The organism is Chryseobacterium sp. ON_d1 (genome assembly GCF_006829085.1).
GTDB lineage: Bacteria > Bacteroidota > Bacteroidia > Flavobacteriales > Weeksellaceae > Chryseobacterium.
The window spans coordinates 380500-438170 of record NZ_BJTC01000001.1; the positions used below are offsets into that span (position 1 = coordinate 380500).

A 57671-nucleotide genomic window follows, 5' to 3' on the forward strand; every position below is an offset into this window, starting at 1 on the left:
AGGTTTTTCCATTTTCCGTTACCGGTTTGGATGTGCAGGGATTCTTTTCCTCTTACCCATACCGGGATCATCACTTCCTGAAGCCAGACTTTATCAGCTCCGGCATCACGAAGCTTTTGTTCAGCCCATTTTACTGATTTTTCGTAAGCCTCAGATCCGCTTAAACGGTGTCCGATATTTTTTGTAAGTTCTCTCAGCTCAGCATATCCTTTTCCGTTGTTCAGGATTTCTGTAGAGATTTTTCTGAACTGGATGGAATCATCTTTGGTTTGGCCAAAAGCAGTCAGTCCAAAAAGCAATAACGAAGTTGCTACTATCTTTTTCATTGTTTACCAATTTTTATCAATCATATAAATAAGTTGTGTCATCACCGCAGAACCCAATAGCAGTTCTCTTCTGTTGACTTTTTCAAAAGTGTCCTCTTCAGTATGGTGAATATCGAAATAACGTTGCGGATCAGGAACCAGTTCAGCGGTAGGAACTCCCATTTCGTGAAGCGGAGCAATATCTGATCCGGAATATTTTCCCTCAAAATTATAGACTCCATAAGGCAGAAACAGGGTGACCCAGCTTTTGATCTGGTTTCTTTGAGGTTCATTCATTTCCAGAGAAATTCCCCGCGGTGAAAAGCCTCCTGCATCTGTTTCTATGGCAAATATGTGTTTTTCATTATTTTCTTTGGCGATTTTGCCATATTGTTTTCCGCCTTTTGTGCCATTTTCTTCGTTGGCAAAACAAACTGCACGGATGGTATGGTTATTTTGTATTCCTAATTTTTTAAAGGTTCTCAATACTTCAATACTCTGCACAATACCTGCTCCGTCATCATGAGCACCTTCCCCTACATCCCAGGAATCGAGATGCCCTCCAACTACAATGATGTTTTGGTCTTTTTTTCCGGTGATTTCACCAATGACAGAGTGGGAGAGTTTCTCCCCTTTCATTCCACAGTTGGAATTAAGTTTAGCGGTTACTTTTTGTTTTTTCAATAATGCCTCGAGTTCATCAGCTGAAGTATTTCCGATGGTTACCGCCGGCACTTTGGGAATGTTTTCATCATAGCGCATATTGCCGGTATGGGGTACATCGTCGAATGCGGAAGAAAGTGACCTTACAATAGTAAATCTGCCCCCCTTTTTTGCGGTTAAAGAAGCGGCAGTTCTCCTGTAAGCACCTGCTTCACGATATGAAATGAACGTTTGTACATTTCCCTGGTTAAAAGGGTAATTGAAAAATACAATCTTATCTTTTACTTTTTCAGCAGGAAGCTTATCGTACTCTTCCAGTGATTTTACCATAATAATATCTCCTGAGATATCTTTTCCTCCGGTTCCTTCAGAGTTGCCAAGCGAAAGCATTTTGATCTTTTTCCATTTTCCGTTACCGGTTTGGATGTGCAGGGATTCTTTTCCTCTTACCCATACCGGGATCATCACTTCCTGAAGCCAGACTTTATCAGCTCCGGCATCACGAAGCTTTTGTTCAGCCCATTTTACTGATTTTTCGTAAGCTTCAGATCCACTTAAACGGTGTCCGATATTTTTTGTAAGTTCTCTCAGCTCAGTATATCCTTTTCCGTTGTTCAGGATTTCTGTAGAGATTTTTCTGAACTGAATGGAATCATCTTTGGTCTGGCCAAAGACAGCCATTCCAAAAAGCAATAACGAAGTTGCTACTATCTTTTTCATTGTTTACCAATTTTTATCAATCATAAAAATTAACTGTGTCATTGCAACGGCACCCAGAAGAAGCTCTCTTTTATTTACTTTATCAAAGGTATCCTGCTCGGAATGGTGATAATCAAAATATCTTTGTGTATCTACAACAAGTTCTGCTAAGGGTATGTCAAGTTTTTTTAAAGGAGAGATGTCCTGTATTGCTTCTGTTTGATCGAAATCATAAACACCATAAGGAAGGAAATAGTCTTTCCATGGATAGATCAGCCTCCTTCTTTGAGGAGACATATCCAAAGAAAATCCTCGTGGAGAATATCCTCCGGCATCAGTTCCTAAAGCAAATACATGTTTTTCCTCTTTCTTTTTTACATAAGCGGCGTACATTTCGCGGCCCTGTCCTCCGTTTTCACTGTTGGCATACAAAACTACTCTGATGGTGTGATTATTTTCGTATCCAAGCGCTTTTAACGTCCTTAAAACTTCAATACACTGCACAACACCTGTTCCGTCATCAATGGCGCCTTCGCCAACATCCCAGGAATCAAGCTGGGCACCTAAAACAATTACTTTAGAATCTTTTTTGCCCTGAATTTCAGCAATGATATTGGGATTGGTGGTATCGCTTTTAGACTGTGCGGTCATATTGATTTTAGCGGTAACTTTTTGACTTTTCAGGGTTTTCTCCAATTCATCCGCAGATCTTACCCCGATAGACAAAGCCGGAATTTTAATTTTATCATCCGGTTCGTAGTAAATCATTTTGGCATGCGGAGTATCATCATTGGCTGTTGTCAATGATCTTATAATTAATGCTTTGGCACCTGTTTTAGCGATGACAGAGGCAGAAATTAATTTTGATTTTGCGGTCTGTAAATAGGAATCACTGGTATTGATGATTTTAGGATCTATAGGAACATTCACAAAAACTATTTTGTCCTTTAACTGGCCTATTGACATGGCATTAAGCTCCGAAGTGGAATTAATTAAAACAATTTCACCTGTCAGGTCTTTGCCGCCTGTTCCTTCGGAGTTTCCAAAAGAAAGCATCCTGATATTTTTCCAGTCTCCGTTTCCGGCTTTTATCTGCAGGGATTCTTTTCCTCTGATCCAAACCGGGGTTTTGGCTTCCTGCCTCCAGATCATGTTTATGCCGATTTCCTTAAATTTTTTTTCTGCCCATTCTACGGCTTTTGCATACCCTGGTGTGGCACTGAAACGTGGTCCGATTCCTTTGGTAAGCTCTCCCAGATTTTCATAAGCAGCGCCGTTGGTCATAATTTCATCCGAAATTTTTCTGAACTCATCATGATAATTGAATTTGGCAACCATTCCTTTTTTTGCCGGATTTTTTTGTGGCTTTTTTTGAGAAAATAAAAATCCACTCAAAAAGAGTGGAAGTATAATGAATATTTTTTTCATTTATTATTTACCTTTCTTTTTCCATTGATAAAATTAGGGAAAAAATAGGAAATTATTAAGGTTTCATATCATACATTACTAAGGCTGTAATCAATTTTGGCTCAATGAATGTACATTTCGGAGGCATGCTTAGTTTTAAGTCTGAAATTTTAATCATATCATTAAAACTTACAGGATAAATTCCGAAACCGACTTTACCTTCACCGTTATCCACTTTTTCTTTTAAAATATTGATTCCGTTGATATTGGAGGTTCCTTTTACATAAGAAATAAGCTCAGAGCTGTCCGGATCTTCAATTTTCAGAATATTTTTGAAAATATACTTGTCTAAAAGGTGGTGATCCAGATTGTCCAGAGACATTTCCTTGGAACGAAGATCATGCTTTACGTGAAGAGAATAAAACTTACCGTCCATATACATCGAAATGTGGAACTTTTGAGAAGGGTAGTATGGTGTTTCTCCTTTTTCGTGAATGAGGAAGTACTGCTCAAGTTCTTTCAGGAACGTTTCGGATGAAATACCGTTCAGGTCATGTAAAATTCTGTTATAATCATGAATTTTAATGGATTGGTTGGAAACGATAAAACTGTATACAAAGTTATAAAGCTCTGTGCCGTTATGTCTTTTATTTTTATCTTTATGACGTTTTGCGTTCAATGCAGTAGAGCCAATTCTGTGATGTCCGTCGGCAATATAAAAAGAGTCTATCTGATCAATCACTTCTTTAAACTGCTGAAGTTTAAGACGGTTATCTATTCTCCATATTTTATGTCTGATACCGATAGAGTCAACATGATTAAAGATGGGAACATTTTTTTCCTCATGATTCATCAGCAACTCGATTTTTGAGTTAGCAGGATAGGTAAGAAGCACAGGCTCAGCCTGTAAATTTACTTTCTCAAGATAATGAGCCAGCTTTTCCTTCTTCTGAGGAATGGTACTTTCATGTCGTTTGATTTTTCCATTCCAGAAATCTTCAATACTCGCTAATCCCAGAAGTCCTCTGAACACCTGTTTGTTGGGGTAGATCTGCTCATAAAGATAATAGGCTGAATTGTCCTGAACGAGTTTCTTCTCTTCCAGAAGTTCTTCAAATGTAGAACGGATTTTTCTCAGATTCCGGTCAATATCTTTAGATTTACTTACGACATATGGTTTGATCATATTGATGTAAGTATTTTCAACTTGAGCTTTCTCTGCAATCTCTTCCTGGGTGAAATTATCCAGTGGATGGGTAGGGAAAGTGCTCTCAAAGTCTCTATGAGGTCTTATTCCACGGAAAGGTTTAAAAACAGGCATATTTATCTTATAGTTTCTTTTTGTAGCTTAATAATTTGTTCCGCAAGTTCGATACCGATTTTCTCCTGTGCATCCACTGTATTTCCTCCAACGTGGGGTGAAAGGGATAGGGCAGGATTCATCAGTAAAGGTAATTCCGGGTTCGGTTCATTTTCAAAAACATCCAATGCCGCTCCGGCTACTTTTCCTGATTCGATAAAATCAATCAATGTTACTTCATTGATGACGCCACCTCTTGCAGTATTCACGATATAGACTCCGTCTTTCATCTTTTCAAACTGGGGGGTGTCTATAATATATTCGTTCGTTCTCGGCGTATTGATACTTATAAAATCTGCATTTTTAAGGAATGCATTCATATCATTGGTGGAAGTAATTTCAAAATTGACTGACTGTCCGTCGAAAAAGTTCAGGGTAAGAACTTCTGTTTTCGGGCTTCTTGTCAGAACAGTGACCTTCATTCCCAAACCAATTCCTATTTTCACAACTTCCTGGCCAATACTTCCAAAGCCGATTACTCCTAATGTTTTTCCTGAAAGTTCATACGCATTACCGAATGATTTTTTCATTGCATTGAAATGGGTCTCTCCTTCCAGCGGCATCAGTCTGTTGGATTCATGCAGAAATCTCGCCAGTGAAATGAAATGTCCGAAAACCAACTCAGCAACCGATTTTGAAGATGCAGTAGGGGTATTGATTACTCTGATCCCTTTACTTCTGGCATATTCTACATCAATATTGTCCATCCCGATACCCCCTCGTCCGATAATTTTAAGGCCGGGACATGCATCGATAAGATCCTGTCTTACTTTCGTTGCACTTCTTACCAGAAGAACGTCCACATTATTATCGTTTATAAAATTAATAACGTGATCCTGAGCCACTCTATTGTCCAGAATTTCAATTCCGGCTTTTTTCAGAGCATTTTCTCCGGCTTTTGAGATACCATCGTTTGCTAAAACTTTCATGAATTATTTGATTTAAAGATTGAAAGAGTTAAATATTTCAAAATTTTAAAACTGGGGCGCAAATTAGTAAAATTAAATGAACTGATTTTATATCTTTCAATCTTTGAATTTTTTATTTTTAATTTATTTGATAGATTTCATTACATCTACCAGAACCTGTACACTCTCAATCGGTAAAGCGTTGTACAAACTTGCTCTGTACCCGCCAAGACTTCTGTGTCCGTTCAATCCACTGATTCCCGCAGCTTTCCAAGCATTGTCAAACTCTTCTTTCTTATTTTCATCTGTAATTCTGAAAGAAACATTCATCAATGAACGGTCTTCTTTTACGCAGAAAGTTTCGAATAAAGGGTTGTTGTCGATCTCATCATATAAAAGCTTGGCTTTAGCTTCATTTCTCTGTTCTGCAGCAGCAATACCTCCATTTCTTTCAAGATACTGAAGGGTAAGTAATGATGCATATACAGGGAATACTGGTGGAGTATTATACATGGATTCTTTAGCGATGTGCTGGGAGTAATCCAAAATAGAAAACATATTTTCTCTTCCCGTTTTACCAAGAATTTCTTTTTTTATTACCACTAATGTAACACCTGCAGGCCCCATATTTTTCTGTGCCCCGGCATAGATCAGATCGAATTTAGAAAAATCAAGCTGTCTGGAAAAAATGTCAGAGCTCATATCGCAAACCATCAGGGTATCCACTTCAGGGAAAGTCTTCATCTGAGTTCCATAAATGGTATTGTTGGAAGTACAATGAAAATAATCATATTCTGAGCCCACCGTATAGTTTTTAGGAATAAAGGAATAGTTTTCTTCTTTTGAAGAACCTACCACATCTACCGTACCTACTTTTTTTGCCTCTTTGATGGCTCCGGCTGCCCATGTTCCTGTATCCAGGTAAGCTGCTTTTCCACCTACTTTCATCAGGTTGTAAGGAACCATTGCAAACTGCAGGCTGGCACCTCCTCCTAAATAAAGTACTTCATAATCATCACCAAGATTCATCAATCTTTTTACAATGGCACGCGCTTCATCCATTACAGCAACGAAGTCTTTGCTTCTGTGAGAAATTTCAAGAAGAGACAATCCAATTCCGTTAAAGTCCAGAATAGCCTGTGCTGATTTTTCAAATACCTCCTGTGGTAAAATACATGGTCCTGCGCTGAAGTTGTGCTTTTTGCTCATATTTTTATTTTTTGGTTGCTTCCGGATTTGAAATTCCTTTAGCTTTATTTTTTGGTTAAGTTGGGATTGTTGGACAAAAAAACCGTCTCACAGATCATGAGACGGAAATTTTTTTATTCGCCGTGTAAGAATGCTTTTTTATTAAGCAGCGCTTCTTCAGATTCTACATGGTCTTCGTCAGGAACACAGCAGTCTACAGGACATACAGCCGCACACTGAGGTTCTTCATGGAATCCTTTGCATTCTGTACACTTATCTGTTACAATGAAATATACATCATCACTTACAGGTTCCTGTGGTGCATTGGCATCTACAGTAAGTCCCGACGGCAAAGTAATGGTACCTTGAAGAGCCGTACCGTCAGAAGCTTTCCAATCTACAGCTCCTTCATATATTGCATTGTTTGGGCATTCTGGTTCGCAAGCCCCACAGTTAATGCATTCATCAGTTATTTTAATAGCCATCGCTAATTTTTTTTAAATTTGCACAAAATTACAAAATATTCCCCAATTTTAAAGTAATTATGAATACCGAAAATCAAGTTTTAGGACTTATTAAGTTAAGCGATTATATAAAAGCGTTTTTAGCGAAGAAACCGGAAGATCACAATGAAGATGATGCCGATATTGAATTATTGTTAAAAAGGTCTGAAATAGAGAATCCGTGGTTTACTGTTGATAATCAGAAATTTGCTTTGACGCAATGGGCTGATCTTCTTACTGAAGAAAAGATTAAAAACTGGCTAGGAAATTATTCAATCTCTAAAACTTCAAAAAGAGTTGGACTTATTTTGGCGGGAAATATTCCTTTGGTAGGACTTCATGATGTCATTTCAGTAGTTTTGAGCCATCATATTCCTGTTATTAAGCTGTCTTCAAAAGATAAATATCTGATTCCGTTTTTATTAAAGAAGTGGAATGAGTTTTCTGGCGGAAATATTTCCTTTGAGTTTGTAGAAAAATTAGAGAACTTTGATGCAGTTATTGCCACTGGAAGCAATAATACGGCAAGATATCTGGAATATTATTTCAAGAATCATCTCAGCATTATCCGTAAAAACAGAACTTCTGTTGCGGTACTGAAAGGTGATGAGACAAATGAAGAGCTGCAATTGCTGGCAAAAGACATTTTCCAGTATTTCGGATTAGGATGCCGCAATGTAACGCGGATTTTTATTCCGCAGGATTTTGTGATTGACAGGCTGTTTGAGAACTTCTTGGGATTCCAGGATATTATCAATCATAATAAATATGCTAATAATTATGACTATAACAGAGCGGTTTATCTTCTAAACCAAGATAAATTCTGGGATAATAATTTTGTGATGCTGAAGGAGGATGATAAACTTTTCAGTCCGCTTTCAGTAATCAATTTCAGCAGATATGAATCCCTGGATGATGTGAAACACTTCATTGCAGAAAATGAAGAAAATATCCAGTGTGTGGTAGCAAAAGAGGAGTTGGGCTTGAGTGCTGTTCCGTTTGGAGAAGCGCAAAATCCGGACCTTGATACCTATGCGGATAATGTAGATACAATGAAATTTTTAGAACTGGTCTGATTTTCGTATCTTCCATCACTTATTTCACCAAAAATAAAATGGATACTATGAAAAAATTATTGCTAGGGCTTGCTATTTTGGGTGGACAGTTGGTTTTTGCACAGAAAGTAACAGGTGCAAAGATTGAAAACGGTCCGCAAAAGGAAGTGCAGGCTACCATAAGTAAGGATAAGATCACTTTGTATAATGATAATTTCCAAAGATTTGTTGAGGCTTTACAGGCTTCTGACCGAAAAACTATTGATGGACTGATTTCTGATAAGGTAAAAGAAATTGTGACTGATGATGTACTTAAAAAGGTCAAAGATGGTATTGATCCCAATAAAAAGCTTGAAGTCTTAAAGGCCGGATATTATAAAACAATGGACGGAATCAATCATCCCAGTATTAAATATAAATATGCAGGAGAATCTTCTAAGGAAGTTATTGCTGCTGTCTTTGAAGATAATGGGAAAATCCTTGGGGTATTGCCTGTGAAATAAGGCTTCAATTTTATTTTTGATTAACTAAAAAAATATTAACTATGATGACAGATGTTTTAGTCGCTCATTCTTCGGAAGTGGAGAAAGCGAATTTTTACAAGAAGACGTATTTGCATGTTGCTTTATCAATACTTGCATTTATTGGAGTGGAAACAATATTATTGAAAACGGTTCCGGCAGAACTTATTGCGATGATGTTCGGTCAGCGATATATCTGGCTGTTGATTATCGGAGTTTTCTGGTTAGCTTCTGTTTTAGCTTCAAAATGGTCTCTTTCACAAAGTAAATCTACTCAGTATTTAGGGTTAGGATTTTATATTCTGCTGGAAGCCATTATCTTTATGCCTCTGCTTTTTATTGCTACTAATATTGAAGGTGGGGCTAATGTGATCTTTCAGGCTGCTACTCTAACTGTTGCCATGTTTGCAGGTATTTCTGCTGTAGCATTCACTTCCAAAAGAGATTTTTCTTTCTTAAGAAATATCATTGTAATCGGTGGGTTTATCTCTATCGGACTGATTGTAGGAGGAATGATCTTTGGTTTTAACCTTGGATTATGGTTTTCAGTAGGAATGGTGATCCTGGCCTCAGCTACCATTCTGTATCAGACAAGTAAACTGAAAGATTCTTATGGTACGAATCAGTATGTGGGAGCGGCATTGCAGCTTTTTGCTTCAATTATGCTTTTATTCTGGTACATTCTGAGTATTCTGATGAGCAGAAGAAACTAATAATTTATAGATAGATTTTATCTTTCAAAATATAGTCCCGGTGATACTTTCATCGGGATTCTTCTTTTTAACACTTATGATGCAAATGAATTCAAGAATGACACGAATTCAATAGGAACGGGCTTATCCCGTTTACATAAATACATTCCAACCAAAGGCTTTATCCAAAACGTATAATGATTTAAAATCTATTTTATAACCACGGATTTCACGGATTTGTACAGATGATTACGGATGTAATGAATAAATTCTAGTTATTGTATTGTGAAATTTGTGAAGATATTAGTGTTATCTGTGTTCTGAAATTTAAACCCAAAAAATCCTGATGAAAAATATCACCGGGATTTTATTGGTTATTCTTTAAAATTTTCCATACAACTTCCAGCTCCATATGACCGTTTAGTCCCTTGAAGTACATTTTGCAGTTGAAATAAAAGATTCTTAAAGAATAGAAAAAGTATAGTAACGAGGAAAACCTCAGGTATTGTATTTTGTGTTTTTTAATTCTTCGGTTAGGAATAATCGCAGAATATTACTTGTCGATTGATCCCAAAACCTTTTGGGCAAAAGAGTTTAAAGCGTCTTTTTCACTCATTCCGTTCTGAACGTTGGCATGAACTTCTAAAGCTCCGCAGATGTTGGTAATCAATTCTCCTGCAACATTTAGATCTTCTTCGCTTGTTCCTCTGAATTCGCAGAAGCTTTCCAGAACTTCTAATGTTTTTTCAAGATTTTCAGGAGTCTGATTCTGATAAAACTGTCTGATTACGGGTAATTTCATTATGCTAATTCATTAAAGAGGTTGATTAAACTTTCTGCCTGGTTAGATTGAACCTGGTTTACCAATTCACCGTTTTTAAAGATGGCGAAAGTAGGTAAGTTGTCTACTTTTGCTAACTTTCTGCTTTCAGGAAGTTTCTCAGCATCTACATATAAAAATGGGATGGAGTCATTTTCAGAAGCTAATTTTTTGAATTTAGGCTTCATGATTCTGCAGTTTCCGCACCATGTTGCGCCATACTGAACAACTACTTTTTCGTTGTCGTTTACTATATTTTGTAATGTATCTTCGGTTAATTCTGTGTACATAAGTTAAATTTTAAGAATTAAAATTTAACAATGTAACAATTTAATAGTGTCTCGATGTACCAATAAAAAATATTTATTGCTACGCCGATACATTGCTACATTGTTAAATTATTAGATTGTTAAATTGAATTAGTTCTTTGCTAAGTATTCTGCGGTAGAAGTTCTGTCAGCTTTCATTGCATCTTTTCCTTCTTCCCAGTTTGCAGGGCATACTTCACCATGTTTTTGAACGTGAGTGTAAGCATCGATTAGTCTTAAGAATTCTTTTACGTTTCTTCCTAATGGCATATCATTTACCGCTTCATGGAAAATTTTTCCAGTTTCATCGATAAGGTAAGTTGCTCTGTATGTTACGTTAGAACCTGTGAAAACTTCGTTTCCATCTTCATCATATTCGAAATCCTGATCAACGATTCCCAAAGTGTTTGCCAATTGTCTGTGAGTATCAGCTAAAAGTGGGTAAGTTACTCCTTCAATACCTCCGTTATCTTTTGGAGTGTTCAACCATGCGAAGTGTACTTCGTTAGTATCGCAAGATGCACCGATTACTTTAGTGTTTCTTTTTTCGAATTCACCTAAAGCCTCCTGGAAAGCGTGAAGCTCTGTAGGACATACGAAAGTGAAATCTTTAGGGTACCAGAATAAAAGAACTTTTTGCTGGTTGTTTACTGCTTCATCAAGGATGTTGATTTTAAGATCGTCACCCATTTCAGACATTGCGTCAATTGTTAAATTCGGGAATTTTTTTCCTACTAAAGACATAATTTTTCTGTTTTTATATTTAAATTTCTTATGCAAAGATATAAAAGATTCATCTATCGAACAAACAAATATTGATAAATAAAATCTATAATTGTTTTTGACGTGTTGTTACATCAAAAAGCCCTGATATCAGGGCTTTTTGTTTTATTTTAATAACCAAATATTTCAGTTAAATTAAGTTTTTTTACTTCCCCTAATTTCTGCATATCGGCTTCATTTACTTTGTCTTGTGAAGCAACAAGGCAATAGGTATAGTTCTTGTTTTTCATTTCCTTATCATGGAAAGTGTTGATGTCTGCAAAAGACAGCTTTGGAGCCTGTTCATATACCGTCTTTCTCATATCAAAGTTATTCCCGAGTCTTTGGGATTTCAGATAAGAGAAGATAATTCCGTCCTGGGTAATTCTTTCGGAGGCAATTGATTTTTTCAATCCGCTTTTTGCTGTTTCGAATAATTGTTCAGATTTCGGAAGCGTTGTTAAAAGCTCATTCATGGCTGTGGTAGACTCATTGAATTTGTCTGCCTGTGTTCCTACATAAGCCATGATCATATCCTTATCTGTTTTCTTGCCTGGGAGTGCAAAATAAGAGTATGTAGAGTAGGCCAGTGCCTTAGATTCTCTGATGGTCTGGAAAACAATAGATCCCATACCGCCTCCGAAATAATTATTGAATAAACTTACCGTTGGAGTCGTAGAAGGATTGTACTGGTCAGAATTTCTCACCCAGAAAACTTCAGCCTGTACCATGTCATAATGGGCAAATAATACCTTGTTCTTGTCTGTCGGAACCTGAACAAAAGTTTTTGACTTAGGAAGATCTTTCAAAGTTGCAGGAAGTTTGTGGATCGGTTTTAAAGAAGCCACCACTTCGTTACCTGATTTCGGACCGTAGTACAGTACTTTATGTTTGAAATTGAACAGGTCATGAAGAACACTGATCAGGTCTTCAGCTTTTAATGCGTCAAGTTCAGCATCGCTTAATACATTGTTAAAGGGGTTCTGAGGGCCGTATTGCGCATAACTTCTCAATCCGGACATGATGACTCCTTTGTTCTGTTTCGCATTTGCTCTGGCTTTTTTCAATCTTGTTTTGTAAGCATCAAGCGCTGTCTGATCTGCCTGGCAGTTTTTAATCAGATCTTCAAATAGGGCAACTGTTTTATCGAAGTTTTCATTTAAACCTTCCAGTGATACATAGGTCTCTTCGTTTCCTGCGCTCACATTAAAGCTAGAGGCAAGTTTGTAGAATTCCTTACTGATCACTTCAGAAGATTTATCTTTCGTTCCTAAATACTGCAGGTATTCTGCTGCCAACGGAAGGATTTTGTTGTTCCATTTTCCTGAATCAAAATGATAATACATTCTGAACAGGGCGTTATCTGTATTTTTTACAGAAAGTACGTCTACCCCTGCTAATTTGTTTTTATCAATGTCCTTATCATAATTCAACCATACCGGAGCGATAGGGTTTTCAGGCATTTCATCAATTTTCTTAAGGAAAGGCGACTGATCTTCTCTATTAACGGAAACCGGAGTGATGGTTGGTTTATCAACTTTTACAATGCTCTTGTCTTCTCCTTTTCTTTTGTAAACAGCAACATAGTTATTGTTCTGAAGATATTTGGAAGCGAAATCCATAATATCTTTTTTCGTAAGCCTGGAGATTTCGTCTACGTATTCCAAGGATGTTTTATGATCAATGTCGGAAGTAAATTCATCCATCAGGATACTTGCTCTTGACGAATATTTTTCATCCTTCTGAATGATCCCTTTCTTCTCATTGTTTACAATAGACTGGATCAGATCATCGGAAAACTCACCTTTTCTCAATTTATCAATTTCCTGAAGAAGAAGATTTTTTACTTCATCCAAAGACTGTCCTTCAGTAGGTTTCCCTTGTAAAAGTAAAACGGAATAGTCTTTTAAAGCATAAGATCCGGCATAAGCGCCAAGTAACTTCTGTTTTTTTACAAGGTCAAGATCAATTAATCCGGCTTGCCCGTTAGTAAGCATGTTTCCAACAAGGTTCAGCATTCTTGCATCTTTGGTGGAAGCTCCCGGAAATCTGAAGCCAAGCATTACATTTTCAGGATTCGGTCCTACCACTTCTTTTACAATCGGTGCTGTAATTGCTTTTTCCTGTCCTACTTTGTACTCCGGAATCGTTTTAGGCTTCATGTAGGAAAAAGCTTTGTCGATCTTTGCTATCACTTCATCCGGATTGAAGTCTCCGGACATGATGATCCCCATATTATTAGGAACATAATACGTGTTGTAATACTCTCTGATAGCCTTCAGTGAAGGGTTTTTCAGGTGCTCAATCGTACCGATGGTCGTTTGTTTTCCGTAATTGTTGTTAGGAAACAGATTGGCAAACATTGTATCAAAAACTTTATCTCCATCATCATCAAGAGATCTGTTTTTTTCTTCATATACAGCTTCCAGTTCTGTATGGAAAAGTCTCAGGATGGGTTCTCTGAATCTTTCAGCCTGCACAGCGAGGAATTTGTCAAGAACGTTGGCCGGTACATCTTCTGTGTATACGGTCTGTTCAAAAGACGTGAAGGCATTGGTGCCGTCAGCTCCCATGCCAGCCATCATTTTATCATATTCATTTGCGATGGCAAATTTTGCAGCTTCTCCTGAAACCCTGTCAATTTCTTTGTAAATCTCTTTTCTCTTAGCTTCATCCTTGGTCTGATTGTACTTTTCGTAAAGAGCGTCAATCTGGTCTAGCAACGGTTTTTCCTTTGCCCAGTCCTTAGAACCGAATTGATTCGTTCCTTTAAAAAGCATATGCTCAAGATAGTGGGCGAGACCGGTATGATCAGCAGGGTCGGTTTTACTGCCTGCTTTTGTAGCAATATACGTTTGAATTCTCGGGTCTTTGTTCGTAGGACTCAGAATAACCGTCAGCCCGTTTTTCAAAGTATAGTACCTTGCGGAAGTAGGGTCATTGGTTACATATTTGTACTTGTAGCCATTCGAAGTGGCTTCTTTCCATTGAAAGTCCTGGCCAAAAGCATATCCCGCAAAACTTGCTGCGGCAATACTTGTGGCGATGGTCAGTTTTTTTAACAGATTCATAGCTGTTGTGTTTTATTTGGGGTTATTAATTTTTTAACTGAATTGTTCCAATAAATTTTTGATTCGTTTCATTGCTTCTCTTAATTCCTCCTCAGAAGCAGCGTAAGAAAATCTGATACATTCAGGGCTTCCGAAAGAGAATCCACCAACACAGCCAACATGTGCATTTTCCAGCAGGAACATGGCGAAATCATCTGAATTTTTAATTTCAGTTCCGTTCAGGGTTTTCCCAATGTAGTACGAAATATCAGGGAAGAAATAGAAGGCTGCTTTGGGAAGCACTACTTTAAATCCTGGAATTTCTTTGATTAATTCATAGACAAGATCTCTTCTTTTTTTGAAGGCATCAATCATATATCTATATTCAGAAGGATCTGTTCTCAATGCAACAATAGAAGCTCTTTGAGCCATCGTGTTAGCACCGCTCGTCATCTGTCCCTGTACCTTTTCACACGCTTTTGCCAGCCATTCCGGGCATGCAGAATATCCGATTCTCCATCCTGTCATGGCAAATGCTTTCGACATTCCGTTGATCACGGCTGTCTGTTCATATACTTCAGGAAACTGGGCGATAGATGTCGTTTTTGTTTCGTAGTTGATATACTCATAGATCTCATCGGAAATGATTGTTATCTGAGGATACTTTGCGATAACTTTCGCGATAGATTTTAATTCATCATAGGTGTAATAACCTCCTGACGGATTACATGGAGAACTGAAAAGTACTGCTTTGGTCTTTTCTGTAATCGCTTCTTCAAGCTGCTCTGCAGTCACTTTAAAATCGGTAACGTAAGATGTCGGAAGAATCACAGAGGTGCCTCCCATCATTTTTACCATTTCATCATAGCTTACCCAATAAGGAGCAGGAAGAAGAACTTCGTCACCATCATTGATGATAGCAGCGAGAACATTGATAATGGCCTGCTTGGCACCATTTGAAACACAGATCTGGGTAGGTTTATATTCCAGGTTGTTGTCTCTTTTTAATTTATAAGCAATCGCCTCACGCAGTTCCAGAAATCCCGGAACAGGAGAATAATGGCTGTAATTCTGATTAATGGCATCGAAAGCGGCCTGTTTGATATTGTCCGGAACATCAAAATCCGGTTCGCCAAGAGTTAAGCTGATCACATCTATTCCGTTGGCTTTCATTTCTCTGGCTTTGTTTGACATGACAAATGTCTGTGAGTATCCTAATCTTTTTACTCTATCTGAAAGTTTATCCATGTATTTTTTGAATTTTAACAAATATATAATAAAAACGTTTTGTGGAAGTAATAAAAGTAGGGCTGTTTTGAAGATTTTTGTCAGGTTTTGATGTTAAAAGGTCTTTTGATTTCTCTTCCTGATGTGAGCAGTTGGGTATGTGTCAATCAGGATGGAGTCTCATTATGAAATAAAAAATATTCCAGAAACAAAGGGTTTTGTATCTTTAAAGAATCTAAGATCTATCCTATGAAATATTCCGTTTTTTTATTGCTGGTTTCCTGTACTGTTTTCGCACAGAAACAATCAAAAGATGATGAAGTGAAAAAATATGTGAGTCAGGTGAATGAAGATTCGCTAAAATCTTACATCGGAAAAATGGTAAGTTTTGGAACCCGTCATACTTTAAGCTCCACAGATGATCCTAAGCAGGGAATTAGCGCAGCGAGAAGTTGGGTGATTAAAAAATTCAACGATTATGCTAAAAATTCCGGAGGCAGAATGGAAGTCTATCTTCAGCAGGAAGACATTCAGCCGGATGGAAAAAGGGTGGATAAATCTGTTAATCTGGGAAATGCTGTCGCTTGTCTGAAAGGAACAGATCCGGACGACAAAAGAATTTTCCTGATCGGAGGACATCTTGACTCAAGAGTGACGGATGTGATGAACAGAACTTCCATAGCATCCGGAGCTAATGATGACGGCAGCGGGGTAAGTGCGGTTATAGAATCTGCGAGAATATTGAGTAAATCTTCATTTCCTGCATCCATCATCTTTGTGGCTTTTTCCGGAGAAGAGCAATCGTTATTGGGCTCTAAACAGCTTTCTGAAAAGATTAAAAGAGAAAATCTACAGCTGGAAGCTGTTCTGAATAATGATATGATCGGTAATCCCAAAGCAGGAGAAACGGGAGAGGTCAATACCCGCATACTTCGCGTATTCAGTGAAGGGCTGCCTTATAAAGATCTTGACAAAAAAGCAATCGCCATCAGGAATCTGGGTTTTGAAAACGACAGTGAATCCAGACAGCTGGCCCGTTATATCAAAGAGATTACGGAGCAGTACGTAAAAGGGCTGGAGATAAAGCTGATCTACAGAAATGACAGATTCCTGCGTGGGGGTGATCACACCAGTTTTGTCGTTAACGGATTTCCTTCTGTAAGATTGACAGAGTATTATGAAAATTATGATCATCAGCATCAGGATATCAGAGTGGAAAATAATAAACAATATGGTGATCTTCCTGAATTTATAGATTTTAAGTATTTGAAAAAAAATGTTTCAGCCAATGTTGCGGTACTTGCCAATCTTGCAAAATCCACTTCCCAACCTGAGAAAGTGGAAATGGATGTAAAAGAACTGACCAATTCCACAACGCTTCACTGGGAAAAGCCAAAATCAGGAATGCCAGCGGGATATTATGTACTGGCCAGGGAGACAGACAGTCCGGTTTGGCAGAAAAAAATATTTACAACAGGACTTTCTGTTAAGATTCCGCTATCAAAAGACAATTATATTTTTGCGGTACAGACGGTCAGTCAGTCCGGGAATCCCGGTGTACCTGTCATTCCGGGAATTGCGAAATAATGATGTGCTGATTGGGTGCTGTCATGAAAGTCGATTTGAATACAAGAGAAATAAAACTTATTTTTGCAGTTTATAATAATTCACATGTCTGCATCGTTACTATTAAAATATTTCCCGGATCTTACTGAAAAACAGAAGGAACAGTTTTCCCAATTGGAGAAACTATATAATGAATGGAATGAAAAAATCAATGTGATTTCCAGAAAAGATATGGAATCGCTGTATGAAAAGCACATTCTGCACTCTTTGGGAATTGCAAAAGTGATGCAGTTTGCACGCGGAACAAAAGTTTTGGATATTGGAACAGGAGGAGGTTTTCCTGGAATCCCTCTGGCAATTCTGTTTCCTGAGGCAGAATTTACTTTGATTGATTCTATCGGGAAGAAAATCAGTGTAGTTCAGGCTGTGGCGGATGGAGTGGGATTAACCAATGTAACGGCTATCCACGGAAGAGCAGAGAAACTGAAAGAAAAATTTCACTTTGTGGTCAGCAGAGCGGTAACCCAGATGCCGGAATTTTTAAGATGGCTGAAAGGAAAATTTGAAAAAGAACAGTTTAACCCTAAACATAACGGAATTTTATATTTAAAAGGCGGTGATCTTGCGGAAGAGCTTGCCGGAATTAAATGTGAAATTTTCAATCTTAAACACTATTTTGATGAAGAATTTTTTGATACTAAAAAAGTGGTTTATGTATCAAAAGGTAATTTTAATTCCTGATTTTATGTAAATAAGGAATAATTTTTGCTAAATATATATTAATAATCAGAAAATTAAAGGTTATGAAAAAACTTTTAAATATTGGATTTTCAGTATTCGTTTTTGGCGGGCTTCTGGTTTCGTGTAATGATGACGATTACCACACGGTTGAATCTATTGGCAAGATCAAAATAGACAGTGTAAAAATTGTGAATGATACGATGGCTGTTTTTGCGATCCAGAGCATCAAGACGTATTCTACCTATCCTTCTCACTGTGAGGGCTTTTACGGATATGACTATGTTTACAATACCAATCTGGAAAGGACGGTTACTGCTTATAAATATATCACCAACGGACCTTGTACGCAAGGAAATTATGTCGGTGCCAGCCAGATCAATTTCAGTCCACAGAGAAAAGGAACCTATACTTTTAAATTCTGGAATGGAGGAAATAACTGGATTACAAAAACAATTGTAGTAGAATAATGAGATTGACTTTCGTATTGTGTATATTGGCTGCTCAGATGGTTTTCGGACAGAAAGTCACCTGGCAGGAAGATAAAAAGCTGACCTGGGATAATTTTAAAAGTCCGGTCAGTACCAAAAAAAATCCTGATGTGGCAGCATATACCCATTGTGGCTGGGAGTTTTCTGCTATAAAATCTTCGGATCCGAAGGCACCCGTTACCATCACGATTAAAACCATATTTAACGAAGAAAAGTCCTGGAAAGATGCCAAAAGAATGAATGATTACATCCTGCTGCACGAACAGAAGCATTTTGATATTGCAGAACTATTTGTAAGAAAGTTCAGAAAGGCGGTTGCTGAAAAAATTAAGACTTCAGGAGACTATAACAAATACTTTAAAACAATTTATGATGGGATATCCACTGATTACCAGAGTTTTCAGGTGGCTTATGACAGAGAGACCCGTCATGGAATTGATAAAGAAAAACAGGCAGAATATAATAATTTAATCTCTGAAGAACTGGACAACTTAAAAAGCTATCAAGCCCTTTGAAATTCCTCAATAAAATCATTCACGAACTGCTGGCGCAAAACCCGGATCTTTCTGCGTTTAATATCATTCTACCCGGAAAACGTCCCATTGTGTTTATCAGGCAGATCCTGGAAGAAAATCATTATTCGGGGCTTCTTCCCAATTTTTTTACCATAGAAGAGCTTATCAATACAATTGCAGATCAACAGCCTATCCAGGGAATTCCGTTGTGGCTCTTTTCGTTTGATGTATACAGAAGTCTGAATCTGATTCCCAGAGATGACTTTTCGGATTTTCTGAAGTGGTTTCCTACACTCCAGAAGGATTGGGATGATATTCTCAAATTTTCAGATAGTGATCAGGCTGTACTTCAGTATATGTTTGATGAGGAAAGAATTAAGGAATGGGCTCAAAATCTTGGTGACGATGATGATGTTCCAAGAAAAAAGTTTCTTAACTTCTGGCAGAATATGAATGTTTTTCTTCCGGTTTTAAAGCAGAAATTACAGGAAAAAAACTGGGCTACTTCAGGAATGATCCATGAAACGGCCAAGGCTAAGATTGCTGACTTTGCTAAAAATACCAATCAGGAGTTCATATTTTGCGGATTCAATGCTTTTACTCCGGTAGAAGAAAAGCTGGTGAGAAATCTTTTGCAGTGGAATAAGGCCCAATGTTTTTTTCAGGCTGACCGATATTATTTCAATGACGAAAGACAAGAGGCCGGAAAGTTTCTGAGAAATCACAAGACCTGGAAAGAGTTTGATGACAACAGGGCTTTCCAATGGATTGAAGATGATTTTAACCAGCCTAAAAAAATTAAAGTCTATGAAGTTTCCGGAAATGTTACTCAGACAAAGGTGCTGCCTGAGATCTTTAAAGAAATCAATAATAAAACCTATTCCAATACAGCTGTAGTATTGCTGGATGAAAATCTTCTTCCTGCAAGTCTCGATGTGATGCATGGTGTTGATAATTTGAATATTACAATGGGGTTTCCATTGAAAAATTTATCTTTCTCCAATGCTGTTAAACGTCTTTTCTATCTGCAGAAGCAGTTGGAAAAAAATAAATCTTCTTATTATTACAGAGATGTTTTTCCCATTCTTGAAGAACTTCCTAAATCTGTTGAGGATGAGCAGATTATCAATGATTTTAAAGCTAAAGTTGAGGAACGGAACATTGTTTATATTTCTCATAAGCTTCTGAATGAACTTCTGAGCAGTCTTTCTTATTTTGGCCTTCTTCAGAAGGCTCCGGGAACAAATGCTTATCTGGACATGCTTATTGAATTCTGCCAGAAAGTAAAATGGCTGCCAATAGATGATATTCAGTATGAAAATGTCTCTCACTTTGAAAATGCATTCAGGATTATCAAAAACCAGCTGACTCCATACAATATTGAGATCAAAATGGAAACCCTGGAAATTCTGATTAATCAGCATATCAATTCTGAAAGTATTGACTTTCAGGGAGAACCTTTGAGAGGATTACAGATTATGGGATTGCTGGAAACCCGTCTCCTGAATTTTGAAAACGTTATTCTGCTTTCTGTAAATGAGGGTAAGCTTCCTCTCGGAAATTCCCAGAATACTTATATCCCTTTTGATATCCGAAGATTCTTTGATCTTCATACTTTCCTGGAAAATGACAGCATTTATGCCTATCACTTTTACAGGCTGATTCAGGATGCAAAGAATGTACATTTATTGTATAATGCTTTGAGTTCCGGAGTAAATACCGGGGAGAAAAGCCGTTTCATTACCCAGATTGAAATGGAGAGCGCCCACGAGATTGAACATCTTATTATTGAAAATTCTTCTGAGCCTATTGCCACCAACCCAATAGAGATTTCCAAGACACAGATTGTGCAGGACCGCCTTCAGAAATGGAAGGAAAAATTATCTGCATCCCACCTTACAAGTTATCTTTATAATCCGATTGATTTTTATCTTTCCAAAATTTTAAATACCTCAGAAACGGATGAAATTGAAGAAGAACTGTCGGTGAAGAATTATGGAAACTTAGTCCATTATTCACTTCAAGAAGTATATGAAGTATTAAAGGGTAAGGTTTTAAAAGAAAGTGATTTAAGGAGTTCAATTAAAGCGATAGATCAATATATAAATACAGCGATTGAAAAGCTGAAACATCAGCCGGAGTTTTATGAAAAAGGAATGAACTACATTCATAAAGCCATTGCTAAAAAAGTAATTGAGAATGTACTTAATCATGATCTTGAGCTGATAAAGCAGGGCAATAAACTGGAGATTGTTGATATCGAAAGAAGATTTGAGAATATAGATTTTCCTCTTGATGGGAATGATAAAATTTCTTTCTTCGGATTCATTGACCGTATTGATAAGCTCAATGGGACGCTAAGAATTATTGATTATAAAACAGCCAGGATCAAAAATCTTAATGTAAAAATTGATGAAGACAATGTCTCTGAATACTTCCATAACAGCGACAGAAAACAGGCCCTTCAGCTTTGTATTTATCATTACGTGGTACAGCATCTTCCGGAATTTTGGGGATTTCCTATTGAAACAGGAATCTGGAGTTTTGCTGATGCTAAAAAGGGTATGGTTTCCCTGCAGTTTGACAAAGGAAATATTGATGATGCTATGAGATCTGTCAAAAGCCTTATTCTTGAAATTCTGAATCCGGATATCAATTTTGTCGAAACCATTAAAGCATATTAAAAATATTTAACAGATCATTTTTACTTAAGGATCAAAAGGTTATTTGCTTTGGTGAACTGATGATAACAGAATTGCTTACTTCATGAAAAGTGCCGGGCAAGCAGGTGACTTTTTTGTGTATCTTTACCCATTATTACTTTTAACGTTTCAAATCGGATACCTTAAGAATCACCAATGAAAAAGATCCTGATATTTTTTGCCATAGTTTTCTCTATTATTGTCAAATCTCAGCAAAAGAATGATTCCCTGGCCGTGGCCCTTCAGAATGTAACCAAAGACACTAAATTTGGTCTTGCTCTCAGTGGCGGCGGGGCAAAAGGGTTTGCACACATTGGGATTCTGAAAATGATTGATTCGCTGGGAATCAAGGTAGATTATATTACGGGAACCAGTATGGGAGGAATTCTGGGAGGCTTATATGCCATGGGATATAATGCTGATCAATTGAAACATACCATTTATAAAATGGACTGGAACAGGATTCTGAGTAATAAAATTCCTTACAGCAAAGTCAATATCAGTGAAAAAGATGAATATGACAAATACATCCTGGAATTTCCTGTTGTAAAAGGAATTCCTACTCTACCCAGCTCTTATATTGAAGGACAGTATATGGGAGAGGTGCTCAATACCCTTACTTTTAATGCCAAACATATCAATGATTTCAGCAGACTGAGAATTCCTGTACAGCTTACTTCTTCAGATATTGAAAATGGAGGGCTGGTGATGCAGAAAGAAGGATCTCTGCCGCTGGCTATTCGTGCTACATTAGCAATTCCTGCAGCTTTTGCCCCAGTTTATATTGACGGGAAACTGTTGGTGGATGGTGGGCTGGACCGTAATTATCCGGCTAATGAGGTTCGCGAAATGGGAGCAGATTTTGTGATTGGTGGATATACCGGTTTCCGCCTTTTTACCAAAAAAGAAATTGAGAATCCGATGAAAATGATTTATCAGACTCATGCCATCCGTTCTGTAGAAGATTTCAAGCATCAGAAAGAATTATCCAACATCCTGGTAGATTTTGTGGATCCATTGGGAGAGATTACGACTAAAGATTTTGCCAGATTCAGAAAGATTATAAAAATAGGAGAGGTAGAAGCGAGAAAACATCTTCCTGAATTTGTAGCCCTTGCTGAAGCACAACGAAAAGCTGGTATCAAATATGAGCACGAAATGATTGAAGAAGTAAAGCTGCCCACAACAAAATTTACTTTCAATGAAGAAGATGGAACTCCCATTAATGATGTAGCTGAGATTGAAGTGCTGAAAAAGCAAATGGGCCTTACGGAAGGGAAGTATTATGATGCGAAAACGGTCAATGAAGCCATAGACAGAGTATTTGGAATGCGCCAGTACGTAAAGGTGTATTACACATACACAAATGCCAATGATGGTCTTGTGATGAATGTTTTTGTGAAAAGAGCCAAAAAAGGAGCTTTCAAACTGGCCCTGCATTATGATACAGAGCAGTCCGTAGGGATTATTGTCAACTATACCTACAGAAATATCCTTTTGAACAGATCAAGATTTCTGGCAACTGTAGATATTTCTGAACGTTTTAAAGCCAAAGTTGCTTACCAGCAGTTTTTAGACAGTGGAGAACGTTTGTGGTTGGATCTGGAAGCTAAAATGATCCATCTTAAAAGTAATGACCTGAACTTCAGGTTATACGATGTAGGAGGAGAGAGTGGTGACCGCTTTCCCAACCATATTTACAGAAATATTACCGGAAAGATAGCCCTGAATTATAATATCAGTCCCAATGCCTTTTTCTCCTTGGGAACAGAGTTCAGTACAGAAAGAATGTACAGTTTACTGGATAAAGTGGATCAGGCAAAAGTAGATAACTACAGTAAAAAACTATATAACCACAGTAATTTCAACACATTTTTGAAGTTTGAACAGAACAATCTCAACAAAAGATACTTCTTCACAAAAGGGAATCACCTGCAGATGAGTGCAAGGTTTTATTATGGAGATCAGTATCAACTGTATGATCTGAGTACCGTACAGCCACTTTTATATCCTATATTGAACCCTAAAGACCCATACTATTATCAGCCTAAAAACCTGGTTTCTTTCACTTTGAATGAAAATTTTGCCCACCCGATCACACGGAGGTTAACTGCTAAGGTAAATCTTTTCCTGGGAACAAGTTTTGGGGCACAGAGAGAAGATCAGGTCCCTTATCTCTTCCTGAATCAGAAATATAATTTAGGAGGGAGTGAATATAATTATGATTTGCTAAGTCCGGAATTTAATGGCCTCCGTCAGAAGGAGCTTCCTATGACTTCTGTGGCAAAAGCATCGGCGTCATTACAGTACAGAATTATGAAAAGACTTTATGTGACTCCTTCTTTCAGTTATGGTAAGGTAAGTGAAGAGTTTTCTCCTTTTAATAACAGTTTTGATATGTTTGGTTACGGAGTGAATCTGGGGTATGAATCTTTGATCGGACCTATCAGTTTGAATATTTCCAGAAACAGTCAGCTTGATTTCTCAAGGATATACTTGAGTATTGGCTTTAAGTTTTAGGGCTAACTGTATTCTCTGTTTAAAGTTAATTATTATCATAAAAAAGCACTTCATTGCTGAAGTGCTAAAATTAACTTGAAATGAGATATAGAAGAGTGATTGAGTTTACAGTTTTACTTTTTTATTAATGACTTTACCATTAGACAATGTAATTTGTATCAGGTATATGCCGGATTCTAAGCTTCGGGACTCAAACAATGGCTTGTTAACTTCCTGCTGAATGACCAGAGAACCGGAAATACTGTAAATGCTGATGTTTTTAATATCACTGCCGGCTTTTGCAATGATTTGCTGCTTTTGAGAGAAAATATCAGCATTGTTTTCAGAAAATGGCTTACCCCCAACGGCTTTATCAAACTGAAGATTATAATAAGGAGTTACCACTTCAAAAGTATAATTTTTATTTTCCAGATCTTCTACATTGATTCCTCCGGCTTCATGGTATTGTTTTTTAGAAATGCTTTTAATCAGTGTTTTATTTTCATCGAAGATGTTTACAGAAGAAAGTTCAGCCTGATCAACTTTCAGTTGTAAAACCGATGGGGTTGCAGACTTTATAATTTCATTTTCATTTACTTTTTGGGGGGTGTTTTTGATATATGGAATTATTTTATCTTCGTTATTTTCTGATACTTTCAACAAATAAACGCCATCCTTTAAAGTTGCTAAATTACGGTTGTCAGCAGTTCTGCTTTTGGTCTTTTCCTGATTGAAATCTTTAATTTCCGCCAGCTTCATTGTTCCGAGATCCGGTTTTATCTGTGAAGAAAGAACAATAGGCTTTTCAGAACTTTTCTCTGTAGACTGCCTGCCAAAAACAGATCCTGCAATAGCCCATTCATTTAGCAGCCCACCGCTTCTCAGGGTATTAAATTTGGCATTTGATGCCAGAGTAAACGGAAGAATTCCTCCTACATGGCCAATAGGCCCCCAATAAAAAGAATCCAGTTTGTATTTATTAAGATCCCACCACGGATAATACCCACGCTGAACATCAATGGTTTTAGATGTGTTTTCAGGTGGAATAGCCAAATCTACAGTCGAATGTCCCAATGTCATTGGGGTTTTATTGTACCAGTCGTATACATCCTTAGGTTTCAGGCATTGTCTGAGCTTATTGTTGGGATTATTCGTAACATCACTGACAAAGTTTGCGGTAAAGAGATTTCTCCAAATGACGGGCCCCCATAGAAGTCCGCCGTTATCCTGAACAACATGATAATTGTACTTATCGAGGTATTCAGCGGAAATAACCTCTGAGATATCGTTGCTGTATGTCTTATATCCTGTATTGTTGCAGGTATGGAGAACATTGGCCAGAAATGAGGTAAAAGGGTATATGTCTTTTTCCAGCACCCCTTTATTCAAGGTCACTCCGGAAAAATCATACGGCCCGTCACCCATGTAGGCATACTTGAATTTGATATTATTGGGATTTGAAATACTTAATCTTTTTAAAGTAGACATAGCAGCATGTGCTCCCTGGGAATAACCGGCTAAAAAGTATTCATCATAACGCTTAATATTCAGTTGTGTCAATACTTTATTGGCCGCTGTGATAAAATCTATGGTAGCACCGGCTTCTGTGGCATAATCTACATACGGGTGTACTCCGTCTCCTGTTCCCATCCCTACATAGTCAGGTGCCATTAAAATATATCCGTTAAGAACATAAGATAGCTCCACTACAAATCCTGCAGTTAGAGCCCCTTTGAAATTAGAAGGCACATTGTGTCTGCTGTCAGTAGTGCCATGGTCGGAGACTACTGTCGATAGCTTAAATGGTACATTGGGGTACATGAGTAAGCCGGTGGCTTTTACAAGGACATTATTTTCATTTTTGGTGTAATAGGTGATCTTGTAGCCTTTTAACCCAACATTAAAGCTATTGAGATAGCTGGCGAACTCCGGAGCATCCTGATTGCCAAGATTACTGGCTATAAAACTGATAACTCCTTGAGGGGTTAAATCCAGTTTCTGTTCGGCACTTATAACATCACCAGCCTGCTGAGCAAAGTAAAACGGAGCTGTAAGGCTTAATAAAAAAGTTGTGATTTTTTTCATATTGTTTGTTTTTACCTGGTATTAAAGTAATAATTTTAATAAAATCACAAAAACTTTACAATATCAATAATTATTCATTGAATATCAATTCTCAGCAAAGTGAGTAAAATAAAAGAGTCTGACCGGTGGCCAGACTCTTTATTTATATTTTTCTGTTTTTTAGAAAGCGTTGATTCCTGTAATATCTAATCCGGTGATCAGTAAATGAACATCATGAGTTCCTTCGTAAGTGATCACAGACTCAAGGTTAGCAGCGTGTCTCATCATTGGGAATTCACCCATAATTCCCATACCTCCAAGGATCTGTCTCGATTCTCTGGCAATGTCAATCGCCATTTTTACATTGTTGCGCTTAGCCATTGAAATCTGAGCAGGGGTCGCTTTATGGTTATTTTTAAGGTTTCCTAACTGAAGACACAGTAACTGAGCTTTAGTAATTTCCGTTAAGAATTCAGCCAGTTTTTTCTGCTGAAGCTGGTAAGAACCGATGGGTTTTCCAAATTGCTTTCTTTCTTTTGAATACTGAACAGCAGTACAGTAGCAGTCGATAGCAGCCCCGATTACACCCCATGAAATTCCGTATCTTGCAGAGTTCAGACAAGAAAGAGGTCCTTTCAGCCCTGTTACACCAGGAAGTAAGTTTTCTTTAGGAACTTTTACATTATTGAATACCAGTTCTCCCGTTTTTGAAGCTCTTAAGCTCCATTTATTATGAGTTTCAGGAGTTGTGAATCCTTCCATTCCTCTTTCAACGATTAATCCCTGTACTTTTCCTTCCTCATTTTTAGCCCATACCACAGCAATATCGCATAGAGGAGAGTTGGTGATCCACATTTTAGCTCCGTTTAAAAGATAATGATCTCCCATATCTTTAAAATACGTTTCCATAGAACCCGGATCAGAGCCATGATTAGGTTCTGTCAATCCAAAAGATCCGATCATTTCTCCGGCAGCAAGCTTAGGAAGATATTTCTTTTTCTGCTCCTCGGAACCGAATTCATTGATAGGAAACATTACTAAAGAACTTTGTACCGAAGCAGCAGAACGCACTGCAGAATCTCCTCTTTCCAGCTCCTGCATAATCAGACCATAAGAAATCTGATCTAATCCTGAACCGCCATACTCAACCGGGATATAAGGTCCCAGTGCCCCAATTTTCCCCAATTCTCTCATAAGATTGGGTAAATCCGTATGATTTTGAGCGGCCTGATCTATCTGCGGCATTACAAAACTTTCAACCCAGTCTCTTACAGATTGGCGGATCAGTTTATGTTCTTCAGTAAGTAAAGCATCAATTCCATAATAATCAGGGATGCTTGTAAGAGGATAATATGACATGATTTTTTGATTTGGTTAAAAGTAACATTTTTCGTGGTGTCCTGAAAATTTTTTTAAAAACTTGTCTTATTGTTGATTTTCAGTGAGATAATGGTCTGTTTCTTTATTTAGAAGGCAAATTCTGTATTTTTATGATTCCTCATCATTGGATATGGGGTACTGGCTCGTAGAGTTGTGAACCTTACTTTTAAATTTATACAGATAGGGAGCTTTATTAGCTGAACCGTCATAAAGTTTTTCCAGTCTGTCCAGGATATTTAAGCTTAAAATTTTACGCTGGAAATTATTTCTTCTGAATTTTTGGCCTAAAATCGTTTCATAAAGTGACTGAAGATCCTTCATGGTGAATTTCTCAGGAAGCAGATTACTGGCTGCTACTTCTGTATTGATATTCATTCTCAGATACTCTAACCCGGTTTCTATAATTCTGTCATGATCAAAAGCCATCTTTGGCAGATTGTTGACCTCAAACCATTCACAGCTTTCATTGAAAGCATCAGGAAAAGTATTCGCCAATGAAAAATCAATAAGACTGCAATAGCCTACCGTAACAAACCGCTGAAAGATCCAGTGTTCTGCAGGAAGTTCTATCCCTTTGTTTTTAAGCAGAATCTGATGCACATTGTTTTCTGTACGGTCTATTCTTCCAAAGGTATGAAACTGCTTTAAAAACAATCCTTTGAGATGGGTTCTTTCGTGCAAAACCCTTTCAGCAGCTTCTCTGAGATCTTCATCATTGAAAACGAATCCACCTGGAAGAGACCACAGATCCAGATCGTGATACTTTAGAAGAAGAACTTTCAAAATGTTATTATGAAACCCGAATATCGTACAGTCAACAGATATATGGGCTACAAAATCTTTTGTATCAATCAGTTCCTGAAGTGTTTCCTTACTTTTTGTGTCTTTGATTTTCATGGCAGTAAAAATAAAACTATTTTCTTTTTGAAACGTTAAAAAATACCAAACTCATCCCAAAAAGAAGAATTACCGAGGATAAAATGTATAAAGGATAGAAATTTAGTAATTGTTTTTCAAACAGAACAGCAATAATGATCGAGCTTACAGAGCTGCCCAGAGAGGAAAAGATGACAATAAGCGAGGTGAAAAGATTGACTTTTTCCTTATCGATCTGTGCAATCATCTTTGAATTGATAACTGGATACAGGGGAGACAAAAATAACCCAATCACCGGAAATAAGAAAAGAATTATTTTTGAATCTACTGATTCAAAGTATTGGATTCCTACAATAACAGCCAGTAAAGAGATAATGAAAATCATGCACGAAATATAGTAACCGGGTAACGAAAATCTTCGGATAATATTTGCTGTTATGGTTCTTCCTACATAGGAAAATACTGCCAGAAAGGAGGTTGCCTGAAGCGCGAAGAATGAGTTGACCTTCAGATGGTTTTTGTAAAAAGAAGGAAGCCAGGAATTGAATCCCTGCTCTACAAAAACGATGAAAAATATGACACCAAGAAATAATGCCGCGGCGGGGGTCATGAATCCTGACAGTTCAGAGAATATGCTCTCATTTTTCTGTGGTTTTGACTCAGAGATTGCAATTTTTGAAAGGAGGAATATCGTTACTGCGGATAAAAAAGCAATCAGTAAGAAGCAGAACTTCCAGTATTCTGAATATTCGCTCGATACGACCCAACCAAAACAGGTGTTGATAACAAAGATTCCTATCATAAAGGAAGCTTCGACGCTGTTCATCGTTTTTGCCAGTGACTTTTCGTCGGAAATATTATTCCTGATAATCCCAAAAACACAGATTTTACCAATTGCAAAACAGGCCCCGATGATCGCAAACCATAATTTGAAGAACCAGAAAACTTCTACAAATGGTAAAAGGCAGGAACACAATCCCACAATGACCAAAGCTGAAATCAGTGCTTTTTTTGTGCCTGTCTTATTGATGAAACTTACTGCAAAAAGTGAGATAAAGGCTATCGGCAGGTCTTTAAAAGATTCCAAAAATCCCAATTCACCATAAGTGATTTTCTCTTCGGAAAGCTGTAGTATGATAAGCCCTATACAGTTTAAAACCATTGAAAAAATAAGAAAGGTAAGTTTTAAAGGAAGAGAAAATTTTGAAAGCTTGATCGTCATTTTGGGAGATATCTTTATTGATTTTTTCTGAAATTTTATGAAATATTGATGCGAAGATAAGGCTTCTAACCCTGAAAAATAAAAGAAAAATTAAAATATTTGTGAATAGAATGTTAATTAATTGAAAAAAAATATATTTTTATTGTCTCAATTTGAGAATTAAACAATAACTGTATATGAATGTAAGAATATCAAGAAGCGTAGGAGTAGTTGCCGTCCTCTATTTTACGGCCAACTTCAGTGCCCAGACCAAGGTGAAGGACACACTTGCTAAAGAAAACAAAATAGACGAAGTTGTAGTCATCGGTTACGGTACCCAGAAAAAGAGTAATGTAACAGGAGCTATTGCGAGTATTAAAGCCAGCGACATTGAAAACATCCCGGCAGGTAAACCCGAACAGGTATTGCAGGGTAGAGCAGCAGGGGTTTCTGTTGTTACGAATTCGGGTCAGCCTGGTGCTGCTGCCACCGTACGTGTAAGAGGGATCACCAGCTTTGGAGCAGGAAGCAACAGTCCTCTGTGGGTAGTAGATGGTATTGTTGTAGATAATATCGGCTGGCTGAATCAGTCCGATATAGAAAGTATTGAAGTCTTAAAAGATGGAGCCTCGTCCGCAATCTATGGGGTTTCAGCCGCAAAAGGGGTAATTCTGGTGACCACCAAAAAAGGGAAAAGAGGAAAACTGACCCTCTCTTATAATGGGTTTTATGGTTTTTCAAATGCTTCCAAAAAGCTTGATCTTTTAGATGCTACACAATATGCCAAAATTATCAATGAAGGTTTCGTTAATGATGGTCAGGCACCAAGGTTTGCGAATCCGGAATCATTTGGAAAAGGTACCAACTGGCAGGATGCTATTTTCGGGACCGGTGAAAAATCCTCTCACGAAGTAAGCATTACAGGAGGGAATGAAAAATCAACATACTATACCTCGTTCGGATACTTTGATCAGACAGGTATTGTAATGAGTGATATTTCTTATTACAAAAGAATCAATGCAAGATTCAACTCAACCCATAAAGTGACAGATTACCTGACCATAGGGCAAACCTTTGCGTACACGCATGTGAAGTCTCAGGGGGTAAGTGCAAACGAAGAATTTGGCGGACCGTTGGCATCAGCAGTTAACCTGGATCCTACGACTCCGGTTGTGGTGACAGATTGGTCAATGGTTGACCCAAGTGGCTATACCAACCCTTATATCATCCGTGATTCCGAAGGGCGGCCATATGGAATTTCCAGATATGTAAATAATGAAATGACCAACCCTCAAGCTTTCCGCCATATTCAACAGGGAAACTACAACTGGTCTGATGATTTCGTGGGAAATGTTTTTGCTGAACTTAAGTTTCTGGATCATTTCACATTTAAGTCCAGCCTTAACGGTAAGAAATCCTATTGGGGAAGCCGTACTTTTACTCCAAAATATTATTTAAGTCCCAACTATAACAATACCAGCTTCAATAGTCTGAACAAGATAGAGGAAAATAAATTCGAATGGAGTATGGAAAATACGCTGACATACCAGAACAAGTTCGGTGATCACAACATCAACATCATGGTTGGTCAGGGAGTATATCGTTACAATATTGCTGGAGGAACAAGTCTGACGTATAGTAATCTGCCTATTGATAACTGGCAGGATGCTTCTTTCAATTTTGATATTTCTCAGGATAATATTGTGGCAAAAGGATGGGATGGAATTGAAACCCGTAAAGCATCTTATTTCGGTAGAATTATTTATGATTATGCAGACAAATATTTATTCACCGGAACGATTCGTAGAGATGGCTCTTCAAAATTTGCAACCAATCAGCATTGGGGAACTTTCCCATCTATGTCCCTGGGATGGAATGTACATAAGGAAAACTTCTGGCCGGAGAATAAAGTAGTTAATAACTTAAAATTAAGAGGAGGTTACGGAGTATTAGGAAATGATGAAATGGATAATTTCAGATTTGCAAGTTTCATGGTTTCCGGAAGTAATTATACCAATTCCAGTAATAATATCATCATTGGTTATGCACCAAGTACACTGGAAAACCCAAACCTGAAATGGGAACAGACCAGCCAGCTGAACATCGCTGCAGATTTAAAATTGTTCAATAATTTTACTCTTACAGCAGATTGGTACAAGAAGAAAACAACCGATATCCTGAGACAAATTAATATTCCCGGTTACGTAGGAGTTCCGAATCTACCTTGGTCAAACGTAGGAGATATGCAGAATAGCGGATTAGAACTTGAACTGGGATACAAAAAGAACTGGGAGGATTTCGGAATTTCAGTTAATGGTAATTTCGCTACTATAAAGAATGAAGTTCTCCGATTGGAGGATGATATTCAATATTTCAACCTGGCTTCTTTCCAGACTATGGGAGCTGTATCCAGAGTAGCAGTTGGGCAGCCGTACGGATCATTTTACGGATATACATATAGTGGAGTCTTCCAGAATCAGGCACAAATTAACAATTATGTAAATGCCAATGGAGTAAAATTATTACCGGATGCAAAACCGGGAGACTTTATCTGGCAGGATAATAATGGAGATGGTAAAATTGATGACAATGATAAAGTAAACCTGGGAAGTTCTATTCCGAAGTATACTTTCGGACTTACAGTGAATCTTAATTATAAGAATTTTGATCTGATGATGTTTGCACAAGGACAGGCTGGTAATAAGATTTTCCAGGGCTTAAGAAGATTGGATTTGCTTGATGCCAATTATCAGACAAGAATTTTAGACCGATGGACAGGGGAAGGATCTACCAATGATAATCCAAGAATTACCCGTAATGATCCTAACCATAACTATTCATGGATGTCCAATTATTATCTTCAGAAAGGAGATTACGTGCGTTTGAAAATTGTTCAGTTAGGCTATACAATTCCTCAGGATGTTACGAAACGTTTCGGAATGAGTAAAGTAAGATTGTATATCACTGGAGAAAATCTGGTTACTTTCACAAAATATACAGGATATGATCCGGAAATTGCAGGAAGAAATAATTCTGAACAAGATATTATCGGTGTTGACAGAGCGTATTATCCGCAAGCCAGAACATTCTTAATAGGAGCTAATATTCAATTTTAATGACCAACAAAATGAAAAATAAAAATTTTATATATAAAGGACTTGCCGTTGCGTTTCTGACAGGTCTGAGTTTTACTAATATAGGCTGTAGTGGTTCATACCTGGATGAAGTACAAAATTCAGGGGCATTCAGCACTGATTCATATTTTAAAAATGAACAGCAGTCTTTTAGTGCACTGATTTCCGTATATGATGTTTTAAGAAAATATTCTGCGGGATTTGAAAACACCGTTACTTTCTTTAATGCCGCGTCTGATGACTTTTATTCCGGTGGAGGAAGTTCCAATGATGGTGCAGGTATCCAGGGGATGAATAATTATATGATCAATCCCAATACCATGCCCGCCAGCTACTGGAAAGATTACTACCAGGGAATTGCCCGCGCTAATCTTGTAATAGAAAAAGTTCCGGGAGCTTCCATGAATGAAGACATAAAAAAGCGATATATTGCAGAAGCCAAAGTTCTCCGTTCTTTGTATTATTTTGAGCTCGTAAGAATGTTTGGAAATATTCCTCTGATTCTCAAAAGTATAACTGTTTCAGATGATTACTGGCATATACCACAGGCAAAACCAGGCGATGTGTATGCACAGATAGAAAGTGATATCAACGCTGCCATTCCGGACCTGATGATGACACCGGGCAGTGGCGACAAAGGACGAATTACGCAGGGGACTGCCAGAGCTATATTGGGGAAAATTTACCTTTACGATAAAAAAATGCCTGAAGCTGCTGCTCAATTTGCTCAAGTAAATGGCACACCCGGGGGAACCAGTCAGTATGGATATAAGCTGGTGGCAAATTATGCAGATTTGTTTAAAGTTGCACTGGAAACTGATCCGGATCCAAATAAATACAAATTCTTATCAGAATCTATCCTTGAAGTTATGCATACCAATAAAGGAAGTTCCGATTGGGGATTCTGGGGACAGGGTAAAGATGAAGGAAACTCTATCAATGTAATGGTAGGTCCTCGTTCTTATTCATTAAAAAATATTCCGAATAATGACGCCCCGGATATTTATTCAGGTTGGGCATTTAATACCGTAACGGAAAACTTTGTCACTTTTATGCAGGGTGATCCAAGATTGGATGTAACGGTTTTCAACGCAAAAAAACTGGTGACAGAAGGCAAAATCTCTTATGGTCCTGCTTTTGCAGATACAGGATATTTCTTAAATAAATATTTGCCAACAAATGCTTTAAAGAGCTCGCTTCCAGGACCTGCAGAACTTAATTTCCGTCAGAATTATATTGCAATAAGATTAGCCGATACTTATCTGATGGAAGCTGAAGCATTAGGAGGAGCAGGAGCCAGAGCCCAGGCTTTGTTAGACGCAGTAAGAGCAAGGGTCGGTTTAGCATCAGTTCCTGTTTCTTTGCAGGCGATTAAAGATGAAAGAAGAAGAGAGCTTGCCGGAGAAGGACACCGATGGTTTGACCTTGTCAGATGGGGAGATGCTCCATCAGCGCTTGCATTCAAAGGGTTTAAAGCCAATAAAAATGAAATTCTTCCAATTCCATTCAATGAATTGCCGAATACATCTTTAAAACAAAACCCCGGATACTAACCCATGAAGTTTCACAACTTATATAGTTTCTTTAGAGGTGCCGCACTGCTTAGTGGTGTGGCCCTTTTTCCTTTATCATGTACTTCACTTGCATCCAATAAGGACAATGAAGTGCAATATTGGCTTACCAAGGGGGATGAAAGTGTAAAATTACAGCAGCAGAGTTCCGTTAAATTTGTAAATAGCTCCAACAGCTATCAGAATATTGAAATTGATGATACTCAAAAGTTTCAATATGTTGATGGTTTTGGATATACATTAACAGGAGGAAGTGTTGAGGTAATCAACCGTTTGTCGTCTTCCAAAAGAAAAGCACTGCTTAATGAACTTTTTGGAAATGGTAAAAATTCAATCTCAGTCAGTTATTTAAGATTAAGCATAGGAGCTTCCGATCTTGATGGCGAAGTTTTTTCCTATGATGATCTTCCTGAAGGACAGGCGGATGCTTCTCTTTCAAAATTCAGTCTTAAAAAAGACAGGGCATTGATTGCTATGCTGAAAGAGATTTTAGACATCAATCCAAAAATTAAAATCATCGCAGCACCATGGTCAGCTCCGGTTTGGATGAAAGACAATGGAAAATCAAAAGGAGGAAGCCTGAAACCTGAATTTTACAGAACGTACGCCCAATATTTCGTGAAATACATTCAGGGAATGAAGAAAGAAGGCATTACCATTGATGCAGTAACGCCCCAGAATGAACCTTTACACCCTGGGAATAATCCCAGTTTGTATATGCCGTCTGCACAGCAGGGGGATTTTATCAAAAATCATTTGGGTCCGGCTTTTAAAGAAAATGGAATCAATACCAAAATTGTTGTTTACGACCACAACTGTAACAAACCTGAATACGCTATCGATATTTTAAAAGATGACGGGGCAAACAAATACATAGATGGATCAGCTTTTCATCTGTACGAAGGCGATATTTCTGCATTAAGTACTGTACATAATGCTTTTCCGGACAAAAACCTATACTTTACCGAGCAATGGACGGGTTCAAAAGGCACTTTTAATGAAGATCTGAACTGGCATACAAAAAATGTAATCATCGGTTCTATGAGAAACTGGAGCAGGATCGCTTTAGAATGGAATCTTGCCAATGATCCTGAATTCAAACCACATACGGATGGCGGATGTACAGAATGTAAAGGCGCTATTACAGTTTCCAGCAGTGAGAATTTCACCAGAAATGTTTCCTATTATATTATTGCACATGCCTCAAAATTTGTTCCGGCAGGGTCCCGGCGTATTGCTTCCACACAGACCCATACACTTTCAACAGCCGCTTTTAAGACTCAATTTGGGAAAATAGTTTTAATTGTTCAGAACGATAATAAAGAAGATGAACATTTTAATATTAAATTTGCCGGAAAAACCGCTGCTGTAACAATTTCTGGACGTTCTGCAGCAACCTATATTTTTTAATTTGATACTATGAAAAGAGTTTATTTCTTACTGGCATTTTCTGCATTTGGACTGAATGCTTACGGACAAAAGACAATTGATCAGAAAGTAGCAGAGTTGCTGTCTAAAATGACCCTTGAAGAAAAAGTAGGACAAATGGTTCAATACAGCGGGTTTGAATACGCTACAGGTCCCCAGCATTCTAATTCGGCAGCTGTTTTAGAAGAAATTAAAAAAGGAAAAGTAGGTTCTATGCTGAATGTTGCCGGATCAGAAGAAACCAGGGCCTTTCAGAAGCTCGCAATGCAGTCAAGACTTAAGATTCCTTTACTGTTCGGGCAGGATGTTATTCATGGATACCGAACAACATTTCCTGTGAACATAGGACAGGCAGCAAGCTGGGATCTGGGAATGATTGAAAAGTCAGAAAGAATTGCTGCGACCGAAGCCTCAGCTTATGGGATTCACTGGACTTTTGCTCCGATGGTAGATATTGCCAGAGATCCGAGATGGGGAAGAGTAATGGAAGGTTCCGGGGAAGATACTTACCTGGGAACAAAAATAGGATTGGCAAGAATTAAAGGATTTCAGGGCAGAGGTTTGGGGAATCTTGATGCTATAATGGCCTGTGCAAAACACTTTGCAGCATACGGAGCTGCTGTAGGCGGGAGAGATTACAATTCTGTGGATATGAGTCTCAGACAGCTCAATGAAACTTATCTTCCACCATTCAAAGCGGCCGCAGAAGCAGGTGTAGCTACTTTTATGAACTCTTTTAATGACATCAACGGAATTCCGGCAACGGCCAATCAATATATTCAAAGAACCCTTTTAAAAGGGAAATGGAATTATAAAGGTTTTATCGTTTCAGACTGGGGAAGTATCGGGGAAATGATTCCTCACGGCTACGCCAAAGATGCAGCCCAGGCAGCAGAAAAAGCGATACAGGGCGGGAGTGATATGGATATGGAAAGCCGTGTTTATATGGCAGAACTTCCCAAACTGGTTAAAGAAGGAAAAGTAGATCCCAAGCTGATTGATGACGCAACAGGAAGAATTTTAACCAAGAAATTCGAAATGGGACTTTTCGATGATCCTTACAGATTCAGCAATGAAAAAAGACAGAAAGAGCAGACTGACAATCAGGAAAACAGAAAATTCGGGAGGGAATTTGGTTCAAAAAGTATTGTTCTTCTTAAAAACCAGGGAAATATTCTTCCGCTTTCAAAAAGTACAAAGACAGTTGCCCTGATTGGTCCTTTCGGGAAAGAAGCAGTAGCGAATCACGGTTTCTGGTCTGTTGCCTTTAAAGACGATAACCAAAGAATTGTTTCACAGTTTGACGGAATTAAAAATCAGCTGGATAAAAACTCTACTTTATTATATGCCAAAGGCTGTAATGTGGATGATCAGGATAAAACACAGTTTGCAGAAGCTATTGAAACAGCCAGAAAAGCTGATGTGGTGATTATGACACTGGGAGAAGGACATGCGATGAGTGGGGAAGCAAAAAGCAGAAGTAATATAGGGTTTACAGGTGTTCAGGAAGATCTGTTGAAAGAAATTGCCAAGACGGGTAAACCCATCATCCTGATGATCAATGCCGGAAGACCTCTGATCTTCAACTGGGCATCAGACAATATCCCTGCAATTATGTACACATGGTGGCTGGGAACTGAAGCCGGAAATTCTATTGCGGATGTCCTGTTCGGTACTGTGAATCCAGGTGGAAAGCTACCTATGACTTTTCCAAGAACAGAAGGGCAGATTCCTGTCTATTACAATCATTATAATACAGGAAGACCTGCAAAAAATAATACAGACAGAAATTATGTTTCAGCATACATCGATCTGGATAATGATCCAAAATATCCGTTTGGATATGGCTTAAGTTATACAGATTTTAAATATTCTGATATGGTTTTAAGTTCAACAAACCTTACTGGAAATCAGACACTGAATATCAGTGTTACTGTTTCCAATACAGGAAAGTATGATGGCGAAGAGGTTGTGCAGCTTTATATCAGAGATCTTTTCGGAAAAGTAGTAAGACCAGTAAAAGAGCTGAAAGGGTTCCAGAAAGTTTTTATCAAGAAAGGTGATCGTAAGAATGTAGACTTCAAACTGACGCCGGAAGATCTGAAGTTTTTTGATGATGATCTGAATTTTGACTGGGAAAGTGGTGAATTTGATATTATGGTTGGAACCAGTTCTCAAAATGTACAGACCAAAAGAATTAACTGGACAAAGTAAATTCAATAGGAGCGGGCTTTAGCCCGCTCAATAAAACGTCAGAAAATGGCTTTGGCCAAAACTTAAAATTTACTACATATGAATTTTAAAGCTAAAAATATCATCAAGATAAGAGCAGCAGGAATCTTTTTCCTTTCTATTCTTAGCTGCGCTTCGCATAAACCGGATTCTGGCAGAACCCTGATTTGGAGTGATGAGTTTAATGGAAAGGGACTTCCGGATTCATCAAAATGGAATTACGATGTCGGAGGTGGAGGTTTTGGTAACGAAGAAGCCCAGTTCTATACCAAAAACAGACCTGAGAATGCCAGAATGGAAAAAGGAAATCTGATCATTGAAGCCAGAAAAGAAAATTGGGAAAACAATAGATATACTTCCGCCAGACTTTTAACCAAAGGAAAATTTGCTTTTCAGTATGGAACAGTTGAGGTAAGGGCAAAGCTTCCCAAAGGACGGGGAACTTGGCCAGCCATCTGGATGATGAGTGAAAATATGAAGAAATGGCCGGATGACGGCGAACTGGATATCATGGAACATGTTGGTTATCATCAGGGATATATTCATGCCTCTGTTCATACCAAAAAATACAACCATATCCAGGGAACACAGAAAACGGATACTCTTTTTGTAAAGGATGTAAGTGAAAAGTTCCATGTCTATAAAGCAGACTGGACACCGGAAAAAATAGATGTTTATATAGATGATCAGAAGTTTTTTACCTATGAAAATAAAGAGAAAAATAATGATGCATGGCCTTTCAACAGACCTTATTTTATTATTTTAAATCTTGCTGTAGGGGGCTTTTGGGGAGGAAAGGAAGGCATTGAAGATGCTGTTTTTCCACAGAAGTATTATATAGACTATGTAAGGGTTTATCAAAATAAATAATGAAAATGAGGACCAGGTGGTCCGGAAACAGAAAAAAATCATGAGAAAACTAATTGTAAGTTGTTTTGTAGTAGGCGTTGTCATCAATGTCAATGCACAGAATTATTGGAAAAAAAATGCAGGAAAAACAGCTAAGGTAATTCTTACCAACTCAAAAGTGAATGAGAAGATGGTGGATAAAGGAGCCGTTAAATTTGAACAGTTTGGACAGCCCAAAGAAACAGATGCCTGTATTTTTGTGGCACCCACTTTTAAATATCAGAAACTGATAGGAATTGGGGGCGCCATTACGGACGCATCGGCAGAAACTTTTTATAAAATGCCAAAGAACAGACAGAAAGAAATTCTGGATGCTTATTTTGGGAAAAACGGGTTGGGATACACTGTAGTCCGTACCAATATGAATTCCTGTGACTTTTCCAGTGATTCCTATACCTATGTAGAAGATAATGATACTTCTCTGAAAACTTTTAATGTTGCTCACGATGAGAAGTATAAAATTCCAATGATCAAAGAAGCACAGAAAGCCATTGGAAATAACTTCACCTTCTATTTTTCTCCCTGGAGCCCTCCGGCCTGGATGAAATCGAATAGAAGTCTATACAAAGGCGGTAGGTTAGAAAATCAATATTATCAGACCTGGGCAGATTATTATATCAAATTTATCAAAGAATACGAAAAAAGAGGAATTAATATCTGGGGATTGACTGTTCAAAACGAGCCTATGGCTACCCAAAGCTGGGAATCATGTATCTATACTGCCGAAGAAGAAGGTGAATTCCTGAAAAATAACCTTGGACCCACTCTTTGGAAGAACGGATATAAAGATAAAAAGGTGATGATCTGGGACCACAACAGAGATCTTATTTACCAGAGAGCAACCACAACGTTAAGCGATCCGGAAACATCCAAATATGCTCACGGAATCGGCTATCACTGGTATGAAACATGGAACAATAAAACGCAGCTTTTTGACAATTTAGCAGAAACACACAGGGCTTTTCCGGATAAATTTCTTGCCTTCACTGAAGGATGTAAAGAACAGTTCAGCATGGATAAGATCTATGATGTAAGTCTGGGTGAGCTTTACAGCAAAAATATGCTGAATGACTTCAATAAAGGAAATGCACTATGGACCGACTGGAATATTCTCCTGGATGAAACCGGAGGACCTAATCACAAGGGAAATTTCTGTTTTGCTCCGATTATTGCAGACACCAAAACAGGAGAAGTTTTCTATACTTATGAATATTATTATATAGGACATGTTTCAAAATATATCAAGCCGAATGCACAGAGAATCGGAAGCTCATCGAACAGAGCTGCACTGACCTCTTCTGCTTTTATGAATGAAAACGGACAGTTGGTAACCGTTATTATGAATGATTCAGATAATGATATCGAAACCAATCTTTGGATTGAAGGTATGGCGGCCAAACTGAATGCTCCGGCACACTCTATACAGACCGTAATTTTATAAATATCATATTAACATTATTTTTGACAGACCCGGCGGCCTCATAGAGGCCGCCGGGTTATTTATTTTCATAAATAAAAAGTCCCATGAAATCATTTCATGGGACTTTTTATTGTAAACGAAATTGTATCAGTTCGTTATTTTTCAGTATCATATTTGCTGATCACTTTCTGAGTAACCCCTGAGCTGCTGAAACCTCCATCGTGGAAAAGATTCTGCATCGTTACCTTTTTAGTAAGATCAGAGAATAAAGTTACACAGTAGTCTGCACATTCAAGAGCTGTAGCATTTCCTAGCGGAGACATATCTTCAGCATATCCAAGGAATCCTCCGAAACCTTTCACTCCGCTACCGGCAGTAGTCATTGTAGGAGACTGAGAAACTGTGTTGACACGCACTTTTCTTTCTCCCCAATAGTTTCCGAAAGTTCTTGCGATACTTTCCAGATACGCTTTATTGTCAGACATATCATTGTAATCCGGGAATGTTCTCTGAGCAGCGATATAAGTAAGTGCCAAAATACTTCCCCATTCATTCATACAGTCTTTTTCCCAGGCTACACGCATTACTTTGTGGAAAGAAACCGCTGAAATGTCCCAGCCTTTTTCCAACCAGTCGTAATTCATTTCCGTATAATGTTTTCCTTTTCTTACGTTGATAGACATTCCGATAGAGTGAAGGATAAAGTCGATTTTTCCAAATTTTGCAACAGCGGCATCAAAAAGTTTTTCAAGATCTTCTACAGAAGTAGCATCAGCACCTATTACTTCAGAACCCGTTTTTTCTGCTAAACCATTAAGTTCTCCCATTCTCAATGCGATAGGTGCATTGGATAAGATAAATTCAGCACCTTCTTCATGGCATCTTTCAGCAACTTTCCATGCGATAGATTGTTCATTAAGGGCTCCAAAAATAATTCCCTTTTTGCCTTTAAGTAAACCGTATGACATAATTTTTTAATGTTTATTATAATACAAATGTAACAATAATTGTGCTTATGGCATAATAAAAAATGGAGCCTTAGCAATTTAAGGCTCCATTTTATTGAAAATATTTATATGACTGAAATACTAATTGGTTTTCTTGTTCCATTCTGCCTTTACATCTTCTGCTGCATCTTTCGTTTTTTCCCATGCTTCATCCGCTTTATCTTTAATATCTTCCCAGGCATCGGATACATTAGCTTTTACCCTGTCTAGCCAGTCTTCCTGGCTGGCCTCCTGATCATGATCCCTTTTTTCATTGATATAATCTTTGGCCCTGTCTGCCAATTCATTGATTTTCCATTGGGCTTTATCTGCTGCATTCTGTAAAGAGTTTTCTACATTATTGACTGCATTTTCCGCTTTGTTATACTCTGAATTGTTCATAATAATATAATTTAAGTTTGGTATCAGTAATTAAACAATAACCATTCCTAAAACCGAGAACCTTTGTTAAACTTTTCATAATCTTTTGTTATTTTTTTCCAAATCAGTAGTAACTTTAACACTATAAAATATGATAATTATGGAAAAAATTCGTTGCGGCTGGTGTGAAAAGGACGATCTCTACAGGAAGTATCATGATGAAGAGTGGGGAAGACCGGTCTATGATGATGAAACCATATTTGAATTCCTGATTCTGGAAAGTTTTCAGGCTGGATTAAGCTGGTACACTATTTTATCTAAACGGGATAATTTCAGAAAAGCATTTGATCATTTTGATTACAGAAAGATAGCTACCTATTCTGAAAAAAAGATAGAAGAACTGATGGATGATTCAGGTATTATAAGAAACAGACTGAAAATCCTGTCAGCAATTACCAATGCTCAAAAATTTATGGAAATTCAGAAGGAGTTCGGAAGCTTTTCCAAATATATATGGAGCTTCATTGAAGGAAAGCCGATTGATAACAGTCCTGAAAAGTTGTCTGATATTCCTGCCACTACCGAAGTTTCTGACCGTATTTCCAGAGAACTTAAGAAAAGAGGATTTAAATTTGTTGGTTCTACAGTAATTTATGCCCATATGCAGGCTACCGGAATGGTAAATGATCACTTAAAAAGCTGTTTTGTCAGGAAATAATTTTTGAATTTTATTCAAATTTCGGTGATGTTTTTTATTAATAATATAATTTAAAAAATTAAGCGATAAATTAGAAAAATCTTGAAATACTGATGAATGCCTTGTTTTATAACTTGCTGATATTTAAACAATTTTCATAGTATTGTGAATTGATTTTATTTTAATCACTTTTGTGTGGTTTTAATTATTAAGTTTTCAATAAAATTATTGTATTTGTTGAAAATTCGTATATTTGCACCCGTGAAAAACGCAATGATGCAAAATAGATATAAATTTCAGTACATTTTTCTTTTATTATTTATCAGTTGTTTAATGTATGGTCAGGTTGGGATCGGAATATCTAATCCGGCCGCTTCTGCAATGCTTCATGTGAATGCAGATAATAAAGGAGTACTTCTTCCCAGTGTTGCACTGACCTCCACTACAGATAATATTACCGTTCCTTCACCGGCGGATGGACTTATAGTCTGGAATAACGGAAACGCTACCCTGAAAGATATAGGCTTTTATTACTGGTTCGAGTCAAAATGGAATAAAATTCTGGCCAATGGTGGAAATACCACTAAAACAGAGGATGGAACAACCTGGAACCTTTCTGGTACAAATGTCGGAAATTATGGAGGAGCCGGTACAACTTTGGCTTTAGGGACAAAAACATATGATGATTTAATTTTTAAAGTCAATGCGCAGACAGCAGGAAGATTGGGTGTTGATAATTCTGTAAGCCTTGGAATAGGATCAGCAGCAGGACAGAATGGGATTGCTATTGGAAGCTCAAGCTCTGCATTTATGGGAATTTCAATAGGTAATGCTACCGTAGTTTCAGGGAATGAAGCACTGGCCATAGGAAACAAGTCTACCGCTGATGGATTCCGATCTACAGCAATAGGATATCATGCCCAAACCAGTAAAAATGAATCCGTGGCGATGGGGAATAATTCTTCTGCAGATGGATTTCAGTCTATTGCATTGGGATACAACGCAAAAACGAATACAAATAGTGAAACTGCCTTAGGATATAATGCCGTGACCAATAGTCAGAACTCAACGGCTTTAGGTTCAGAAGCTAATGCGTTGGGACAATATTCAACAGCAGTAGGATATGGAGCAGCTACTTCACAGGCCAATGCCATAGTGTTGGGGAATAATAATGCAAATGTAGGTATTGGTACAGGTGCTCCGAATACCTCTGCGAGACTGGATGTCAACGGAAAGTTTAAATTGGGAGAGAAAGGAAGTGTGCAGAAAAATCAAATCAGTTTTGAAGCATGGCCGGGAATATCGATCAATAATTTGCAGCCTGGAAAATCTACTACCATAGAAATTCCGGTTCCGGGAGGATATGAACCGGGATCTACCAGGGCTGTTGTAGTAGTTTCTCCGGCAGGAGACTTTGCCGGAAATTCATCATTTTCTATTTCAAATCCAAGGATGACATCTGTTTCCAGTATTACAATTAATCTCACTAATATTTCCGGGAGTGCCAGCAGTTTATATTCAGGACATTTTTATGTAATGATCAATGAGTTTTAAATAATAGTTTTTTTATATAGTTGATTTGGTGTTAGGACTTTCGTTTTTCGGAAGTCTTTTTTTTATTTCCAGCTTTTAAATGCTGATTTTAATTGGATTCTTTTTAGATAAAAAAGGTAAATAGATTATTTTTGTAATGTTTAAAGAAAAATCCTTTTGGTATATGAAGAAAATAGGAATTATTGGTTATGGCTGGGTGGGCGAGAGAATCGCATCCAATTTCACAGGAAAATATACAATATCAGCAACCACGACTACACAGAGCAAAGCAGATGATCTGAATTATAAAGGGATACATGCTGTTGTAGCTTCTTTTCCGGATTATCAATTGGCTGAATCCATTTCGCAATGGAACGAAGCTAAAGATGCTGATGTTTTGATTATTACAATTCCTGTTTCTGAAAAAAGCTGTTGTGTAAGCTCCTTATATAATAGGATTCAGAATATGTCTGCATTTATCGGGGATTTTAAAGGACAGATGTTTCTGATGAGTTCTACAGGCGTTTATCCCGATCTTCAAAAAGATTTTACAGAAGAAGATATTCCTTTGGAGAGTGTTTCAGGAGAAAGAATGCTTAGAAGCAAATATCCTCAGCTCAATATTCTGAGATTGGGTGGTCTGATGGGTGACAACAGGCTTTTGAAAAATTATAATGTAGAAAATCTGGATCATGCCGTGAACCATATTCATTATGCTGATACCGGCGGGATTATCTCAGAAATGATTGAGCAGAAAACTGAAGCTAAATTATACAATGTAACGGCTCTGATTCATCCTTCGAAAAGTCAGGTAATCAATGCACAGAAAGGTATTCCGAATGAAGAAGAATTTGAAGTGAAAGGGAAGAAGGTTTTGTCTTCAAAGCTGGTTTCAGAGCTGGGTTACGTATTTCAGTATCCGGATCCTAGAACTTTTCATTTATAATTGTTGATTGTTGTTTCGTTCATTTTCACATGCTGAATTTCTTTTGACAACTATGTCATTCCGCAGAAATCTCCATCCTGTTTTTACTGTGTTTATTTGGAATCCTAGGGAATGACAGGTGAGTGGTAAGTTCATTCATCGTAAAATGAATAAGATCCTACAATACAAATTCAATAGGAACGGGCTTTAGCCCGTTTTCAAAATAAATAAAATTCCATCGGCTTTAGCCAAAACCTAATAAAAAACCTCCGGAAAAATTTTCCGGAGGTTTTATTTGTATAATAAATAAAATAATTACTTAATAATTCTTTCCAATACCCATTCAATAAGGTTTTTCTCAGAAGCATGATGGTCTGCAGAGAATTCTCCACGTCTTCTGTTGGCAATAACGTTATTTACGGTAATGGCCTTGTGCCCTAATAATTTTGAAAGAGCATAGATGGCAGAAGTTTCCATTTCAAAGTTGGTGATCCCAAGATCATTCAATGTTTCAAGGAATTGATCATCTACTGCTTTTAAACGAAGCTGTCTTCCCTGTGGCGCATAGAATCCCGGGAAGGTTGCTGTATTTCCGTGGTATTTGGCATCTTTATAATATTCGCCCATTTCCTCAGCCCAGTCTGAGAAGTAAAGCATTGGCTTGATTCTTTCGTAAGGGAATCTTTCCAGGAAGCTTTTAGAAAATTCATTCTCGAAGTGGTAGTCCTGATAGAAGTGCATCAGCCCGTCTAACCCTACTACATTCTGAGTGACAAGCATATTGTCTACCTGTACATCCGGGTTTACACTTCCACATGTTCCCATACGGAAAAGTTCAAGGGCTTTGTGTTCTGTTTTAAACTCTTTGTTTTTAAGGTCGATATTCACCAAAGCATCCAGTTCGTTCATCACGATATCGATGTTTTCAGTTCCGATCCCCGTTGACATTACGGTAATTCTTTCTCCACGAAGCGTTCCTGTATGAGTATAAAATTCCCTTTTATTTTTTTTAATTTCTACTGTATCAAAGTATTTTGAAACTTTTGCCACTCTGTCAGGATCACCTACAAGGATGATTTTGTCAGCAATGTCTTCAGGTAAAAGATTCAGGTGGTATACACTTCCGTCTTCATTCAGAACAAGTTCTGAGGCAGCAAGTTTGTTTAGCATAATATGTATATTTTTTGTTTTTTAATTAATGATAATAGCGTCTTTATATGGTGATGCCATAACCTCATAGATGTCATTATATTCTTCTACAATTCTTTTCTGACCATTCATTATCTCATATACAGTAACGACGGTTTTTTCAATATTTTTAGGATCTTTCCTCTGTGATGTGATTTCATAGAAATGATCATCTTTTTTCAGAACAGAAATCAGTTCTTCCTTCGTTGAATTGTTGGAAGTCATCATTCCGGGAAACTCTGCAACAATATCTTTCAGGTCCGAATAGTTTTTATAAGGTTTGGTCACCCCATTGGAATACACATATACATTAGGAATGTTTTTATCTTTTTCCAGGCGGACCAGATAATAATCAGAGCCTCTTTTTTCAGCATATACAGCCATTTCCTGCGGTTTTCCGGATTGTTTTTCCGGTTGTTTTTTCTTTTGTGAAAAGGCGGTCAGAGAAAGGAAACTTGCTGCAACAGCAAACCATAGTTTTGTTTTCATACTTTTATTTTAGTTTTTTTGATGTGTTGAATTTAATTTAAAAATCCTCTCCCCATAATCTCCCGCCATTATTTTCCGGTATTTCGAAAAACCGTTTTTCAGAATAATGAATTTTGATTTTCGGGGTTTAAAATTAGTGAAAAATATGATACCGGAAATATAAACATTATTTAAACTGTCATTAAAACATAAATAATATCAGATTTACAGCTTTGCCGTTAAAATTCATGAGATCTTATCCACTGCTGATGATGATCCTTCTGAACAGGATTTACAGTAATGTCCTTTAATCGTGTTTATAAAGGAAAATAAACCGAAAATGGCCTTACAAGTATTAATCCTAATCCTGCAAAAATTCAGAACTTATGGGCAGTACCAATAACCTGGATACTTTTCCAGAAGCCCTTATGGAGATTCCGGTACTTGAAGAAATTAATCTTCAGGGAAACCAGGTCAATGACCTTGGAAATTTGTCTTTTCCGGAAAACCTAAAATATCTTGAATTGCAGCAGAATGCCATCATCAGGCTGTCGGAAAATCTTTTCAAATCAAGACGTCCTGAATTTCTGAATGTAAACGGAAATCATATCACAGAATATCACCCAAAGTAAAAGGGCTGAAAAGTATTATCAGCATGAACCTGGTTCATAATAACCTGAAAGACATTCCTGTAGAAATCAAACAGCCTGAAAGCCCTGATTCTTACAGGAAACCCTATAGAAATTCTATGATTGAAAATTTAAAAACCATGCTGGCGGAAACCCGGATCTATTTCTAACTATCCGCCGACACGTTTGGTTTTATATCCCATTTCTTTAAGGATATTCATTATTTTATCACGGTTATCTCCCTGAATGATAATCGTTCCGTCTTTCTCAGAGCCACCTATACCCAGGGTGGTTTTTATTTTCTTTGAGATTTTTTTCAGGTCTTCCTCACTGCCTTCCCAGCCTTCAACAATCGTTACGGGCTTACCATTCCTTCCTTTTTTCTCAAACTTGCATACCAAAGGCTCTTTTTGCTTGAATTCTTCTTCAGGCATTTCAAAATCCTGCTCTTCATGATCAGGAAAAAGGTTCTTCAATTGATCTCGTAAATCCATAGAGCAAAATTAAAAAGATTTACCGATTAATAAATGAAAATTGAGCTGAAATTTTCATTTTAAAAAGTAGTATTGAATCTGGATAAAAACTCATAAAAATTCCGGGATGAATATTATCTAATTAATTCATATCAGGTTTAAAAATCTTATATGGATTGTAACTTAAAGAAATTTTAATCTTTAATTTTTTATAAAAACTTAGATGGCCTTACTTAATAGGATTCTTATTTTAAAGAATACATAAAATTCAGGACTTCAAATTCTTCTATTCATAGGAAATTAGGTAAATTTGTATAACAAAAGTTTTTACAAAATGTCAAAAAAAGCAATACTGGCCATTCTTGACGGATGGGGATTGGGAACAAACCCTGACGTTTCTGCAATAGATAAAGCAAATACACCATTCATAGACAGCTGTTACCAGAAATTTCCACATACTACGCTTGAAGCAAGCGGATTAGCTGTAGGCTTACCGGCCGGACAGATGGGAAACTCTGAAGTAGGACACATGAACCTGGGAGCCGGAAGAGTGGTTTACCAAAACCTCGTAAAACTGAATATGGCGGTTGAAAACGGTACATTGGGACAGGAAAAAGTCATTCAGGATGCTTTTGATTATGCTAAGAAAGAAAATAAAAAAGTACACTTTATCGGATTGGTTTCCAATGGAGGAGTACACTCGCATATCAATCACCTCAAGGGGTTACTTACTGCTGCCAAAGAATCCGGATTGAATGAAAATGTTTTTGTTCATGCATTTACCGATGGAAGGGACTGTGATCCGCATTCAGGATTAGGATTTATTGAGGAGCTTCAGAAACATATGGAAGCAACTACAGGAAAACTGGCAACAGTAGTGGGAAGATATTATGCAATGGACAGGGACAAAAGATGGGAGCGCGTAAAGCTGGCCTACGATGCCCTTGTAGAAGGGATAGGAGAGCAGTCAACAGATGCTCTGGCAGCGATTAAAGCTTCATATGATAATAATGTGACTGATGAGTTTTTGAAACCCATCATTTTAATGAATACTACAGCGACAGGAAATGTTGTCCCTGTTGCAAAAATCATCGATAATGATGTGGTGATCTGTTTCAACTTCCGTACAGACAGAGGCCGGGAAATTACAGAAGTTCTTTCTCAGAAGGACTTCCCGGAATACGGAATGAAGAAGCTGAACCTTTACTATATTACATTGACAAATTATGATAAAACATTCCAGAATGTACAGGTCGTTTTTGATGAAAATGTATTGACAGAAACAATGGGTGAAGTTCTTGAAAAAAATGGTAAAACCCAGATCAGAATCGCAGAAACGGAGAAATATCCTCACGTTACTTTCTTCTTTTCAGGAGGAAGAGAACAGGAATTTGAAGGGGAAAAAAGACTGTTATGTCCAAGCCCGAAAGATGTTCCTACTTATGATTTAAAACCGGAAATGTCAGCATATGATATTACCAATGCTATCGTACCGGAACTGGAACAGGGAACTGCTGATTTTGTATGTCTGAATTTTGCCAATACAGATATGGTAGGACATACAGGCGTTTTTGAAGCGGCTGTAAAAGCTGCTGAAGTTGTAGATCAGTGTATTGAAAAAGTCGCAACGGCTGCTTATGAAAATGGATATGCTGTTTTCATCCTTGCTGATCATGGGAACTCTGATGTAATGATCAATGCAGACGGTACTCCAAATACACAGCACTCTACCAATCTTGTCCCTTTTATCGTGATGGATAAAGACCATACCTGGAATTTAAAACCTGGAAAACTGGGAGATGTAGCCCCTACGATCCTTAAAGTAATGGGGGTTGAAAAACCAGATGCTATGACAGGTGAAGTTTTGGTTAATTAAAATTCAGAAATATCTTGATAAAAATGCCGTTATCGCTTTATAACGGCATTTTTTTTATGATTTATGTCAGATAAAGTATGAGTTGCATACTTTATTATGCGCCAAATAATAAATAAATCATATCTTTGTAAATTAAAACTGAATAGTAAATGTATCAAAAGCTTGTTAGGAAAGAAGTAATGGGAATATTGGAAAAGGAAGTGAGTTCTTTTCTTGATAAATTTTTAACGCCAATTGAAAAAATTTGGCAGCCTTCCGATTATTTGCCAGATCCATCGAGCGAAGAATTTAAACATGATCTAGAAGAGATTCAGACTTTTGCCCGTGAAATGCCTTATGATCTTTTTGTAACATTGATCGGAGACTGTATTACAGAAGAAGCTCTTCCTTCATATGAGTCCTGGCTGATGGGTGTTGACGGAATCAATCAGGAAGAAAAAGTAGGATGGGCAAACTGGGTAAGAGCGTGGACAGCTGAGGAAAACAGACACGGAGATTTATTAAACAAATATCTTTATCTGTGTGGGAGAGTAAACATGAGAGAAGTTGAAATTACCACTCAATATCTTATCAACGACGGCTTCGATTTGGGGACAAGTATGGACCCTTACAGAAACTTTATTTACACCAGTTTCCAGGAAACTGCAACCAATATCTCTCACAGAAGAGTAGGTACGCTGGCCAAACAGTCCGGAAACGGAAAGCTGGCAAAAATGTGCGGTGTCATTGCTGCGGATGAAGCCAGACATGCTAAAGCATACAAGCATTTCGTAGCAAAAATCCTTGAAATAGATCCTTCAGAAATGATTCTTGCATTTGAAGATATGATGCGTAAGAAAATTGTCATGCCTGCTCACTTAATGAGGCAGTCAGGACAAAAAGCTGGTGAACTTTGGGGACATTTCTCAGATGCTGCACAAAGATGTATGGTGTATACAGGCCAGGATTATATCAATATTATGAAAGATCTTTTGGATGAATGGAAAATTGAGCATGTAAAAGGACTTACAGAAAAAGCAGAAAAAGCACAGGAATACCTGATGAAACTGCCTGCAAGACTTCAGAAGATCACAGACAGGGTTTCTACTCCGGATCTTCAGTTCCAGTTTAGCTGGGTAAAGAGTTAATAAGAACTTTATTATATTTAAATATAAAAGTATTGAGTGCCTTTCTTTTTGGCACTCTTTTTATTTCTTATCTTTGCAAAGCTAAAATAAGAACAAAATGTTAAATAATAAAAAGATTGCTGTTGACTTTGACGGGACTATTGTTGATGATGCTTACCCGGCAATTGGAAAACCGAAAACTTTCGCTTTCGAAACATTAAAGAGGCTTCAGGCTGAAGGATTCAGACTTATTCTTTGGACATACAGACACGGAAAAACATTAGATGAAGCCGTAGAATTCTGCAAAAAGAATGGAATAGAGTTTTACGCAGTGAATTCAAGTTTTGAAGGAGAAGTTTTTGATTCTGAAACGCAATCCAGAAAATTAGATGCTGATTGGTTTATTGATGACAGAAATCTTGGGGGATTCCCGGGTTGGGGTGAAATCTATCACATCATTCAGGAAAGAATAGAATTCCGTGTAGAAGGAAAAGAAGTTCTTGCCTATTCAAAACTTAAAAAAGAAAAGAAAAAAGGACTTTTCTGGTAGTAATATAACAATTTAGCAGTGTTCCAATTCATGAATAAGTATGGTTACACTGATACATTAATACATTGGTAAATTAATACAATGATTCAATTAAAAACGATAGACGAATTACGTCTGATGAAGGAGAGTGCCCGTCTGGTTTCTAAAACATTGGGAATGTTGGCAAAAGAAATTAAACCGGGGATCACAACTTTATATTTAGATAAACTGGCACATGACTTTATTAAAGACCATGGTGCTGAGCCTGCATTCTTAGGATATGGAGGGTTCCCGAATTCCCTGTGTATCTCTCCGAATGAGCAGGTAGTTCATGGCTTTCCAAACAACGATGTAGTAAAAGAAGGAGATGTCCTTTCTGTAGACTGTGGAGTTATTCTGAACGGTTTTGTGGGAGATCACGCTTATACTTTTGAAATCGGGGAAGTAAAGCCGGAAGTTAAAAAATTACTACAGGTAACCAAGGAATCTCTATATAAGGGGATTGAACAGTGTATCAGAGGAAAAAGAATCGGAGATATCTCCCATGCCATCCAGGCACACTGTGAAAAAGAAGGCTATGGAGTAGTGAGGGAGCTTGTAGGGCATGGTCTGGGAAGAAAAATGCACGAAGATCCGCAGGTTCCTAATTATGGAAGACAGGGAAGTGGAAAAGTAATCAAAGACGGTCTGGCAATTGCTATTGAACCGATGGTTAATATGGGAACTGAAAAAGTAAAATTCCATAATGATGGCTGGACAGTAACTACCCTTGATAATATGCCATCTGCTCACTTTGAACATGATGTTGCAGTGATCAATGGTAAACCGGTATTGCTTTCAACATTCGAATATGTATACGAAGCTTTAGGCATTGTAAGTGATGAAGAAAAGCAGTTCCAACTGGATTTTTAATGAAAAAGGTAACTAAGCTTTTACTGAATAAAATTCCACGTCCGATGCTTATTAAAATGAGCATCTGGGCAAGACCTCTCATTTACCAGTTTTTCAAAGGAGATCAGTTCTATGATCCTATTGATGGAAGATCTTACAGAAAATTTCTTCCGTATGGATATGGAAAACAAAGAGAAAATGCGCTGTCGCCAGGGACTCTTAGTTTGGAAAGACACCGTCAGATGTGGCTGTACCTTCAGAATGAGACTGATTTTTTTATTAAAAATTATAAAGTTCTGCATATTGCTCCCGAACAGGAATTTTTAAGAAAATTCAAGAGAATGAGTAACCTGAACTATATCTCAGCAGATTTGTATTCTCCCATTGTAGATGTGAAGGCTGATATTCTTGATCTACCTTTTGAAAATGACAGTTTTGACATTATTTTCTGCAACCACGTTCTGGAGCATATTGAAGATGATGCAAAAGCAATGAGCGAGTTGTATAGAGTAATGAAGCCCGGAGGATGGGGAATCCTTCAGGTTCCCATGAAAAATTCTCTGGAGCAGACCTATGAAGATTTTACTATTAAAGATCCCAAAGAACGTCAGAAACACTTTGGACAGTACGATCACGTCCGTTGGTATGGTATGGATTATTTTGAGCGCTTAAGAAAAGCAGGTTTCGAAACAGAACCGAATTTCTACTCACAGAAATTCTCTGAAGAAGAAATTAAAAAATACGGGTTAAGACATAATGAAATTTTACCGGTAGTTTATAAAAAATAAAATAAAGCCCGTTTCAATCATTGAAACGGGCTTTTATATAATAGGATATGTCCTGTTTTATTCTTTGATAAAAGGATAGGACTTGTAATTTTCTACTGATACAATATATTGTCCTTTATGTAGGCTGCTTGTATCAATTGATATTTTACTGCCACTGGTTGTCGTTTCCAGTACTAATTTGCCCGAAAGATCAAAAATTTTAAGAGGAAGGTTTTTCTCAACATTTTCAATGTTTAAAACTTCTTTTACAGGATTTGGATATGTTTTGAAAGTTTTCTTTACAGCTTCTGTTTCTTTAGTACTCAGCTGTGCGGTATTGTTATAGTATACCTTGTTTCCTGATGGATCCGTAATGATCAGCGTCTTTACATTGCCGTTGGTTATTATTTGGTAACTGTAAATTGATGCATAGGCTCCTAAAACATAAGTATCACAGTTTTTCTGATCATAGGCCCGAACAGGTCCCGCATTTCCTCCATTATAAAACAAAAGTGTACATGAACTGGCTGTTTTAATAAGATTGTTACTCCCAGGCATAACTCCAAAACTCATCATCGATGTGTTATAATATCTGGAATTGATAACATAGCTGGTACCCCCTGCTGAATTGAATGTGGTAGCAGGCACTCCATTGTCTATTAAAGGTGTATTGGTTGTCTGTCCGCTGCTTGTAACCATCTTGGAAATATACCAGTTGTTGGACAGTAATTCAGCGGTTTGCTGGGCAGTCAAAACGCTGCTCGCTAAAAGGAATAATAATTTCTTCATAGTTAAAAGTTTCCGGCAAAGATATAAAAGAATTTGTTCTTCCTTATTTGTTTTGTCAGGATAATTAGAAATGAAAATGTGAAATAAACAAAAAACCGCCTTCAGTGGTGAAGACGGTTTTCCATTTTTAGATATTGATAAAAGTTTATGCGTTTTAATGTGATGAAGATACTGCTTTCAGGCCAACCACAGAACCGATCAGTGTTACAATAAAAAATATTCTCCAAAAACTGACAGGATCCTTAAAGAAAATAATTCCCATTAAAGCAGTTCCTACAGCTCCAATCCCTGTCCATACAGCATATGCCGTACCGATAGGTAAAGTTTGGGTTGCCTTGATCAGTAAAAGCATACTGATTGTCATCGTTACCAGAAATCCTGCAAACCAATAATAGGATTCTGTTCCGGAAGTCTCTTTTGCTTTTCCCAGGCATGATGCAAACGCCACTTCAAACAATCCGGCTACAATTAAGATAATCCAATTCATTTTTTCATTTTTTTCTACTGCAAATTTCAGAATTTCACAGAAGAAAAAATTTTACAATTGTTAAAAAATGAAGATGGTTGTATAGAAGGAATATGGAAGAAGGAAAGATGGAAGTTCGAGGAGGGAAGAAAAAAACAGCAGATATATCAATATCAATATCAATATCAATAAGGGCGGACTTTAGTCCACTCTCACTATAAAAATCATACCTCAGGCTTTAGCCGAAACATAAGAATTTTTAAATATTTCAATTCTTCAATCTTTGAATTTTAAAATTTATTTTATTTCTGCCCGAATTCTGCTTAAACTTACTTGTGTAATGCCCAGATAAGACGCAATATAGCCCAGCTGGACTCTTTTAAGCAAGTCAGGTTGATAAGCAATAATATCTTTATACCGTTCCAGAGAAGTTTTAAACTGCCTTGAAATAATCAGTTCTTCAGATTTTATCATTTCTGCTTCTGCCAGCTTTCGTCCCCAGTTGGCAATATGAATGTCTTCATTAAAAAGCTTTTTGAGCTGCTCCGTTTCCATTCTGTAAAGATCACAGTCTTCAAGAAGTTCAATACTTTCATAGCCGGGTTTGTCTTCTACATAGCTTTTCATAGAGAGAATGCACTGGCCTTCACTTCCGAACCAGAATGTAATATCATTATCAGATGTTGATGAGTATGCACGGGCAATTCCTTTTCTTATAAAATAAAGATAGGGGATCACCTTATCAGCCTCCATCAGGCAAAATCCTTTTGGATGAGAAACTTCGGAGATATGTTCCTTTAAACTGTTTTTTGATGCTTCAGGCAGAACGAAGATCTGATCAAGAATCTGGTCTATATTCATAAAGATGAATTCTAATATTCAAAAATATCAGTTTTAGGTAATGCAATACAAATTATCTGAGCCTTTTTACAGGTATGAGAAAAAATATCAATCACGAATTCCTTTCAAATTTCCTTTATTACAGATATTTAAATGGATATAATTCTCTTTTGCTCTTTAAAAATTAAGATTAACAGTAAAGACCAGTTTTGTTTTATTAACTTTGCAGTTCGTAATATTATTTTTATGCACAAAGCTGGATTTGTAAATATAGTCGGAAAGCCCAATGCGGGAAAATCAACACTGCTCAACCAATTGATGGGAGAGAAGCTGGCGATTGTAACGCAGAAAGCGCAGACAACCCGTCACAGAATTTTTGGTATTTATAATGAAGATGACCTTCAGATTGTATTTTCTGATACTCCGGGAGTATTGGATCCAAAATACGGGCTGCAGGAAAAAATGATGGATTTTGTAAAAGACTCCCTGCAGGATGCTGATGTTTTCCTGTTCATTGTAGATGTTACTGATAAGGCAGAACCATCAGAATTTTTAATTGATAAGCTGAATAAAATTCCTGTACCAGTACTTCTTTTACTCAACAAAGTGGACCAGACCGATCAGGCAGGTCTTGAAAAATTGGTAGAAGACTGGCACAACAGAATTCCGAAGGCTGAAATTCTGCCTATTTCTGCCCTGAATGCCTTCAATACAGAGGTTATTCTTCCTAAAATAAAATCATTACTTCCTGAGAACCCTCCTTACTATGATAAGGATCAGTTCACAGATAAGCCAGAAAGATTTTTTGTAAACGAGGCAATCCGTGAGAAAATCCTTTTGAATTATGATAAAGAAATTCCATATTCTGTAGAAGTTGTTACTGAGCAGTTTAAAGAAAAAGAAGGAATTATTTTCATAGATTCTATTATTTATGTAGAAAGAGATACCCAGAAAGGAATTATTATCGGGCACAAAGGAGAAGCTATCAAAAAAGTGGGAACTGAAGCAAGACTGGACCTCGAGAAGTTTTTCACCAAGAAAATTCACCTTAATCTTTTTGTAAAAGTGAAAAAAGACTGGAGAAAGAACGACAGAGATCTTAAAAACTTCGGTTACCGATAAACTAAAAACAGCTGTACTCCCGTTGTATTAAAAGATTTTTATTACCTTAGACTAAATTTTTTAGTAGATGAACTATAATAATTCAAATTGGAGCTCAATACCTAAAGATATTATTTTATTAGCAGTGAGGGTATTTGTGGGTTTTGCAATGCTTTCTCATGGTTTTCCAAAACTTCAGATGCTATTGGCAGGAGGTAAAATTGAATTTTTTGATTTTATGGGACTGGGACCACAGATATCACTTATTCTTACGGTTTTTGCTGAATTTGTATGTTCAATACTACTTATACTGGGGCTTTTTACAAGAGTTTCTCTGGGATTTTTAATCTTTACAATGATTATTGCCGGATTTGTAGTGCATGGTGCAGATCCTTTTGAAAAAAGAGAAATGAGCCTTATCTATCTTTCCGTTTATCTTTTATTGATGGTGATCGGGGCTGGGAAAATTTCAGTTGACCATATGATTGAAAGAAGGAAGAGAGCTTCAGACTGGTAATCTTAGAATAGTAACAATAAATAATAAAGGCACTTCAGAAATGAAGTGCCTTTTCTGTTCTTAGGGTGTGCAAGATGGTAAACACTCCCAGATAGAGAATGATAAAAACAAATATGACACTAAAAAGAGTCTTATTTATTTGGTTTTATCAATCTGTTAAAATTCACTACATTCGTAGAAAATGAATTATATGAAGATAAAACTGACTATTTGCCTTTTGGCATTTCTCAATTTTTATGATGCACAGGAGAATATTACTTACCAAAAGCCATCTGCTGAAATCCTGAAACTGGCAGATTATCAAAGGCCACCAAGTGTTCTGATGAATAACAAAAAAGACTGGGTAGTTTTCACTTATCGCCCTACTTATAAGACGTTACAGGACCTTAGCCAGCAGGAAATGAAATTGGGTGGATTAAGGATCAATCCGGTTACCAATATCGGAAGTACAGTTACTTACTTTAATGATCTTAAGATCAGAAAAATTAATGATAAGAATGAAGTTCAGGTAAAGAATCTTCCTGCAGAAGCTAAAATTACATATATTTCATTTTCACCAGACGAAAAGAAACTGGCTTTTACCAATACTACAAATAAAGGGGTAGAGCTTTGGATCATAGATCTGGAAACTGCAGAAGCAAAAAAAATTACTGAAGATAATCTGAATGCCAACCTGGAGAGCCCTTATATCTGGAATAATGATTCTCAAAGTCTGCTGATCAAGAAGCTTCCTCAAAACAGACCTGCTCTGATTGATGCAGAAAAAGATCTTCCAACAGGACCTATTGTTTCTACTGCTGACGGAAAAGTATCACAAAACAGAACCTATCAGGATCTTTTGAAGAATCCTCAGGATGAAAAAAACTTTGAAGTTCTTACCGCTTCTGAAATTTATAGCGTAGATCTTAATGGAAGTCTTAAGAAATTAAAAGACCAGGATATGTATTATGGATTGAGCTTTTCCCCTGACGGCAGCTACCTGATGGCATCCGTAATCAAAAAACCATTCTCATATATCGTTCCTTTGAACAGGTTTCCATCAACCACTACAGTGTATGATATAAAAGGAAATACTGTAAAAGTGGTGAATGAAGTGCCTTTGAATGAAATCATGCCCAAAGGATTTTCATCCGTAAGAACAGGTAAAAGAAATATGGTATGGAGACGTGATGCACCGGCAACTCTTGTTTTTGCAGAGGCACTTGATGGTGGAGATCAATATAAAGTAGCTGAATACAGAGATGAAATTTTCACGTGGGAAGCTCCGTTTACTACAGCACCAAAATCTTTCTTCAAGACAAAACAACGATTTGAT

General features: G+C 37.4%; 51 protein-coding genes and 1 pseudogene (1 of these 52 running past the window's edge). 28 read left to right on the forward strand and 24 right to left on the reverse strand.

The window, feature by feature from the left end:
- From CRS_RS01625 to CRS_RS01655, 7 genes and pseudogenes are all read right to left on the reverse strand, one after another.
- Window positions 1-326: pseudogene (locus CRS_RS01625) on the reverse strand (peptidase M28); the annotation flags it as partial.
- Between the two features lie 3 nt (window positions 327-329).
- The gene (locus CRS_RS01630; RefSeq protein WP_142722346.1) at window positions 330-1688 is read right to left on the reverse strand and encodes a M28 family peptidase; all 1359 of its coding nucleotides are present in this window, start codon (window positions 1686-1688) and stop codon (window positions 330-332) included.
- A 3-nt stretch (window positions 1689-1691) separates the two neighbouring features.
- Window positions 1692-3095, reverse strand: coding sequence for a M28 family peptidase (locus CRS_RS01635; protein WP_142722347.1), 1404 nt, complete (start codon window positions 3093-3095; stop codon window positions 1692-1694).
- 55 nt (window positions 3096-3150) lie between these two features.
- Window positions 3151-4395 carry a DUF1015 domain-containing protein gene (locus tag CRS_RS01640; RefSeq protein WP_142722348.1) on the reverse strand — a complete coding sequence of 415 codons (1245 nt, stop codon included), beginning with the start codon at window positions 4393-4395 and terminating at the stop codon, window positions 3151-3153.
- Between the two features lie 2 nt (window positions 4396-4397).
- On the reverse strand, window positions 4398-5363 hold the full coding sequence (locus tag CRS_RS01645) for a D-2-hydroxyacid dehydrogenase (RefSeq protein WP_142722349.1): 966 nt from the start codon (window positions 5361-5363) through the stop codon (window positions 4398-4400).
- 123 nt (window positions 5364-5486) lie between these two features.
- On the reverse strand, window positions 5487-6551 hold the full coding sequence (gene serC / locus CRS_RS01650; RefSeq protein WP_142722350.1) for a 3-phosphoserine/phosphohydroxythreonine transaminase: 1065 nt from the start codon (window positions 6549-6551) through the stop codon (window positions 5487-5489).
- 113 nt (window positions 6552-6664) lie between these two features.
- Window positions 6665-7015 carry a 4Fe-4S binding protein gene (locus tag CRS_RS01655; RefSeq protein WP_002980006.1) on the reverse strand — a complete coding sequence of 117 codons (351 nt, stop codon included), beginning with the start codon at window positions 7013-7015 and terminating at the stop codon, window positions 6665-6667.
- Window positions 7016-7074: 59 nt separating this feature from the next.
- On the opposite strand from CRS_RS01655, the gene CRS_RS01660 reads away from it, so the two are divergent.
- The 3 genes from CRS_RS01660 to CRS_RS01670 are packed head-to-tail and all read left to right on the forward strand — an operon-like array spanning window position 7075 to window position 9322.
- On the forward strand, window positions 7075-8109 hold the full coding sequence (locus CRS_RS01660) for an acyl-CoA reductase (RefSeq protein ID WP_142722351.1): 1035 nt from the start codon (window positions 7075-7077) through the stop codon (window positions 8107-8109).
- Between the two features lie 47 nt (window positions 8110-8156).
- Window positions 8157-8591 carry a peptidylprolyl isomerase gene (locus CRS_RS01665; RefSeq protein WP_228451149.1) on the forward strand — a complete coding sequence of 145 codons (435 nt, stop codon included), beginning with the start codon at window positions 8157-8159 and terminating at the stop codon, window positions 8589-8591.
- 41 nt (window positions 8592-8632) lie between these two features.
- A complete protein-coding gene (locus tag CRS_RS01670; RefSeq protein WP_142722353.1) occupies window positions 8633-9322 on the forward strand; it encodes a Bax inhibitor-1 family protein in 690 nt (229 codons plus the stop codon).
- 532 nt (window positions 9323-9854) lie between these two features.
- On the opposite strand, the gene CRS_RS01675 is transcribed toward CRS_RS01670, so the two are convergent.
- The 5 genes from CRS_RS01675 to CRS_RS01695 form a co-directional block, all read right to left on the reverse strand.
- Window positions 9855-10103: a hypothetical protein gene (locus tag CRS_RS01675; protein ID WP_002980002.1), complete on the reverse strand. Its 249-nt coding sequence runs from the start codon at window positions 10101-10103 to the stop codon at window positions 9855-9857.
- Window positions 10103-10411 (reverse strand): thioredoxin family protein, encoded by a 309-nt coding sequence (locus CRS_RS01680; RefSeq protein ID WP_034698499.1) that lies wholly within the window; start codon window positions 10409-10411, stop codon window positions 10103-10105. The genes CRS_RS01675 and CRS_RS01680 overlap by 1 nt, the downstream gene beginning before the upstream one ends.
- A gap of 129 nt (window positions 10412-10540) precedes the next feature.
- Window positions 10541-11173 (reverse strand): peroxiredoxin, encoded by a 633-nt coding sequence (locus CRS_RS01685; RefSeq protein ID WP_103235396.1) that lies wholly within the window; start codon window positions 11171-11173, stop codon window positions 10541-10543.
- A 149-nt stretch (window positions 11174-11322) separates the two neighbouring features.
- Window positions 11323-14262, reverse strand: a complete 2940-nt coding sequence (locus CRS_RS01690) for a pitrilysin family protein (RefSeq protein ID WP_142722354.1) — start codon at window positions 14260-14262, stop codon at window positions 11323-11325.
- Between the two features lie 33 nt (window positions 14263-14295).
- Window positions 14296-15489, reverse strand: coding sequence for a pyridoxal phosphate-dependent aminotransferase (locus tag CRS_RS01695; protein ID WP_142722355.1), 1194 nt, complete (start codon window positions 15487-15489; stop codon window positions 14296-14298).
- A gap of 228 nt (window positions 15490-15717) precedes the next feature.
- Between CRS_RS01695 and CRS_RS01700 the strand changes: the two genes are divergently transcribed.
- The 6 genes from CRS_RS01700 to CRS_RS01725 all read left to right on the forward strand — a co-directional run bounded on the left by CRS_RS01700 (window position 15718) and on the right by CRS_RS01725 (window position 24000).
- The gene (locus CRS_RS01700; protein ID WP_142722356.1) at window positions 15718-17055 is read left to right on the forward strand and encodes a M28 family peptidase; all 1338 of its coding nucleotides are present in this window, start codon (window positions 15718-15720) and stop codon (window positions 17053-17055) included.
- Window positions 17056-17139: 84 nt separating this feature from the next.
- Window positions 17140-17775: a 16S rRNA (guanine(527)-N(7))-methyltransferase RsmG gene (rsmG, locus tag CRS_RS01705; RefSeq protein ID WP_142722357.1), complete on the forward strand. Its 636-nt coding sequence runs from the start codon at window positions 17140-17142 to the stop codon at window positions 17773-17775.
- Window positions 17776-17837: 62 nt separating this feature from the next.
- Window positions 17838-18242, forward strand: coding sequence for a hypothetical protein (locus CRS_RS01710; protein ID WP_142722358.1), 405 nt, complete (start codon window positions 17838-17840; stop codon window positions 18240-18242).
- The gene (locus tag CRS_RS01715) at window positions 18242-18778 is read left to right on the forward strand and encodes a DUF922 domain-containing protein (protein ID WP_142722359.1); all 537 of its coding nucleotides are present in this window, start codon (window positions 18242-18244) and stop codon (window positions 18776-18778) included. Before CRS_RS01710 ends, CRS_RS01715 begins: the two co-directional genes overlap by 1 nt.
- Complete coding sequence (locus CRS_RS01720) at window positions 18775-21462, forward strand: PD-(D/E)XK nuclease family protein (protein WP_142722360.1); 2688 nt, start codon at window positions 18775-18777, stop codon at window positions 21460-21462. Before CRS_RS01715 ends, CRS_RS01720 begins: the two co-directional genes overlap by 4 nt.
- 174 nt (window positions 21463-21636) lie before the next feature.
- Window positions 21637-24000: a patatin-like phospholipase family protein gene (locus tag CRS_RS01725; protein ID WP_142722361.1), complete on the forward strand. Its 2364-nt coding sequence runs from the start codon at window positions 21637-21639 to the stop codon at window positions 23998-24000.
- Between the two features lie 105 nt (window positions 24001-24105).
- On the opposite strand, the gene CRS_RS01730 is transcribed toward CRS_RS01725, so the two are convergent.
- The 4 genes from CRS_RS01730 to CRS_RS01745 form a co-directional block, all read right to left on the reverse strand.
- Window positions 24106-26064, reverse strand: coding sequence for a T9SS type A sorting domain-containing protein (locus CRS_RS01730; RefSeq protein WP_142722362.1), 1959 nt, complete (start codon window positions 26062-26064; stop codon window positions 24106-24108).
- A 159-nt stretch (window positions 26065-26223) separates the two neighbouring features.
- Complete coding sequence (locus tag CRS_RS01735) at window positions 26224-27402, reverse strand: acyl-CoA dehydrogenase family protein (RefSeq protein ID WP_142722363.1); 1179 nt, start codon at window positions 27400-27402, stop codon at window positions 26224-26226.
- Window positions 27403-27531: 129 nt separating this feature from the next.
- Window positions 27532-28320 (reverse strand): NUDIX domain-containing protein, encoded by a 789-nt coding sequence (locus CRS_RS01740; protein ID WP_142722364.1) that lies wholly within the window; start codon window positions 28318-28320, stop codon window positions 27532-27534.
- A gap of 16 nt (window positions 28321-28336) precedes the next feature.
- A complete protein-coding gene (locus tag CRS_RS01745) occupies window positions 28337-29521 on the reverse strand; it encodes a sugar MFS transporter (protein WP_142722365.1) in 1185 nt (394 codons plus the stop codon).
- 176 nt (window positions 29522-29697) lie between these two features.
- Between CRS_RS01745 and CRS_RS01750 the strand changes: the two genes are divergently transcribed.
- The 6 genes from CRS_RS01750 to CRS_RS01775 all read left to right on the forward strand — a co-directional run bounded on the left by CRS_RS01750 (window position 29698) and on the right by CRS_RS01775 (window position 40215).
- Window positions 29698-32616, forward strand: coding sequence for a TonB-dependent receptor (locus tag CRS_RS01750; protein WP_142722366.1), 2919 nt, complete (start codon window positions 29698-29700; stop codon window positions 32614-32616).
- Between the two features lie 11 nt (window positions 32617-32627).
- Window positions 32628-34187, forward strand: a complete 1560-nt coding sequence (locus tag CRS_RS01755) for a RagB/SusD family nutrient uptake outer membrane protein (protein WP_142722367.1) — start codon at window positions 32628-32630, stop codon at window positions 34185-34187.
- 3 nt (window positions 34188-34190) lie between these two features.
- Window positions 34191-35615 (forward strand): glycoside hydrolase family 30 beta sandwich domain-containing protein, encoded by a 1425-nt coding sequence (locus tag CRS_RS01760; RefSeq protein ID WP_142722368.1) that lies wholly within the window; start codon window positions 34191-34193, stop codon window positions 35613-35615.
- A 9-nt stretch (window positions 35616-35624) separates the two neighbouring features.
- Window positions 35625-37847, forward strand: coding sequence for a beta-glucosidase BglX (gene bglX / locus CRS_RS01765; protein WP_142722369.1), 2223 nt, complete (start codon window positions 35625-35627; stop codon window positions 37845-37847).
- A 78-nt stretch (window positions 37848-37925) separates the two neighbouring features.
- On the forward strand, window positions 37926-38735 hold the full coding sequence (locus CRS_RS01770) for a family 16 glycosylhydrolase (protein WP_142722370.1): 810 nt from the start codon (window positions 37926-37928) through the stop codon (window positions 38733-38735).
- Window positions 38736-38775: 40 nt separating this feature from the next.
- Window positions 38776-40215, forward strand: coding sequence for a glycoside hydrolase family 30 beta sandwich domain-containing protein (locus CRS_RS01775; protein ID WP_142722371.1), 1440 nt, complete (start codon window positions 38776-38778; stop codon window positions 40213-40215).
- Window positions 40216-40349: 134 nt separating this feature from the next.
- Here CRS_RS01775 and CRS_RS01780 read toward each other — a convergent pair whose 3' ends face one another.
- Together CRS_RS01780 and CRS_RS01785 are read right to left on the reverse strand one after the other, a co-directional pair.
- Window positions 40350-41162 (reverse strand): enoyl-ACP reductase, encoded by an 813-nt coding sequence (locus tag CRS_RS01780; protein WP_002979980.1) that lies wholly within the window; start codon window positions 41160-41162, stop codon window positions 40350-40352.
- 120 nt (window positions 41163-41282) lie between these two features.
- Complete coding sequence (locus CRS_RS01785; protein ID WP_142722372.1) at window positions 41283-41582, reverse strand: hypothetical protein; 300 nt, start codon at window positions 41580-41582, stop codon at window positions 41283-41285.
- Window positions 41583-41721: 139 nt separating this feature from the next.
- Between CRS_RS01785 and CRS_RS01790 the strand changes: the two genes are divergently transcribed.
- From CRS_RS01790 to CRS_RS01800, 3 genes are all read left to right on the forward strand, one after another.
- A complete protein-coding gene (locus tag CRS_RS01790) occupies window positions 41722-42279 on the forward strand; it encodes a DNA-3-methyladenine glycosylase I (protein WP_142722373.1) in 558 nt (185 codons plus the stop codon).
- A 312-nt stretch (window positions 42280-42591) separates the two neighbouring features.
- The gene (locus tag CRS_RS01795) at window positions 42592-43812 is read left to right on the forward strand and encodes a hypothetical protein (protein WP_172616978.1); all 1221 of its coding nucleotides are present in this window, start codon (window positions 42592-42594) and stop codon (window positions 43810-43812) included.
- A 163-nt stretch (window positions 43813-43975) separates the two neighbouring features.
- Window positions 43976-44737 carry an NAD-binding protein gene (locus CRS_RS01800; RefSeq protein ID WP_142722375.1) on the forward strand — a complete coding sequence of 254 codons (762 nt, stop codon included), beginning with the start codon at window positions 43976-43978 and terminating at the stop codon, window positions 44735-44737.
- Between the two features lie 294 nt (window positions 44738-45031).
- Here the strand turns inward: CRS_RS01800 and CRS_RS01805 are convergent, their stop codons facing one another.
- Together CRS_RS01805 and CRS_RS01810 are read right to left on the reverse strand one after the other, a co-directional pair.
- Window positions 45032-45886 (reverse strand): nucleoside phosphorylase, encoded by an 855-nt coding sequence (locus tag CRS_RS01805; protein WP_142722376.1) that lies wholly within the window; start codon window positions 45884-45886, stop codon window positions 45032-45034.
- A 21-nt stretch (window positions 45887-45907) separates the two neighbouring features.
- Window positions 45908-46393, reverse strand: coding sequence for a hypothetical protein (locus tag CRS_RS01810; protein ID WP_142722377.1), 486 nt, complete (start codon window positions 46391-46393; stop codon window positions 45908-45910).
- A gap of 365 nt (window positions 46394-46758) precedes the next feature.
- Here CRS_RS01810 and CRS_RS24590 point away from each other — a divergent pair, with 365 nt between their 5' ends.
- Both CRS_RS24590 and CRS_RS24595 read left to right on the forward strand, forming a co-directional pair.
- Window positions 46759-47004, forward strand: a complete 246-nt coding sequence (locus CRS_RS24590) for a hypothetical protein (protein ID WP_185150430.1) — start codon at window positions 46759-46761, stop codon at window positions 47002-47004.
- 23 nt (window positions 47005-47027) lie between these two features.
- Window positions 47028-47171 carry a hypothetical protein gene (locus CRS_RS24595; RefSeq protein WP_185150431.1) on the forward strand — a complete coding sequence of 48 codons (144 nt, stop codon included), beginning with the start codon at window positions 47028-47030 and terminating at the stop codon, window positions 47169-47171.
- On the opposite strand, the gene CRS_RS01820 is transcribed toward CRS_RS24595, so the two are convergent.
- Window positions 47172-47495, reverse strand: a complete 324-nt coding sequence (locus tag CRS_RS01820) for a translation initiation factor (protein WP_002979957.1) — start codon at window positions 47493-47495, stop codon at window positions 47172-47174.
- Between the two features lie 313 nt (window positions 47496-47808).
- Here CRS_RS01820 and gpmI point away from each other — a divergent pair, with 313 nt between their 5' ends.
- The 5 genes from gpmI to CRS_RS01845 all read left to right on the forward strand — a co-directional run bounded on the left by gpmI (window position 47809) and on the right by CRS_RS01845 (window position 52664).
- On the forward strand, window positions 47809-49350 hold the full coding sequence (gene gpmI, locus CRS_RS01825) for a 2,3-bisphosphoglycerate-independent phosphoglycerate mutase (RefSeq protein ID WP_142722378.1): 1542 nt from the start codon (window positions 47809-47811) through the stop codon (window positions 49348-49350).
- A 149-nt stretch (window positions 49351-49499) separates the two neighbouring features.
- Window positions 49500-50477 (forward strand): acyl-ACP desaturase, encoded by a 978-nt coding sequence (locus CRS_RS01830; protein ID WP_142722379.1) that lies wholly within the window; start codon window positions 49500-49502, stop codon window positions 50475-50477.
- Between the two features lie 97 nt (window positions 50478-50574).
- Window positions 50575-51006 (forward strand): BT0820 family HAD-type phosphatase, encoded by a 432-nt coding sequence (locus CRS_RS01835; protein ID WP_142722380.1) that lies wholly within the window; start codon window positions 50575-50577, stop codon window positions 51004-51006.
- 81 nt (window positions 51007-51087) lie between these two features.
- Window positions 51088-51897, forward strand: coding sequence for a type I methionyl aminopeptidase (gene map, locus CRS_RS01840; RefSeq protein ID WP_002979947.1), 810 nt, complete (start codon window positions 51088-51090; stop codon window positions 51895-51897).
- Entirely contained in the window at window positions 51897-52664 is a 768-nt protein-coding gene (locus CRS_RS01845; RefSeq protein ID WP_142722381.1) for a class I SAM-dependent methyltransferase, read from the forward strand. The genes map and CRS_RS01845 overlap by 1 nt, the downstream gene beginning before the upstream one ends.
- 57 nt (window positions 52665-52721) lie before the next feature.
- Here CRS_RS01845 and CRS_RS01850 read toward each other — a convergent pair whose 3' ends face one another.
- The 3 genes from CRS_RS01850 to CRS_RS01860 all read right to left on the reverse strand — a co-directional run bounded on the left by CRS_RS01850 (window position 52722) and on the right by CRS_RS01860 (window position 54759).
- Window positions 52722-53432 (reverse strand): T9SS type A sorting domain-containing protein, encoded by a 711-nt coding sequence (locus CRS_RS01850; protein ID WP_142722382.1) that lies wholly within the window; start codon window positions 53430-53432, stop codon window positions 52722-52724.
- 154 nt (window positions 53433-53586) lie between these two features.
- Window positions 53587-53919 carry a multidrug efflux SMR transporter gene (locus CRS_RS01855; protein WP_002979942.1) on the reverse strand — a complete coding sequence of 111 codons (333 nt, stop codon included), beginning with the start codon at window positions 53917-53919 and terminating at the stop codon, window positions 53587-53589.
- 276 nt (window positions 53920-54195) lie between these two features.
- Window positions 54196-54759, reverse strand: a complete 564-nt coding sequence (locus CRS_RS01860) for a Crp/Fnr family transcriptional regulator (protein ID WP_142722383.1) — start codon at window positions 54757-54759, stop codon at window positions 54196-54198.
- 225 nt (window positions 54760-54984) lie between these two features.
- Between CRS_RS01860 and era the strand changes: the two genes are divergently transcribed.
- The 3 genes from era to CRS_RS01875 form a co-directional block, all read left to right on the forward strand.
- Complete coding sequence (era, locus tag CRS_RS01865; protein ID WP_142722384.1) at window positions 54985-55860, forward strand: GTPase Era; 876 nt, start codon at window positions 54985-54987, stop codon at window positions 55858-55860.
- A gap of 67 nt (window positions 55861-55927) precedes the next feature.
- A complete protein-coding gene (locus CRS_RS01870) occupies window positions 55928-56356 on the forward strand; it encodes a DoxX family protein (protein WP_142722385.1) in 429 nt (142 codons plus the stop codon).
- Between the two features lie 190 nt (window positions 56357-56546).
- Window positions 56547-57671, forward strand: the 5' portion of a protein-coding gene (locus CRS_RS01875; protein ID WP_142722386.1) for a prolyl oligopeptidase family serine peptidase. It continues 1278 nt past the right edge of the window; 1125 of the gene's 2403 nt are visible here — the first part of the coding sequence; its start codon is at window positions 56547-56549; its stop codon lies off the right edge, out of view.

What these genes read in the sequence shown, in the direction of transcription:
- CRS_RS01630 (WP_142722346.1), bottom strand. Translation starts at nt 1,688, where the DNA reads ATGAAAAAGATAGTAGCAACTTCGTTATTGCTTTTTGGAATGGCTGTC.
- CRS_RS01635 (WP_142722347.1), bottom strand. Translation starts at nt 3,095, where the DNA reads ATGAAAAAAATATTCATTATACTTCCACTCTTTTTGAGTGGATTTTTA.
- CRS_RS01640 (WP_142722348.1), bottom strand. Translation starts at nt 4,395, where the DNA reads ATGCCTGTTTTTAAACCTTTCCGTGGAATAAGACCTCATAGAGACTTT.
- CRS_RS01645 (WP_142722349.1), bottom strand. Translation starts at nt 5,363, where the DNA reads ATGAAAGTTTTAGCAAACGATGGTATCTCAAAAGCCGGAGAAAATGCT.
- serC (WP_142722350.1), bottom strand. Translation starts at nt 6,551, where the DNA reads ATGAGCAAAAAGCACAACTTCAGCGCAGGACCATGTATTTTACCACAG.
- CRS_RS01655 (WP_002980006.1), bottom strand. Translation starts at nt 7,015, where the DNA reads ATGGCTATTAAAATAACTGATGAATGCATTAACTGTGGGGCTTGCGAA.
- CRS_RS01660 (WP_142722351.1), top strand. Translation starts at nt 7,075, where the DNA reads ATGAATACCGAAAATCAAGTTTTAGGACTTATTAAGTTAAGCGATTAT.
- CRS_RS01665 (WP_228451149.1), top strand. Translation starts at nt 8,157, where the DNA reads ATGAAAAAATTATTGCTAGGGCTTGCTATTTTGGGTGGACAGTTGGTT.
- CRS_RS01670 (WP_142722353.1), top strand. Translation starts at nt 8,633, where the DNA reads ATGATGACAGATGTTTTAGTCGCTCATTCTTCGGAAGTGGAGAAAGCG.
- CRS_RS01675 (WP_002980002.1), bottom strand. Translation starts at nt 10,103, where the DNA reads ATGAAATTACCCGTAATCAGACAGTTTTATCAGAATCAGACTCCTGAA.
- CRS_RS01680 (WP_034698499.1), bottom strand. Translation starts at nt 10,411, where the DNA reads ATGTACACAGAATTAACCGAAGATACATTACAAAATATAGTAAACGAC.
- CRS_RS01685 (WP_103235396.1), bottom strand. Translation starts at nt 11,173, where the DNA reads ATGTCTTTAGTAGGAAAAAAATTCCCGAATTTAACAATTGACGCAATG.
- CRS_RS01690 (WP_142722354.1), bottom strand. Translation starts at nt 14,262, where the DNA reads ATGAATCTGTTAAAAAAACTGACCATCGCCACAAGTATTGCCGCAGCA.
- CRS_RS01695 (WP_142722355.1), bottom strand. Translation starts at nt 15,489, where the DNA reads ATGGATAAACTTTCAGATAGAGTAAAAAGATTAGGATACTCACAGACA.
- CRS_RS01700 (WP_142722356.1), top strand. Translation starts at nt 15,718, where the DNA reads ATGAAATATTCCGTTTTTTTATTGCTGGTTTCCTGTACTGTTTTCGCA.
- rsmG (WP_142722357.1), top strand. Translation starts at nt 17,140, where the DNA reads ATGTCTGCATCGTTACTATTAAAATATTTCCCGGATCTTACTGAAAAA.
- CRS_RS01710 (WP_142722358.1), top strand. Translation starts at nt 17,838, where the DNA reads ATGAAAAAACTTTTAAATATTGGATTTTCAGTATTCGTTTTTGGCGGG.
- CRS_RS01715 (WP_142722359.1), top strand. Translation starts at nt 18,242, where the DNA reads ATGAGATTGACTTTCGTATTGTGTATATTGGCTGCTCAGATGGTTTTC.
- CRS_RS01725 (WP_142722361.1), top strand. Translation starts at nt 21,637, where the DNA reads ATGAAAAAGATCCTGATATTTTTTGCCATAGTTTTCTCTATTATTGTC.
- CRS_RS01730 (WP_142722362.1), bottom strand. Translation starts at nt 26,064, where the DNA reads ATGAAAAAAATCACAACTTTTTTATTAAGCCTTACAGCTCCGTTTTAC.
- CRS_RS01735 (WP_142722363.1), bottom strand. Translation starts at nt 27,402, where the DNA reads ATGTCATATTATCCTCTTACAAGCATCCCTGATTATTATGGAATTGAT.
- CRS_RS01740 (WP_142722364.1), bottom strand. Translation starts at nt 28,320, where the DNA reads ATGAAAATCAAAGACACAAAAAGTAAGGAAACACTTCAGGAACTGATT.
- CRS_RS01745 (WP_142722365.1), bottom strand. Translation starts at nt 29,521, where the DNA reads ATGACGATCAAGCTTTCAAAATTTTCTCTTCCTTTAAAACTTACCTTT.
- CRS_RS01750 (WP_142722366.1), top strand. Translation starts at nt 29,698, where the DNA reads ATGAATGTAAGAATATCAAGAAGCGTAGGAGTAGTTGCCGTCCTCTAT.
- CRS_RS01755 (WP_142722367.1), top strand. Translation starts at nt 32,628, where the DNA reads ATGAAAAATAAAAATTTTATATATAAAGGACTTGCCGTTGCGTTTCTG.
- CRS_RS01760 (WP_142722368.1), top strand. Translation starts at nt 34,191, where the DNA reads ATGAAGTTTCACAACTTATATAGTTTCTTTAGAGGTGCCGCACTGCTT.
- bglX (WP_142722369.1), top strand. Translation starts at nt 35,625, where the DNA reads ATGAAAAGAGTTTATTTCTTACTGGCATTTTCTGCATTTGGACTGAAT.
- CRS_RS01770 (WP_142722370.1), top strand. Translation starts at nt 37,926, where the DNA reads ATGAATTTTAAAGCTAAAAATATCATCAAGATAAGAGCAGCAGGAATC.
- CRS_RS01775 (WP_142722371.1), top strand. Translation starts at nt 38,776, where the DNA reads ATGAGAAAACTAATTGTAAGTTGTTTTGTAGTAGGCGTTGTCATCAAT.
- CRS_RS01780 (WP_002979980.1), bottom strand. Translation starts at nt 41,162, where the DNA reads ATGTCATACGGTTTACTTAAAGGCAAAAAGGGAATTATTTTTGGAGCC.
- CRS_RS01785 (WP_142722372.1), bottom strand. Translation starts at nt 41,582, where the DNA reads ATGAACAATTCAGAGTATAACAAAGCGGAAAATGCAGTCAATAATGTA.
- CRS_RS01790 (WP_142722373.1), top strand. Translation starts at nt 41,722, where the DNA reads ATGGAAAAAATTCGTTGCGGCTGGTGTGAAAAGGACGATCTCTACAGG.
- CRS_RS01795 (WP_172616978.1), top strand. Translation starts at nt 42,592, where the DNA reads ATGTATGGTCAGGTTGGGATCGGAATATCTAATCCGGCCGCTTCTGCA.
- CRS_RS01800 (WP_142722375.1), top strand. Translation starts at nt 43,976, where the DNA reads ATGAAGAAAATAGGAATTATTGGTTATGGCTGGGTGGGCGAGAGAATC.
- CRS_RS01805 (WP_142722376.1), bottom strand. Translation starts at nt 45,886, where the DNA reads ATGCTAAACAAACTTGCTGCCTCAGAACTTGTTCTGAATGAAGACGGA.
- CRS_RS01810 (WP_142722377.1), bottom strand. Translation starts at nt 46,393, where the DNA reads ATGAAAACAAAACTATGGTTTGCTGTTGCAGCAAGTTTCCTTTCTCTG.
- CRS_RS24590 (WP_185150430.1), top strand. Translation starts at nt 46,759, where the DNA reads ATGGGCAGTACCAATAACCTGGATACTTTTCCAGAAGCCCTTATGGAG.
- CRS_RS24595 (WP_185150431.1), top strand. Translation starts at nt 47,028, where the DNA reads ATGAACCTGGTTCATAATAACCTGAAAGACATTCCTGTAGAAATCAAA.
- CRS_RS01820 (WP_002979957.1), bottom strand. Translation starts at nt 47,495, where the DNA reads ATGGATTTACGAGATCAATTGAAGAACCTTTTTCCTGATCATGAAGAG.
- gpmI (WP_142722378.1), top strand. Translation starts at nt 47,809, where the DNA reads ATGTCAAAAAAAGCAATACTGGCCATTCTTGACGGATGGGGATTGGGA.
- CRS_RS01830 (WP_142722379.1), top strand. Translation starts at nt 49,500, where the DNA reads ATGTATCAAAAGCTTGTTAGGAAAGAAGTAATGGGAATATTGGAAAAG.
- CRS_RS01835 (WP_142722380.1), top strand. Translation starts at nt 50,575, where the DNA reads ATGTTAAATAATAAAAAGATTGCTGTTGACTTTGACGGGACTATTGTT.
- map (WP_002979947.1), top strand. Translation starts at nt 51,088, where the DNA reads ATGATTCAATTAAAAACGATAGACGAATTACGTCTGATGAAGGAGAGT.
- CRS_RS01845 (WP_142722381.1), top strand. Translation starts at nt 51,897, where the DNA reads ATGAAAAAGGTAACTAAGCTTTTACTGAATAAAATTCCACGTCCGATG.
- CRS_RS01850 (WP_142722382.1), bottom strand. Translation starts at nt 53,432, where the DNA reads ATGAAGAAATTATTATTCCTTTTAGCGAGCAGCGTTTTGACTGCCCAG.
- CRS_RS01855 (WP_002979942.1), bottom strand. Translation starts at nt 53,919, where the DNA reads ATGAATTGGATTATCTTAATTGTAGCCGGATTGTTTGAAGTGGCGTTT.
- CRS_RS01860 (WP_142722383.1), bottom strand. Translation starts at nt 54,759, where the DNA reads ATGAATATAGACCAGATTCTTGATCAGATCTTCGTTCTGCCTGAAGCA.
- era (WP_142722384.1), top strand. Translation starts at nt 54,985, where the DNA reads ATGCACAAAGCTGGATTTGTAAATATAGTCGGAAAGCCCAATGCGGGA.
- CRS_RS01870 (WP_142722385.1), top strand. Translation starts at nt 55,928, where the DNA reads ATGAACTATAATAATTCAAATTGGAGCTCAATACCTAAAGATATTATT.